Raw genomic sequence first — 42,266 nt, 5'->3', positions numbered from 1 at the left:
CGACATGAGACTCATAAAAAATCCCAACCTTTCTAATTTAATTGTAAATTAGGAGGTTGAGAGTTTACACAGAATATTTTACAGACTCGTTTCTTCCCTTGTATTTTGCTTATCACTTGCAATCATTAGCTATGTCCCGTTAACAGCACGTGACCCGAATTCGTTCTATTCATCCTTTTTTGACTTAATGATGGGCTTTCTAATATATACTGGTCCTGTTTACCTACTGGGTGGAATACCGAGCGCCATTCTGATTGAGGCGCTCCAGAAAACACTCGCCCTGACAAGCAGAGTAGGGGTGTATGTATGTAATGTCTGCGCCTACTTGGTCGCTGGAGTTCTGGTCACGTTTCCTTTTATATTATTCATCAACAAAGGCAGGATGTTTGCTGTAGCGATTAGCGAAAATCTGTTCATTTTTGTTTTGGGGGCAAGTGCAGCTGTTTTGTACTATCATGTTTTGATACTGGTAGCATTTTTGTACGGTCGTTATCGAAATACTGTGTAGGCAATTAGATAATAAGGAGTTTATCGTACTAATTGATATTGTACTTACACATTATTTAACGTTTTACATTAAACTGCTAACTGCTTCTTTACGTATTAGCCCAGTTGCGAATCAGTTTATGCATGATAACGAAATTCAGCAGCGATTCATCAAATGGGAACTTATCATTTGGGATGAATGGTCATTATAGATAAGAGACTATGAGTATACATCAAAGTAGATAGATGTACCTTAATAGAGACAACTGAAGCTCAATGATGAGTGTGTTTTAAACAACCAATCCAATGAAGCTTGTAGTGTAGAAGCATCATAATTTACAAATAAGCCAATACGACAGTTATTAATCGTGTTGGCTTTTAATATGGGATTTAAAAAAGAGAACATAATAAATGTTATGTAAGTTTTAATGTGAAAATGGAAAATGGGCCTCCTTAATCACTGCCGCCAAAGAAGAGCTAATTAAAATGGCGGTAAGCCTTCAACAAGCCGGGTATTACGCCTACTGCCATTGCGTGTGATTTGATGGAGCTATTTGGAAGTTCATCACGAATTCGGTGAAGCAAAAAGAAACCAGGATTTCGTGACAAGCTGCCTTTTTCTTGGTCATGACCGGGAGCGGCCACTTTTTTTCGATAAAATTGTTGTTGCAATTTTATGGTCAATAGCGAAAATCGATAGGATTAAATCATACTCTTCAGTTCTGGGCGTCTATGTCCTGTTCCAACTCTGCAAGATGCTCATCGTACTGAAGAATGGGTGGTAAGGATTTTTAGATAAATCAAGTGACTTGAATACATGGTTTGTTGAATGGGATTTTGTTTTGCCACATTCTGCAGTCGTAGAGCTCGTTGATGATTGCAAACCTTAATGGAGGAATTCATTCGTTCGTACCCTTCACAATTTCTTTTAAACGCGGGCGTTCAGAGAATTATATGTTAACTAATTTGAACCCGAATGAATGTGCAATATTTTACATGAGTATCAACAAACAGGAGGAAATAAATGGAATTAACAGGCAGCAAAGTAGTAACGATTTTACTGAGTTTATTCTTATTATTGACATTATTTGTTAACATCAACAGCATTTACTATGTGATATTATCCTTCTTTGGGTTTGGAAAAGCTAAGCGAGATTATGAACTAGTTGAAGACAAGACGAGATTTTTAATCTTGGTAGCGGCGCATAATGAAGAGATGGTACTTAGTTCAACAATCGATAATTTGAAACAAATACGATACCGTCAGGATTTGTATGATATTTATGTAGTAAACGATAATAGTGTCGATAGAACAGGAGACATTTGTGTAGAGAAGGGAATTAAATGCATTAACACAAGCGAACAATTATTCCCGCGTGAAGGGGTTGGTAAGCCTGCTGGCCTGCAGTATGCACTGCGCTATATAGGTTTTGATGAATTAACAAAAAGGTATGACTGCTTAATGGTCTTGGATGCGGATAACCACGTTGATTCGAACGTTTTACAGGAGTTGAACTCTCAATACATTGCAAAAAATGAACCGGAAGCCATTCAGATATATTTAGATTCTAAGAATTTTACAACAAACTTATCCCTTGGATACGCGATGAGCTACTATCTGACAAATCGTTTCTTCCAATTTGCAAAATATCGTGTGGGACTGCCAAACGCTATAGGCGGAACTGGATTTATCGTTAAATTGAGCTATCTAATGAAACATGGTGGCTTCCGTTTTCATTCTCTAACAGAAGATTTAGAGTTGGAAATAGAAATTGTCAAAGATAATGGACGTGTATTATGGAATCACTTTGTCCGTGTATATGACGAAAAGCCAGATAATTTTAAAGTAAGTATAAAACAGCGTACACGATGGTCACAAGGTCACTGGTATGTTGCTTTCACTAACTTTAAGCCAATGATGAAAAAACTGATTACTGAAAAAGGCAACATCAATATTATTGACCAGTTATTCTATTTATTTGGTATGACGCGCGCGTTGCAAATGACCATTACTTTAACTGGCATTTTCTTTGCTACTATGTACATCCTTGTTACGAAAAGCTATCAAGAAATACCGGATCTTGGAAAACAATTGGCAACAGCGATTTTTGGATCTACTATTCTTTCTATGATGCTATTCACTTATCAATTTCTGGTATGTATGTACTACGCGGTGAGGGTAGATACAACTCGAAAATACTTATTCCTTCGAATGAGCTTCTCGATTTTTTACTATGCTTACACGTTTATGTATGCCCAAATCGTGGGACTCATTAAGTGGAAACAACAACATACATGGGTGAAAACGGAGCACACTAAAACATCTGTAAATCATAGACAAAACCCTAGGATTTCAAAGTCTTATACATTCTTCACGTTCATAAAAAGGGATTGAAACCATTCTCATAAACACTGGGTAGCCCCTGAAATTACGCCCTATTTACTCTTATGGCTCTAACTGGTATTCGATTTGGGGAAGCACTAGCGTTAACCAGCGATGACAAAGAAGGTGACCGACTGACCATGTGGATTGCGTATACGTCAAAAAAAACCCGAAAGTATTCAATGGCCCTTTATTTATTTCATTACGTGAATCACAACTATTCCGAAAAGGAAGGTTTTCGGAATAAATATCTATGTAGGTATTAAAAGATACATAATTGTCGAAACTGATTATTAAAGCAGATGTAAGTTCCTATTGACCGAGGGCTGGTTAAGCCTATAAACTTTTAGAATGTTGTAGAAACTATCATTTGATATCAACAAAACCTACGATCGAATCTTGATAAGGATCGTAGGTTTTTATATTTGCAAACCGGTGTTCAAGGATATAAATTTGTAGAGGTTACCGACCGTTATGTGTAGTGTCACACAAACAAGTACACCAAACTAGAGCAAAATACGTCATCGTAAATAAAGCACGCCATATTACCTGTGTCGCTGCTCAGGACATTTGTCGCACTTGACTTGACAAACCATCACATATAAAAAACTAAAAATACCTGTTACCGGTAAATTACTGGAAGACAAGTGTTATGTTTATAAGAGATATCCCTTACCTAAAAGAACTAGTTTGTACGTTCCCATGTTTTCCGAAAAGATTGATCTATCAAAACGTTAATGACTTTTTGGAAGTAGATAGTGATAACTATGCTTGCTCTTGTTTTGTTAATATTTTATGGTCATCTTTGATAAAGCAAGTAATTATAGCAGAATGAATGGGAAAAAACACGAAACATTTCATAATGGCATCCACACTATATACGTCTGCTAACTTGCCAAGGAAAAATGCACCAATCCCCCCTGCGCCAACACTGAAACCATTCATTAAACCAGAAGCCAAAGCAACTTTCCCTGGATCTGATAAACGTGGGGATTTTTTCCTCACTGCCGATGGTTGCTGCCGGAATTTCAATGAATATTAGTGGTTGGATGAGTGACAGATTTTTTTAAACCGGGAGCGATATCAAGCAATTGTGGCCCAATTGTTAGGGGCTGTCTTTCTCTTTCTCATGTTCAACACAGATTCATTGCGCATGGCGATGATCTATCAGGTACTAACCATGTTTCTTTTATTCGCTGGACAAGCAGCGATTTGGTCATTGTCGCTGAAAACACACTGCCAACTGAAGTGATGGGGTCCGTCGCCAGGATGATTAATTTCGGCTGTCAACTGGCTGGCTTTATTGCTCCCATGGTTATGGGATTGTTGATCACTGCGTTTAACGGCTCCTTTGAGGTTGCTTTTTGGTTTTTACTGATCGCAAATGCTGTTTCCATTATGGCTTGTTCCACATTAGGCAACGCCGCAAAGACATTGGATATGAAAGGCGTGAATGCTCATTAAAATGATTGGAAAAGAAACCGAAGAATAGATGTGAAATTGAGCGAAAAGCTTTTTCATCATGTTCGAGAGGCTGCAAATCAGCTGAACAATCTCGGCTTCTCTCTTTATTTTTTGAAACAGTCCTTACGGAAATTTCTCAACACAATTCCTAGTAATATCCAAACGAAGCGCATCGGTAACGATGGCGGCAGAGTCTACCACTTCTAGGTCTGACAGCTCGGTGCCAGGCGCGATCGAACCTCTATATGCGGCCCGGAAAACGGTCTGTGCATTTTGATATGGGAGGTCCTATGAAATATCATAAAGTTTTGAAATTACACTGGAAAGAGCATTTAACTACGGGTTGCCGCGTGCCGTTTTTTTGATTGAGCATGGTGTAGTGTTGGCTATTGATGTCAGGAAGCACGGAGTATTATATTGGGAGACGTTACGTAAAAGGCCTCGGGCCGTTTCCTTTAGAAAGACCGATACCCACACCTTGAGGATCCGCTTTTTATTGTTATACCAATGATACGTGTTGATTCTTTGAAAAAGCAAATATTGAATCGTCAGCAGGTTGGTATTTTATTGTTTTTTGTATTTTCTTTAATTTTAGTATTTACTAAAATGTATAAACGTATTACTATTAGTAACACAGAAATAAAAAGCCCAAACATATGGAAGTGTTGATGCAGTTGTGAGGAGAGTGAGCTAGTAAGTAATTCAAGGATCTAGTTATCCATAATCATTAGTCAATTCATGTGTTCAGAATGGGGTAGTATGGTCAAGCTTACATTTAACCGACGCTTTTTATCTTAAGTAAACTCAGGTGATTGAGGTACAGTTTAAGCTGTTTATGGACGAATCAATCTTGAAAGGGTTCGGAAAAGAATTGCGGTTTCACCCCAATATCTATTGTTTTTGGAAGAAGAGCTAGACCAAATAATGTCTCTACGCGCATTGTGGAAAACCTCTTTTGGTTTCATCCTTACGCTTTAGCCGAAAGAGTCGATATAAAAAAGTGGTTGTACAAACAGCTGGAAAGTGAGGAATACACCATGAAAATATCTACTCCGCTCAGTGCCATTATCTTATTTTTTTCGGTGTTCGTAGGGGTCATTGGTTCATTTGGAATTTTATTGGCTCTTCCACTAATCGCAGAGCAACTCCAACTGAACGCTGTGGAGCAGGGAACGATTGTAAGCGCATACTTCCTTGGTAATGCTATCTTCACTATCCCTGGGGGCATTATAGCTGATAAGTTTGGTTCAAAGCGTATCATTGCAATTGGCTTAGTGTTGTGGGTTATTTTAACTGCATTGACCGGAATGGTAACCGGGTTAGCCATTCTGCTCATCATACGGTGTTTGCTTGGGGTTATAGAGGCCCCGTTAACACCGGCTACCATGAAAGCTGTTGCGGAACGAACTTCAGTAGACGTTCGTACGACAACAAATGCATTTGTCTCTTCAGCTGAATTGTTCGGTGCAGCGATCGCTCCGTTGATTGTTGGCTCGATGATAACTAGGATGGGTTGGAACAAGGCAACCTACTTATGTGCTGGTTTTGGACTAATCATGGCACTTGTCATCTCATATTTCTTGCCTAGACCGCTGAATGCTGATACATCATCGCAACCAAAAATAAAAACGGCAAAAGAAATGGGACAATTAAGTAGTGTAGATACTGAAATGAGAATTGTTGATGTCCTGAGAAATACACACATATGGAAATTAACAGGGATAATGTTTGGACTTAATATCGTAAACATTGGAGTTTTCACCTGGGTACCTACCTTCTTATCAACAGAGAAAGGCCTCGACTTTACTGAGGTGGGTATAGCTACGTCGCTACCACTTTTAATTGGGGCAATCGGCAGCCTTGTAGGCGGATGGTTATTTGATCGTTACTATAGAAAGAAATTTCGCAGTATAGTAATACCTTCTTTGCTTGTTTCAACTATTTTTCTTTTATTGATGGTAACGGCATCCAATGTAAGCGAATTTGTATTATTCGAGTCCATTGCCCTTTTTTTCCTCTCCCTTACTACTCAACCGGTGATAGGATTAACAATGCAAGTTATTCCCTCGAATGTTTTAGGTATTGGAAGCGGTGTGCTTTTATTTGGAGGCAAATTAGCCAATATGGTTACACCGATCGCTATGGGGTGGATTATCAATAGGTTTTCTTTTCAATTCGGATTTGGTTTTTTGGTTTTAGGTGCAATGCTAGCGGTAATCATTTCGCTGTGGGTTAGGGAAAAACCAAACGAGATGAACGCGGAATACTTGCTGAGTATAGAAAATTCTCCCTATGGGCAACGATGAAATCGTTACTTGTATGAGTGATTTTTTGCCACTGCCTGTCACATATTTACCACCTTTTAGTGAATACCGTGTCGAACAAGTAGAACTCGGAAAATTGTTAGTGAGGGCATTACTATGTTTGTTTTCCGCTTTCAGTAGCTATAGGATTCCTTTATTTTTCTAAACTAGGAAAAGTATAATTCTAGAATCCCGTAAATAGAAGGAGCAACTACATTGAGTAATATTACCGCTGAAGTTCTATCATTTATTGAAGAAATTGGTTTAGATTATGAGTGTCTTAATCTGCCCAGAATCGCTGGGCGCATCATGGGACTTCTCTTAGTTACAACCGATCCGTTGTCTTCTCAACAAATAGCGTCGACACTCCAAATAAGCCTTGGAAGTGTTTCTACGAATATAAACTTGTTACTTCAAATGGGGGTTGTAGAAAAGAAAAGTCTGATTGGTGATCGCATCAATTACTACATCCTGGCTTCTAATTCTAATGAAAAACAAGTGATGGATATGTTATCAACCACAATCTCCAGACAAGCAATATTCATAAAATACTGGGATGTAGTTAAGGATGATGAGATCGTTAAACTAAGATTCAAAGATTCGATTGAATCATTAGACATTTTGAGGAAATTTTATGAACATAATTTATCGAGTTCGGAAAAAATTTAATACAGCATTGCAATGTTTGTTTTCCGACTTCAATAGATACATCGTTTTTTTGAAATTAGGAAATTATAATTCGATATCCCGTAAGTGGAAGGAGCAATTACATTGAGTAATATAACCCCTGAAGTTCTCTCATTTATTGAAGAAATTGGTTTAGATTATGAGCGGCTTAATCTGCCCAGAATCGCTGGGCGCATCATGGGACTTCTCTTAGTTACAACCGATCCGTTGTCTTCTCAACAAATAGCGTCGACACTCCAAATAAGCCTTGGAAGTGTTTCTACGAATATGAATTTGTTACTGCAAATGGGGGTTGTAGAAAAGAAGAGTCTGATTGGTGATCGCATCAACTACTACATTTTGGCTTCTGATTCCATTGAAAAAGAAGTGATGGATATGTTATCAACTACAATTTCTAGACAAGCAATATTCACAAAATACTTGGAAGCAATTAAAGATGATGAAACCGTTAAACAAAGATTCCAAGAGTCGATTGAAACATTAGAAGTATTCAGGAAATTTTATGTGAAATATCTATCGGACCTTCGTTCTAGCAACAGTGAAAACAAGAGTAATTAATGATAGTAAACGCAAGGATAGCCTCGAATGAATGCTTCTTTCTCCGAGATACTTAGGGAATATAAGGATACTGTTCAGTATCTGTGAATGGTAGTGAGTATTTACAAACGAATATCTATCCAAATCCAAATATATATGGAGGAGGGTTTTTCATGAACACAGATTCTATAACAGTAAATGATGTCCTGCAACGGACGCTCTTCCGAAATGCTCGTGTGGTGGGAGGTAAAAATGGCATAAATCGCCGTTTACGTTGGGTTCATGTCCTTGAAAATCTCAACATCGATAAAACGATGTTTCGTGGAGGAGAGATGATTCTAACCTCCGGAGTAGGTTTTCAATCAGAGGCGACTTTGTTAGTAGCCTATTTACAAAAATTAATGGAATTTAACGTTGTCTGTTTGTGTATCGAACTTGGGCAATATATTCAGACAATTCCTGATGAGATGATTGAGTGGGCCAATCGGTATCACTTTCCCCTGATTGTATTTACTGAAAAAGTGAGATTTGTAGATATTTCGCATGACATCAATTCCTTACTAATTAACCGACACTATGAGAAGCTACAAGATCTTGAACGAGTATCAAGAGAATTTCATAGAATGACACTAACTTCTCAAGGCATCAACAAAGTTTTGAAATTACTTTACAACTTTACAAATGTTCAAGTCTTATATCTTCCCATTCATGGTCATCCCATTTTTGTACCAAGCCTACAAGCAAATAACCAGCAAGAATTGCTTGATTTTTGTAGAGAGCGTCTGAATGACCTAACAGCGTTGATACCAGATCAACCAACGTATCAATGTAAATTTAAGGATAAAACCCTTCTTTTTCAGCCAGTGGGAGCTATGGGTCAAACATGGGCCTACATTGTTTTGATAAGCGATCATGAACCCAATCAATACGAATATAAGGTCGTAGATTCTGCTTCCATTTCGATTTCACAGGATTTGCTCAGAAAACAGTATATAGAGGAACGAAAACTTCTTGCCGAAAATGTATGGGTGGACGACCTGGTGCATAATCGAATAAAAAATGAGGATGAGTTTCGATCTATCTTAGGTTCTTCTTATCTCAAACATAGGAAAACTCCCTATCACGTTTGTGTGATTGAAATTGATCATAAAGACGACCTAGATCATAAAACATCTGCAGAGGCAATTGAAACGAGTCAATTTCACTTTTCTTTACTATTGCGTTTTACTTTTGAAAAAAACGATTTTCTTCCGTTAATCACTATGAAAAAGAACCGAATCGTAGTTGTTGCGCTTAGTTTAATATCCCCTCTCCCTTTAAAAGAAAGATTGCAACGCGTATTCGATTCGATTCAAAAGATAAATGAAGTGGATCTAAAAACGGGTGCTCTCCAATATCGTATGGGGGTGGGACAGTCATATATCGATCTGAAAAAGGCTTATTTGAGCTATCAAGAAGCAATTAATGCTGTATCCTTATACTCTTTTTATAAGAAACCAATCATTTATTATGATGAAATCGGGGTTTTGCAACTTCTCACCAACCTTCGCGAGAGAAAAGCCCTTGAGTCTTTTATAAACAGTTATCTGGGACCGCTCATTGAAGAAGATCAATCAAAGGGCAGTAAGCTTCTTTACACGCTTAAATTCTATCTAGATTTTAACGGTTCCAAACAACTGGCTGCTCAGCATCTTTTTATTGTGAGACAATCCCTCTACTATCGACTGGAAAAAATAAGAGAATTGATTGGCGAGGACTTCATGTCCTCTGAAAAACGTCTGGCTCTTCAAGTTGCATTGTTGGGATACCAATTGCTACATCCGGATATATTCAGTGCCACCCCCGGTGGAAGTGAATCATTCTAGAGATTACAAGAACTACTGACCTAACTCGATACCTGTTGCCTGTATTCGACTGGCGACAGGTATTTTCATTTTCACTGATTACGATCAATACTCTTTTCGCAATTTTACGTACTGTAGTACAAATCCGTATATTTTTTGATGATGTGCCTAATGGAACCAGGATCTATTATCGGTATATTTAATGGAGAGTTCGAATCGAGTACAAGATTTGAAAATGTTTTTGGGATTCTAGTGATTTTGCCGGCGTCTTTATAGGATGGCTAAAGATCGTGAATTTTGCTTTTCTTCGGATTCACTTACAATGCCGTCGTTCTGAATGGGAAGGAGGTGAGGAAACTCCAAGGATTGTGTAGGATAGGAGCGTTTTTCAAACGAAACGGAGAAAAGAGGGATGATGAATTAATGAAGAATAACAAGCGTCCATTGCATGGATTCATTGTATGTTTACTTGTAACGGTGTGCATGTCGATGGTGGTTGGTTGTGGTACGCAATCAGCTACACCTTCACCAAATCAACAAGTGACGGACAAACCAAAGACGGGTGGAACCATTACTGTAGCTTCCCCATATGAAGTAGATACATTGGATGTTCATAAGACGACGGGTGGCAATGAAAGCGTTACTTGGAATCTGGGTGCTTCCCTGCTTTCCAAGGATCCGGTCACGAAGGAATACAAACCTTATCTAGCTAGCTCATACAAGATCTCAGAGGATAAAAAAACGTTGATATTTTTCCTTCGCTCTGGTATCACGTTTCACGATGGAACACCTTTAACCGCCCAGAGTTTTAAGGATAACTTTGATCGCATTATGGATCCGAAAACAAAAGCAACAGCTGCACTAGCTAACTTGTCGCCGGTGAAAAACATCAAAGTACTAAATGATCGATCCTTCATGATTGAATTACATGAGCCAAATGCAGCGTTTTTGGATACGCTTAGTACCGGTGACTTTCAGCCTTTATCCATGAAGGCCATTGAAAAATATGGAGAGGATTACGGGAGAAATCCTGTTGGTGTTGGTCCCTGGAAGTTTGAGAGCTGGAAGCCCGGCGAGGGCGTTACATTAGTCCGAAATGAAGACTATCAGTGGGGCGACCCCAACTTTGAAAATCAGGGTCCTCCAAGAGTGGACAAGCTGGTGGTTAAAACGATTCCGGACTTTCAAGTGATGACGTCCGCTCTGGAAAGCGGCTCCATCGATATTGCATTCGATGTACCTGCAAAAGATATCAAAAAGTATCGAAATAATCCGAAGTACCAGGTTCTGGAACGTATGCGTCCTGGTGTCCCTCTCAGTTTGTGGATGAACTTGACAAAACCGGAGTTCCAGGATATTCAAGTCCGAAAAGCATTCAATATGTTGGTGAATAAACAAGCGATGATCCAGGCAGCTTTGATGGGAGAAGGAGAGGTTGCTCAAACGTTGTTATCCCCAGCTACATTGGGGTATGATAAGTCGCTGGAAAAATACGGGTATGAAAATAATGCGGACGAAGCGAAGAAGCTCTTGGACGCTGCTGGCTGGAAAGTAAATAGCAATGGCTTTAGAGAAAAGAATGGGAAAACACTTACCCTTACCATGCTGACTATGCCAAAGTATGAGAAAACAGCCCAGTTGACACAAGCAATGCTGGGAGAGGTGGGTATCAAAATTAACATCCAAAATTTGGAGTCAGCAGCGTGGGAAGAGGAACTCTTAAAAGGAAATTTTGATGTGACTCTGATGGCTTATACAGCTGAAGACCCTGATGTTTTATATCAAATGTTCCACTCCAGCCAAATTGGTGCCTTTAACATCATTGGTCTAAAAGACGGCATTCTGGATTCATTATTGACAAAAGGCCGTATCACCTTTGAATTGAATGCCAGGAAGCAAGCATATGTAGAAGCCCAAAAACGACTCCTTAAGCAAGCTTATATTGTTCCTCTCTATGCTGAAAGATACTTTACAGTGGTGAATTCGCGAGTAAAAGGTGTGAAATGGACATCGCTTATGCCCGCATTTAACGATAGTTGGGTTGGCAATTAAGCCAAAACCAATGTAGGGAAAAGTACGAAAACATCCCCAACTCTAGCGAGTACGACGACGATAGAATTGCATGTAATCGAATGTGAAACATATTCGATAGACAGGAGAGTTGAAGCATGAACAAACATATACAAAGACTGCTTGATGAGATTCCCAATTTTTCACGCTTTTTAACATTAGACGAGCTGGATGCTTCGACCCAAGCACTTGCTGCCGAATACCCAGACATCGTTACACTTAGCACGGTGGGTTACTCTACTGACGGTCACCCGATTCAGATGCTCCGTATCGGTAATGGTCCTCATCGGGCGCTGTTCGTGGGTTGCCCTCATCCCAACGAACCGATTGGCGCCATGACGGTGGAGTACCTCAGCAGAAAACTGTGCGAGGAGCCTACACTGTTGAAGGAGCTTGATTATACCTTTTACTTTATCAAGGCGATCGATGTAGACGGCTTACGCCTAAATGAAGGTTGGCTGAAAGGACCCTATTCGCTCGAAGAATATATTCGCTGGTACTATCGCCCAGCTTTGGTTGAACAAGTGGAATGGACGTTCCCTTACGAGTACAAGTCCTTCAAATTTAATACACCAATGCCTGAGACTCTCGCTTTTATGAATGCGATTGACGAAGCCCAGCCGCACTTTCTCAACAGCTTGCACAATGCCGACAAGATAGGTACCTTCTTTTATTTGTCAGAGCGGTTGAATGAAGATCTGTATCAGCAATTGTGTACGCTCGTCACCGATAGTGGTTTACCTTTAATGAAAGGAGAACCTGAAGCTCCTTACATTTCTCTGTTGACTGAAGGATTTTATCAGATGCCCGTAATGTCACAGGTCTATGATTTCTATGAGTCCAAGTTGCCAAAGGGGGAAGACCCGGCCAACTCGTTGCAAAGTGGTGCAACCTCGTTTGAGTACTCACATTCACGTTACGGCACTTATAATCTGATATCGGAAGTCACAATCTTTGCCGACGCGCGCATGGGGGACAGATCCCCGACTCAACAACTGCGTCGGGATGCTGTAATGGAAAGTGAAGCTGTAGTTAAGGAGTGCTGTGCTTATCTCCAGCAGCAATACCAGAGAGTGTTACCCTTCATAATAACAGAGTCCCGTCTAAATAACGCAGTGAAAGACTTTTTGAAAGGATATGATCATCAGGTAGACCACGATAGTACTTGGACTGATAATGAGCCCGTATTGGATCGCCCGGCTACAGTTGCTGAACTTTTAGATATCCGTTTACAATACTGGGGTACGGTACTATGTGTTGCAAGCATGTTTATAAGAGTCATCGAGGGACTGCCAGATAACCCAGAGTTGGAACAAATCCATTCAGAAACGAAAGCATGGTTGGATAAAGAGTTGAAAAATTACCTCTCCCATTGGAACTGGAGCATGCCCCCCATCCGTGAACTATGCCGCGTTCAACTCGGATCAGCCCTGCTAATTATGGAGCATCTGCAGAAAGCGTAAGGTATCGGGAGCGAAGGAACAATTCTTGATATCGCGTTCCCGAAAAACCCCCATCAAATAGTAACGCTAAAAGATTTGGATATTAAGGTCAGTTGGTTAAAAACCAATTGCCCTTTTTTTATAGGATCAGGGTATATTTGAGCAATTCTTCTTTAGTCGGCCTTAAAGCATGCTTTAAAATGAACACCAAATTTTTGGGACAAACCAAGCATAATAAAAACAAAGTAGATTCGTTAGGCAATCTGTTGAGTCGTAGATCAATAACCTAATTGCAGCGAAACGGAAAAATGCTCATTATTTTTATTACTTTTAATCATTAGTGGTTTACTGAATGAGGTAAAAGAATATGATACGAAATCATTTTTACAGATCGTCGTATGAATGCGTACTTTTTTCTGTGTTTTGTCTAATGTAACCGTTTCCTACTTTCTGTATATTCTTACTAGAGTTCATTTTGACAGATTGAAAAAATATCATCGAGGAGGACGCAAAAATCGCACTGCTTTGTGGCAAATAAGATTATATATTAAATTCCTGTCTTACCCAATGGTAGAGGGATATGAGTATTGAAGGTTGGGTGTTCAAGTATTCATTAGGAGGGACTTTAAGCGTGTCTAAGAGGAAGAGCAAGCCTTGTGATCCGTTGGGCAACTTACAAGAAAGATCGGTGATAACATCATGAAGCAGTATATTCTGAACCGTCTTTTTTCCGGAGTAATCGTTCTTATTGGTTTATCTATTTTTACGTTTATGCTGATCCATTTCATTCCAGGTGATCCTGTACGCATCATTCTTGGGCAACGTGCAACGGTTGAGCAAATCGAAACATTGCGTGAACAGATGGGCCTTAACAAGCCTCTAGTCGAGCAATACGTTACCTATGCGACTGGTGTGCTGAAAGGAGATCTGGGAATCTCCCTCAAAACTGGTAGACCTGTAAGTGCGGAGATTGCAGAACGCTTTCCATCAACTGTGAAGATGGCTGCAGCTAGTTTGGTGGTAGCTGTTTCGCTTGGAGTTATTCTGGGGATTATCGCTGCCAAATATAAGCACACTTGGGTCGATATAGGGATCATGTCGCTGGCGACCCTGGGTATGTCGTTACCATCGTTTTGGCTAGGATTGCTCTTCATTATGGTATTCTCGGTTACATTGGGTTGGTTCCCGATAGCAGGTGGCACCGGCTTTGTGGATCTGGTTTTGCCCGCACTGACGCTTGGCGTCTTGATGTCTACTACACTGATTCGATTGATTCGCGCTGGAATGGTGGATGTTCTTTCAAACGACTATATCCGGACTGCTCGTTCGAAAGGGATGAACGAACGAATTATCTTATTCCGGCACGCTTTCCGTAACATGATGATCCCTGTAGTAGCAGTTATTGGTCTACAAATGGCCTCGTTGCTTGGCGGAGCGGTTATTGTTGAACAGGTGTTCAGTTGGCCGGGAATTGGAACTTTATCCATTCAAGCGATCAGTTCTCGTGACTTCCCCATGATTCAAGGAACCGTTTTATTTATTGGTGCAATTTACGTACTTGTCAGTATTCTTGTGGATATTATGTACGCTGCTCTTGATCCACGAATTGACTACACGACAAAAAGAGAGGGTGCGTAAACATGAGTGGAACAAACAATAGCATTACTATTAAAAAATCGATGCAACCTAAGGAAAGAACAGAACCCCGTTTTGAACTAATGCATAAAATCATGCAAAGAAAGATGGCCAGACTCAGCTTCATCGTTCTGCTCTTTATTATCATTTTGGGGATTATCGGGCCGTGGATAGCTCCGCATGATCCGACCAAAACGTACTACGAGGCGTTTATGCAAGGTCCTTCGAAAGAGTTTCTTCTTGGTACGGATTCGATTGGCCGCGATATCCTGTCCCGTATGCTGTACGGTACGAGGGTAACGTTAACGGTAGCTGTTATGGCAGTCGCGATCACATTTGTAGCGGGTACCCTTTTGGGAGTAACCAGCGCTTACTTTGGCGGAATGGTTGACAACATTCTTATGAGAATTATGGATATCTTGCTTGCCTTGCCTGGTATCGTTTTGGCGCTAGCCATAGTCGCCGTCCTTGGGCCCAGCCAGGAGAACGCGATGATTGCCATAGGGATATCGTCGATTCCCGCTTTTGCTATTTTAATTCGGAGTGCAGCTTTATCCATCAAGTCGTCTGGATATGTAGAAGCAAGTAGATCGATCGGAAGCTCGAACTGGTGGATCATCCTGAATCAAATCATTCCAAACATCACAAATGTACTGATCGTTTATACAACGTTGTTTGTAGGTAGTGCGATTTTGGAAACGTCAGCGCTTGGCTTTATCGGACTTGGCGCCCAACCACCTACACCTGAGTGGGGAACTATGCTGAATGAAGGAAAAGATTATCTGTCAGAAGCATGGTGGCTGGCTACGTTCCCAGGCGTGGCGATTACGATCGTGGTATTTACCGTCAATATGTTAGGTGATGCGCTACAAGACATTTTTAATCCCAGAGGCGGTAGGTAATCTGCAATTTGAAGGAAACGCAGTCTTTTAGAAAAGGAGCTATCAGGAATGACAGACGTGTTGGAAGTAAAAGGGCTGACAATCAAGTTTTCAAATGGCGCACATTCTTTCACTGTTGTTGAAGACCTTTCTCTGTATGTTAAAAAAGGGGAAGCTTTGGGAATCGTGGGTGAGTCGGGCTGTGGAAAGAGCGTCACTTCTCTGGCAATCATGCGTTTGCTAGGGAGCAACGGAAAAATAAATGGGGAAGTGAACCTGAACGGAACCAATATCCTCAAAAAAGAGGAAAAAGAAATGCAGAACATCAGAGGAAAAGAGATGGCCATGATCTTTCAGGAGCCGATGACCTCGCTCAACCCCGTTCTGACGATTGGCAAACAGATGAGTGAAGGCTTAGAAAAGCACGAAGGAATGAGTAAAGCACAAGCCAAGCAAAAAGGTATTGAGTTGCTAACACAAGTAGGGATCTCACGAGCAAACGAGATCTTTCATGACTATCCGCATCGTTTGTCAGGCGGGATGAGGCAGCGTGTCATGATCGCCATGGCGATTGCATGCAATCCTACCCTGCTGATTGCCGATGAACCGACGACCGCGTTGGATGTTACGATTCAGGCGCAGATTCTTGATCTGATCAAAAAAGTTCGAACTGAAATGGGGATGTCCTTGATCATGATTACGCATGATTTGGGTGTGATCGCGGAGACCTGTGACCGAGTAATTGTGATGTACGCTGGACAGGTTATTGAATCGTCAGATGTAAGAACATTGCTGCGCAATCCGAAGCATCCATACACCATTGGGTTGATTAAATCGACGCCGCACAATTCCAAGGGGCAGAAGCGCCTTTACAGTATTGCGGGAAGCGTGCCGACACCTGACGAATACCCGAAAGGATGCCGTTTTGCTCCTCGTTGCGATAAAGTAATGCCCGTTTGTCTCGAACGAAGCCCACAACTGTTGGACGTGGACCAACAATCCCAATGTCGCTGCTGGCTGTTTCAAGAGAAAACGGAAAGATCGGCGGTGAGTGTATGACAACTCCACTATTAGAAGTTAAGGGACTAAAAAAGTTGTTCCCCATCAAAAAGGGGATGTTCCAGCAACCATCCTTCGTTCACGCTGTTAACGGTGTAGATATTACCATCCATAAAGGTGAAACGCTTGGTGTAGTTGGGGAGTCTGGCTGTGGAAAATCAACGCTTGGCAGATGCATGATGCGCCTGATCGAGCCTACGTCAGGGGAGATCATCTTTGAAGGACAGGATATCCGCACTTTCAGTAAGAGGGATATGCACAGGACAAGACGCAACATCCAAATGGTGTTCCAAAACCCGTTTGACACGCTGAATCCCAAGCTGACAATTCAACGTATCCTGTCCGAACCGTTGATCGCTCATCAAATTCCTTCATGGGAAAGACAGAAGCTTATTGAAGAAACAATCGAAATTGTTGGTCTGAATAAACGTCACCTCTCTCGGTATGCCCATGAGTTTTCGGGCGGACAAAGACAACGTATCGGGATTGCTCGCGCTTTGATACTCAGACCAAAGCTGATCATTGCAGACGAGCCCGTATCCGCTCTTGACGTGTCAATTCAATCGCAAATTCTCAATTTGCTTCAGGACTTGCAGGAGCAATTTGCTCTCACCTACATCTTTATTTCTCACGATTTAAGCGTTGTTGAGCACATCGCTGATCGAGTAGCCGTTATGTATTTAGGTGAAGTCATTGAACTTGCTAAGAAGGAAGATTTGTTTCGAAACCCTATGCATCCTTATGCGCAAGCGCTTCTTTCTGCCGTTCCACTATCGGATCCTGACGAAAAAAAGGAACGCATTATTCTAAAGGGAGATTTGCCGTCGCCGTCTAACCCACCGGCAGGCTGCAAATTCAATCCGCGTTGTCATGCTTGCATGGACATTTGTAAAACGACGGTTCCCGAATTGAAAGAAGTAGACGGTAATCTGGTGGCTTGCCATCTGTATTCATAAAAAAGCTTAGCATTGTTGTTCAATAAGAAATGAAATAAGAATACTGCGAAAGAAGGAGAAGATTGTAAAAATCCATCTACTCATTCCTTTTGCAAAAAAACAACAGGAGAGGTGTTATTGTTATGCTAGATCCGCGAATTACGAAGTTGGCTGACGTCCTTGTAAACTACTCCACGAAAGTGCAAAAAGGTGAGCATGTGTTAATCGATGCAATTGAGATTGATACGCCTTTGGTGAATGAGCTTGTAAAAGCCGTATACAAGGCTGGAGGATATCCTCATGTGAAGCAAAGCGAAATGCCTGTCCGTCGCCAGCTTTTGATGGAAGGAGCGGAGGAGCAATTTAAAGTCTGGGCTGATGTAGATAAGTATCAAATGGAAAAAATGCATGCCTACATTATCATTGATGGAATGGCGAATATCAGCGAAATGTCAGATGTACCCGCAGAAAAGTTGCAGTTGTATCACTCCCTTTACAAACCTGTAACACGCGTTCGCCTACAAAGAAAATGGGTCTATCTGGGGTACCCCAATCCTTCAGCAGCGCAAAAGGCGAATATGAGTACAGAGGGATTTGAGAACTTCTATTTTGACGTTTGTACGATGGATTATGCCAAAATGGCAGAGGCAATGGAATCCTTGAAAGAGCTTATGGAGAAAACAGATCGTGTAAGGATTACAGGCCCAGGTACCGAGCTTACTTTCTCGATAAACGGAATACCAGCCGTACCATGTGCAGGCGAGTATAATATTCCAGATGGAGAAGTTTTTACCGCACCGGTCCGTGATTCTGTAAATGGAGTGATTACCTTCAACACTCCTTCACCTTATCAAGGATTTACGTTTGAAGACGTTCGATTGGAGTTTAAAGACGGTAAAATTGTAAACGCGACTGCTAACGATACAGAGAGAATCAATAAAATATTAGATACAGATGAAGGGGCTCGCTACATTGGAGAGTTCGCGATTGGGGTTCATCCAACCATTCGTGAACCCATGCAGGACATCTTGTTTGACGAGAAAATTGGTGGCAGCTTCCACTTCACGCCTGGTAGTTGCTATGAAGACGCCTCGAATGGAAATGATTCCTCCATTCACTGGGACATGGTTATGATTCAGCGTCCCGAGTATGGTGGCGGGGAGATTTGGTTTGATGATCGCTTGATTCGCAAGGATGGCCGCTTTGTCATTCCAGAATTAGAAGAGCTTAATCCGGAAAATTTGAAGTAGTAGAGACATATCGATTTGCTAGAATGTCAATGATATCCAGAAGCGAAGGATCAGAGTAACTGGGATCTGTTCAGTCACTTGAAGGGGCAGAGCCCATTTCAAACAAATTAAACCTAATTCACGTTTTCTACGAGTTGTGTGTTCGTATTATGGGACTTGTTTCGATCAAACGCAACTTTGTTGAGGACTTCAGCCTGTTTTATATAGTACATCCCTCAACGTAAAGTGAGTATAGTTTACGCTGGTTTTGAAAACGTTTCCAGAAGAAAAGGGGGTTGTAAAATGATGAAAGGTAACAAGCGAGGATTACGTAGTATCTTTTTAAGTTTAGTGGGAACGATGGTTATCCCATTGGTCGTTGGCTGCAGTTCAGGTTTATCCGGATCTCCATCGAATCAGCCACTTGATGTAGCCAAACCAAAGACAGGTGGAACCATAACGGTGGCATATCCGACTGAACCAGATACGTTGGATGCTCATGGCAGGACGGAGGCGGGTTTGCTCTTTGCGTATCATCTTGGTGGAACACTGCTTTACAAAGATTCCGCTACACAAGAAATAAAACCTTCTCTGGCTAAAGAATACAAGATTTCAGTGGATGGAAAAAAGATAACCTTTACCATTCGCTCAGGCATCACTATGCATGATGGTACACCAGTTACGGCCAAAACGTTTAAGGAAACATTTGATCGGGCATTAAATCCGGATACGCAAGCTATGACAGCAAGTTCTTTCCTGGATGGGGTTATAAGTGTAAAAGCGCCAGATGATCAAACCCTCATCCTTGAATTAAAAGCCCCGGCTCCTTATATGCTGTTTAATTTAACGAATCCTGTCCTGCAACCTCTTTCCTTGAAGGCCATTGAAAAATACGGAGCAGATTATGGCAGACATCCTGTGGGAGTGGGGCCCTGGAAGTTTGAAAGTTGGGTGCCTGGTCAGGGAGTCACATTGTCTCGAAATGATGCTTTCCAATGGGGCGAACCGTATTTTGAAAATCAAGGACCTCCAAGAGCGGATAAACTTGTTCTAAAAACAATTATCGATGTTCAATCAAGGTTGGCTGCCTTGGAAAGCGGTTCGATCGATGTGGCAACGGAAATACCCACGAGATATATTCAGAAGTATAGAAATAATCCAAAATATCAGGTTATTGAAAGAATGAAAGATGGTACGGGTACGTTTCTCTCTATTAATTTAAGGAATCCGATGTTCCAGGATGTACAAGTCCGCAAAGCTCTCAATATGTTAGTTAATAAAGAAGCGATAATCCAATCCGTACTGCAAGGAGAAGGCCAGGTTGCCAACGTTCCGCTATCTCCCACGGCACTGGGTTATGACAAATCGGTAGAAGAGTATGGGTACAAATACAATGTAGAAGAAGCGAAGAAACTCTTTGATGCCACGGGATGGAAGCTCAATGAGGAAGGTATCAGGGAGAAGGACGGAAAAACATTGACCCTTACCCTGTTAAGTTCGGATATTTACAACAAAGCAGCTCAATTGATCCAATCTATGTTAGGCGAAGCGGGTATCAAGGTTACAATTCAGAATTTAGAGCTTATGTCAGAGCTAGATGCTGGCATGAAAGGAAATTTTGATTTGATGTTTCTGGAGTCCTCATACGAAGATCCAGATAATTTGTACTACTCTTTCCATTCCAGCCAAATTGGTGGATATAACTTTGGTGCTGTAAACGATAGCAAACTGGATACGATGCTCGAGAAAGGTCATACCACTTATGATTTGGAAGCCAGAAAACAGGCATATGCAGAAGTTCAAAAGCAGATCATTGAACAAGCCTATACGATTCCTCTGTATTATGACAAGCAGTTTACGGTGGTGAACTCGCGAGTAAAAGGAGTAAAGCAAATCGATAATCTTAGACTGGAGTTTAACGATAGCTGGGTTGATAGATAAGTAATTCGAACAAGAACTATTATAGCAAAAACCATAAAAGATAAAATAGCGTGGAAGAGGACAAGTAGAATCAGGCTCTGATGTCAGAGAGCCGTCTCGTGAGCTGGAAGGACGGTCATTACCCTTATTCGAATATCACCTCTGAGCTTTGTCTGCGAACAGCACCATTGTGTGTCAGTAGTGGACAACGACATGGTTCTCGTTACTGAACTGAAGTCTGAACTGACGATCTGTCAGGGACGATCTTCTTAAGTCTGCCTTATGTAAAAAGGGCGGAGAAGCTGAGTGGTACCGCGAGACTCTCGCCTCAGCAACCAATCGGTCGAACATTGGATGAAATTCAATGTCACCACGTGGTTGTGTGAGGTGGGAGTTTTTTATTTTATAACAGACTGAGTATTTGAAAGGTGGCGTTTTGGATGGAAGCAAAACGAAAATCATTGGTGCACATGAATGGAAAATGGGTACCGAAGGGTGAAAGAACTTTCCAAGTGAACACTCGATTAAGGGGATGGTGAAAAAGTATGGAACAACAAAAAAACGATGCCACTGTGGAAATGACAGGTGCCAAGAAAGTAATTGAGACCTTGAAGCAATTAGGGGTAGATACCGTATTTGGCTACCCTGGTGGAGCGATTTTGCCGATTTATGATGCCTTGTATCAAAGCGGGATTCGGCACATTTTGACCAGGCACGAACAAGCAGCAATTCACGCTGCTGAAGGATACACAAAGGCAACCGGGAGAATCGGGACAGTCATTGCCACCTCAGGACCAGGAGCGACTAATCTGGTGACAGGTATTGCAGACGCCTATATGGACTCAGTTCCCATTGTTGTCATAACAGGCCAGGTTGCCTCCGCATTCATCGGTACCGATGCATTTCAAGAGGTGGATGTTATCGGTATCACGGCACCGGTGACAAAATACAGCTTTCAACCACGTAAACCGGAAGAACTGCCAAGCTTACTTGTGGAAGCGTACCAGATTGCCTCAACAGGCAGACCAGGTCCGGTCCTTATTGATATCCCGAAGGATATCGCGAGTACCCATTGCATGTACCAAACCTCCTTACCTGCTACGAATCGATTCAAGCAAACAATAGCTGAAATCGATAGGGCGCAAATGGAAGCGATCCGCCAGGCAATCTCACAAGCGCAACGACCTCTTCTTTACATCGGTGGTGGAATTGTAAGTGGGAACGCTTCCGAGGAATTGCGCCAACTTGCCAAGGAAACCGGTATTCCAGTCTGTTCGACATTGATGGGATTAGGAGCGTATCCTCCTGATGATCCCCTGTTTCTTGGGATGCTGGGTATGAATGGAACGTATGCCGCCAATATGGCTGTGTATCATTGTGATCTCTTGTTGGCATGTGGTGTCCGCTTTGATGATAGGGTTACAGGGAAACTTGAGCGATTTTCTCCACATTCCACAAAAATTCATATTGATACCGATCCGTCAGAACTGAGTAAAATCGTTCCTGTTGACCATTCGCTGGCATGTGATGTGAAAGTGGCCCTACAAGCCATGTTAATTTCTTCACCAACACCTGATTGTGAGAATTGGAGACTTCAAGTACAAAAGTGGGCGCAAGAGTATCCGCTTTCGTATAACCAGGATCAGGCTTGTGCAATTAAGCCACAATTCGTTATTGATTTGTTGAGCAAAATCACGGATGGAAATGCAATTGTCACCACGGAAGTAGGACAGCACCAGATGTGGGCTGCTCACTTTTACCGTGCAAAGAAGCCTCGAACGTTTCTCACATCTGGAGGACTTGGAACGATGGGATTTGGTTTTCCTGCCGCGATAGGCGCTCAAATCGCCATGCCTGAATCAACTGTTGTTTGTATCGCGGGAGACGCCTCTTTTCAGATGAACATCCAGGAGTTGCAGACAATTGCTGAACTAAACATCCCTGTGAAGGTGTTTATTATCAATAATCGATTCCTTGGAATGGTTAGGCAGTGGCAGGAGATGTTTTATGAAAATCGTTTGTCAGAGTCACAAATTGGTGGGCCAGATTTTGTCAAGGTAGCTGAGGCGTTTCGCGTGAAAGGTTTACGTGCCGAAACGGTGGCTGAAGCGGAGGCTGTCATTCGAGAAGCCTTGGCTCATCCGGGCCCTGTCGTCGTGGATTTTTTGGTTGAAGAGAGCGAGAATGTCTTTCCCATGGTACCGCCAGGCAAAGCAAATAGTGAATTAATCATGAAGGGGTGGGAAGAGTGAACGAACAAACGATCCAAATGATGGTGAACAATCACCCTGCAACTTTTCTACGAATACTTGGGGTATATTCTCGTCGAGGAATTCTTATTGATCGTATGTCCATAAATAGAGCGGATCAACAGCATTTATCCAACGTAAAGATTACCGTCCAATGCGATTCCAGCATGATCGATCACCTCATCAAACAGTTAGAAAAGCAAGTTGACGTGATCAATGTTTTCAAATGCTCTGACCATAACATTGCCTCTAAAAATAAAAACCAAACGAAAGAGTGAGCGGTAATGAACTCGTACTATGACAAAGATGTAAACATGGAACTCCTAAAAAATAAAGTATGATGAAGGTGGGCTACGGATCTCTCCAACCAGTTTACGGATAGTGGAGAGGCGTATGATGCAAAGCCGGGTCTGTATTATCTCCGAGCAACATATTATTATCCGAGTGTAGGCCGCTTTATTTCGGAGGATACGAATAAAGGGCAAGTGGAAAATCCGCTGAGTTTGAAACGGTACGCATAATAACCCCATTAACTTTGTGGACGCCACGGGGCATTGGAGGTAAGCGTCATAGAATGGGTGATCATTGATAATGATGTTGTTCAAATCTGGAGGCTCAAGAGCGGAAGTGTTGATAGAAGAGTACAGTCGCGGATAGGTGCTGGGGAAAGCCATCGAAGGATTACCGGAGGAGGAGCTTGATGAGCTCCGTTTCAAGTAGCGCAAATAAACATGCCACAAGGTTCCAGCCGGGGTGCAAATACAGGTATAACAACTCTTTTAATTTGCATGGTTAGTAACTCCTTTTGTTCATAAATTTATTCTTCAACTATCATTCTATGGCTCTCAAAATTATGCTCATATTCCAATAGCCTTTGCCTAACTTGTTCTGAATCAATTACAGACATTCCAGCTACTATTGCATGAAGCAACACAAATAGAGGTGGGGTAACATCGAGAGTGGAGGCTTCCGTACTAGGAACCTGCAGCACAATATCTGCGTTTTGACTTACTGGTGCTAGAACGTCATCAACAATAGCAATTACAAACACCCCCTTTTCTTTTGCTATCCTAACAATATCCAAGGTCTCTTTGCTGTATCTTTTGAACGAAAAGGCGACCATTACCCACTGTTTGTCCATCCGGGTGGAAATTTGCACAATATCATCCGTATTTGGGTTATACACTTGAGCGTCTTCACAGAGCATGCTTAAGCTGAAGGCTAGCCAATGAGCCGGTCCATACGACGAGCGTATGCCTACCGTAAGGACCTTTTTTGATCTGATAATGGTGTGAAGCACTTTTTCAAAGCCGGTGTCTGATATGGTTCCAAGCATCCCCTCGATTCGTCGCAAATTTTCCTTGACCACTTCCGTGAAGATATGTTGACTATTTTTGAAACGTTTTGCAGTTTCTTGATGATGAGTAAGCGCATGTTTTTCATTCCTAAGCAGAGTCGACGGATGCAGACCTCAACTACAATGGTGTTGTTTATAATGAGATGAAAGGGGCATTCTCCAATCTTGACAACATGATGCACAGGGAACTGATGAACTCACTGTTCCCGGATACCGTCTATTCCAACGAATCAGGGGGACTTCCACAAGCAATTCCCGACTTACAGTATACAGATCTACTGGCTTTTCACAAAAAATATTACCATCCTTCTAATAGTTATATCTATCTATATGGAAATATGGATATAGAAGAGAAACTGATCTGGTTGGACAAAGCGTATTTAAGCCGCTATGACAAACTTGAGATAGATTCGAAAATCACGCTGCAACCATCGTTCAAGCAGCGGGTGGAAGTAGAAAAAAAATACACCATAGGCGTTCACGAATCTGAGGAGAACCGTACATTTCTAACTTATAATGCGGTGATTGGCACCAATCCTGATCCGGAGTTAAACATTGCGTTCCAGGTTTTGAACTATGCACTCCTTGGGTTTCCGGGTGCGCCGCTTCGCCAGGCGTTGATCGATCGTGGGATCGCAAAGGATGTGTACGGCGCGTACAACAATGAGATATACCAACCGACCTTTAGCGTCGTTGCAAAAAACGGGAACGCTACCACGGAATCTTTTATGACTACTATCTCTGAAGTTCTGCAGCAGTTAGTACGTGAAGGGATAGACAAACAAACGTTACTTGCAGGCATTAATTCGCTTGAATTCAATTATCGTGAAGCAGCTTTCGAACCGAAAGGTGTTCATTTTTTCCTGAAAATGCTGGGCAGCTGGCTTTATGATCATCGTTTTCCATTTGTCCACCTGGAGACCAATCGCATATTCACCGCCCTAAAAACGAAAATGCACAATGGATTTTTTGAACAACTGTTGGATACGTATCTGTTGAAGAACACTCATACGTCGATTGTGGTTTTGGTTCCGGAGAAAGGTTTGAATGCTAAAAAAGATGCTGAGCTGAAGATGCGTCTGCAAAACTATCGGGACAGTCTGAACAGTGATGAAATTCAGCGAATTGTTGAGAGGACAGATGCATTAAAAGCATATCAGAATCAGTCTTCAACCTTACAACAGCGTGCCAGCATACCAATGCTCTCAAGGAAAGATATGAATTCCAAGGCTCCTGCACTTTACCAGGACCTGAAAAATGTGGACGGAACGACGATCTTACATCACAAGATGTTCACAAATGGAATCGGCTACTTGCGAATTTTATTTGACTTGAAGGCGGTGCCGGTAGAGCTGCTAGCTTACGCTGGAATTTTATGCCAAGTATTGGGAGCTTTAGATACAGAACACTACGACTTCAGACAGTTATCAAACGAGATCCATATCAATTCAGGTGGAATTTCCACAGATCTCGGTACTTATGCAGATACAAAACAGGCTAACAAATATAAGGCTACTTTTGAAATCAATGCAAAAATCTTATATGACAAACTAGACTTCGCCTTTGATATCATCCGGGAAATCATATTGACAACTAAGTTTGAAGACACCAAACGGATCTATGAAATTATCTCTGAGATGAAATCAAGAGAACAGAGTATTCTTATCTCCTCAGGCAGTAATACGGCAATAAAGAGAGCCCTTTCATATCATTCCGAAATGGCTGCTTTCAAGGACCTGGTAAGCGGTATTACGCATTATCAGTTGGTCGAGCGTATTGAAACGAACTTTGAGGAAGAGCAGGAGCGTCTCATTATTGCACTGAAGGAACTGGTACGTCACATTTTCAGACCAGAGAACATGCTGGTCAGCTATACTGCCGATGAACAGGGATACACCAGGTTGGAACCGCTAGTGGCCGAACTGAAATCAGGACTGTTCACTCATCAGGTGGAGAAGGATAAAGATAAAGTAGTTTTCCATACTTCCCTGCGGAATGAGGGGTTTAAAACCACTTCAGAGGTGCAATATGCAGCCCAAACCGGTAATTTTCTGGAAAAGGGTTTTACCTATACTGGCTCTTTACGCGTATTAAAAATGATTTTGTCGTTTGACTACTTATGGAACAACATAAGGGTTAAGGGAGGCGCTTATGGATGTATGAACGCTTTCCAACGGGACGGAGACAGCTATATGGTTTCTTACAGAGATCCGAACTTGGAAAAAACCTATAAAGTGTTCGAACAGACACCGAGTTTTATCAACGCATTTGAGGCAACAGAATCCGAAATGACTCGCTATATTATCGGAGCCATCAAGGAACTGGACACACCAATGACGCCAGCTATGGCAGGGTACCATTCCCTTTACCTGTATTTGTAAAATTTTACAATGGAAGATCTGCAATTAGAAAGAGACGAGGTCTTGATGACGAGCGTGGAAGACATCGCCGGTCTTGCTCCTCTTGTTGAAGCGGTGCTTGAATACGGAAGCAGATGCACCATCGGCAATGAACAGAAAATAGAGGAGGAACATAGCAGGTTTAATGAGGTACTGCCTTTATTTCAGAGTTAAGAGGTAGATGATTACCAGAAGCCGAGTAGAAATCATTGATTCTTTCAGATTTCTCTCGGCTTTTCTTTTTGCTCATTTTCTGAAAAAAATAATTAGCTACCTTTCAGATTGAGAGTAACAATAATGCGAATTGTTAAAGGGGGGACGACATGATTTGCAAGAGGTTCGGAGCATACAGGAATGCACCCGCTTACATGTTGGAGTCACTAAAGGAATTTATCGCTGTACCATAATCTGCGGGTATGCCTTTCATAGAGTGGGCGAGTTTAATTCCCTAGTAAACAGCTGTTGTCCAAAATAAAGAACGAAGTACTCCATTCAAAAATCATGAAGAAATAGAGTATGCAATTCGGCTGGCTATTTTGCTTTTGTGGATAAGGTATACTCGTGACAAAATGAGGAAGCCTGTTGGTAGAATGGTCTGCCAAAGGCAGGGGGCTCGACGATAATCATGCCGATTGAGGGCATATTGGAATGGGTCTCAAACAGTATTTTTTCATCCTCCATTTCTTCCACACGTGCATGCATGGCCAAGGTTCTTCCCCCATACGGTGCCAAGTTTCCACAATCATAATACATACGCCCATTGGCAGCAACATGGCCTGACAGGGTGAGGAGAGGAGCGCAAAAATGGCCCATTTGGGTAATTGGCAGCGTTTTCATCCTTTGTCATAATGAAGCTCAAGCAAGCACCCATACAAATAGGAGGCATGGAGATGCAATTATCGCAATATTCCGACTACGACGCAATCGGATTAGCTGAGTTGGTCAGACAAAGGGAAGTCACCCCAAAGGAACTGAAAAATGCTGCTATTGAAGGAATTGCCAAGGTAAACCCAAAACTAAACGCGATCGTCAATGTCCTCTCCGAACAAGCGGATCAGGAAATCGACACCGGTCTGCCGGATGGCCCGTTCAAGGGAGTCCCTTTCCTGATCAAGGAACTCGTTCTTCACGCCGCTGGAGTTCCGACCAGCATGGGCAGCCGTTTGGCCAGCGGGATCACCTTTCCTCACGACAGCGAATTGATGGCCAGATTTCGCAAGGCAGGTCTGGTCACGGTCGGAACGACGACGACCCCAGAATTGGGTTACGGCGCCACAACGGAATCGCTCCTGTACGGAGCCACTTACAATCCATGGAATCTCGCCCATAGTCCCGGAGGATCAAGCGGCGGATCCGGAGCAGCCGTAGCCGCTGGCATTGTCCCTTTTGCCCATGCCAACGACGGCGGAGGATCGATTCGCGTACCGGCTTCCTGCAACGGGCTGGTCGGTTTGAAGCCGACGCGAGGACGAGTCCCAACCGGCCCGGACTATGGTGAGCCGCTTAACGGTCTTGGTATCGAATTTGCCTTGACTCGTAGTGTCCGTGACGCTGCCGCACTGCTGGATGCCGTAGCCGGACCTGATCCCGGATGCTATGCGTGGGCAGAATCACCCAAGCGGCCTTATCGCGATGAGATCAGCAGTCCTCCTCAGCGCCTGCGAATCGCTTGGACCGCGAAACCGGCTTCAGGTGTCCCTGTCGATCAGGAGTGCCTGGATATCCTGTACGAAACCGTCAAGCTATGTGAAGAGCTGGGACACGAAATGGTCGAAGCCGCGCCGGTATTCGACAATGATCTGCATATGCTCGCTACACTGCGACTCTGGACGGCAAACTTAACGAATTGGGCCAACGGGGTCGCCCGTGCACTCAACCGGACTCCATCTGAAGAAAATCTTGAATCGGCAATTTTCGCTTGTTACCGGTATGGTCAGACGATTACAACAGCAGAATTTTTGGAGGCCCTTGACATTCAGAACATGGTTTCCCGATCAGTCGGAAGGTTTTTCACGGAATACGACGTCATGTTATCCCCGACAGCGGCCCGCACGCCATTGCCCTTGGGCGAGCTGAACGCGAATGCGCCAGGAATTGACGCAAAGCAATGGACGGAGCAGAATTTCACCTATGCGGCATTCACCAATTTGTTCAACACTACCGGTCAACCCGCCATCTCCCTGCCACTCGGCGAAAGCAGCGATGGCCTCCCGATCGGCATGCAGTTTGCCGGCCGCTTTGCTGACGAGGCCACCCTTTTGCGATTGGCTGCACAGCTTGAGCAAGCCCGGCCGTGGAAGGATAGACGCCCTGTGGTTCACGTAGCGTCGGATCGTCCGTAGGTTTGCAGGCTTTCAGCCAGAACCGTTGATCTTTGCCTGATCCATGGTACAATGAAGCCAACTTGGACTAGAAAAAATCCCCTAAATCAAAAATGACCCAATCCGAATGGGAAAGGGTCATTTTTATTACGAGCAATAGAAGGGGATCTGATGTTAGATAGATGAGAAACGACGCAGCAGTAGAACTCTCACCGCAAGAATGGGAAGACCTTTTGCAGGAAAAGACGAAAAGCTGATGCTGGTGCTGCTGGAGCTGGCCGATTTCTAAAAAGCGTTGGACAAATCCACGATCGTGGCTGTTACCGATCATCGGGGATCATCCTGAGCACGTACGACTAGTTTTGCCGAATCCTTTCCGCAAGATGGGGACGATAGTACAATAGTATTGCAATTGCTTGATTCGGACTATTCGGAAAGCGTGCAAGCTTTTTAGACATAGTTTCGCTAATAGGGAAAGGAAGGATACGACATGGCAGCAACAGAACAAACAAAGGAAAGCTTGCTTTTTACCCGGGTAAACAAAGATACGCAAGCATTGCCAATCTCGATCGAAGACTGGGAGCAAAAGGCGCGTGAGCTGTTGCCAGATGGGCCTTTTGATTACATCGCGGGAGGCTCGGGGGCAGAAGAGACGCTGGTTGCCAACCGGTCGGCCTTTTCAAAATGGTCGATTGTACCGCGGATGCTCCGTGATGTTTCCCAGCGCTCTCTTCGCATCGAGCTGTTTGGTCAGCAGCTGAAGACACCACTTTTTCTGGCACCTGTAGGGATGCAAGCTATCGCTCATCCGGATGGAGAGCTGGCGACGGCCAGAGCGGCAGCAGCGGCTGGCGTACCGATGGTGGTTAGCACCGTTTCGGCACATACGCTGGAGCAGATTGCGGAAACCATGGATGATGCTCCCCGTTGGTTCCAGCTGTACTGGTCCAATGATCGGGAAGTGTGTGCCAGTATGGTGAAACGAGCAGAGGCAGCGGGATATTCCGCGATTGTCCTGACAGTGGACACCGTCATGCTCGGGTGGAAACGTCGCGATTTCCGCAACGGTTATTCGCCCCTTCGAGAAGGCAAGGGATTGGCCAACTACCTCAGTGACCCAGTCTTCTGCTCCAGACTGTCCGAGGTAACCCCGGGGAATGCGGTGGAGGAGGTGCTCCGCAATATTTACCATCCGACCCTCAACTGGAGTGACATCGAATTTTTGCGTCAGCATACCAGCCTGCCGATTCTCGTCAAGGGTATCCTGCATCCAGACGATGCAAAAATTGCTGTGGAGCGCGGTGTAGACGGAATCATCGTGTCCAACCACGGAGGGCGTCAGCTCGATGGGGCCATTTCGACACTGGATTCATTGCCGGCAATTGCCGACGCAGTAGACGGTCGCATTCCGGTTCTGCTGGATAGCGGTATTCGCACAGGGGCGGATGTAGTCAAGGCGATCGCTTTGGGAGCCAGTGCGGTTCTGATCGGGCGGCCCTTCATGTTCGGTCTGGCGGTTGCGGGCGAAAAGGGCGTGGCGAGCGTACTCGATACGCTGATCAACGAGTTGGACGTATCAGTGGCATTGTCTGGAAGCAATTCAGTTGCGGACTTGAATCGCAGCATTTTGTTCCGCTCGTAATTACTGGGGGGGGGGGCATTCATCGAAAAGGAAGAGCTTATCTACGACCCGCAAACTTTAGGAGAATAACATCATGTAAGGTGAGGTGAACGATAAAGACCAGTCCCGTGAATGAAATGGAGACTGGTCTTTTGTTGTACAGATAGGAATTTATAATATTCCGATCCAGTACAAAGGTTTTGGCTGTCGGCAAAGGAATTGAAATCGAAACAACGACAGATTTGGACGAGAAAATAAAGTCCTAGACTGTCGCTGTATTTTGAACTATTTTTCCTGTTAGTTTAATCATATTCCACTTGTTACTCCTCAGTCAGCTCCGGCGCCTCAAATACTTGACGCAATTCAACCTGACCTTCCCCATTTCCTTGCGGGTCCGGCATCCGCATGGCCCACTCGAAGGCTTCTTCCCTCGACTTCACATCAATCAGAATGAACCCGGCAATCAATTCTTTCGATTCCGTAAAGGGGCCCTCCGTAACCACCGGCTTCTCTCCTGGTTTCGGATACGAAAGGCGAATCCCATTTGAACTTGGATGAAGTCCTTTAGCCGCAACTCGTACGCCTGCCTTTACTAATTCCTCATTGTACTTCGTCATAGCTTCAATGAGCTCAGAGCTTGGGAGATTTCCGGCTTCCGAATTCTTCGAGGCTTTGACAATCATCATGAATAGCATTAATCTACCTCCTTATTTTTGAACTTGCTGTCCTAAATATATCATTTAAAGCGACCTAAAATTTATTTTCAATTGCTCTTTTTCTTTTGCTTTCTCTTCGATAGAGATTCAAAATACATTCCATTCGCACTTTCAATTTTACATCCCCTCCCAACCTTGTTACTTTTGTAATAAGAAGAAAACGCTATCATGACCACTATAGGAAATGGGGGAAGAAGGTAAGTGGAGAGAAATCAAATGTACAACCTAGAGTGCCGGCTACTGGAAAGTTTTGATGTTGGCCTGAATGAGGCAGGGATAAGCGGACAACGTTTAGCAGGAAGATTATCGGCTATCTCGGAAATCGGTCTCACCGAGCAGCACGGCTCCTGCCGAATAGGTTTTTCACAAGAAGAAAAGCAGGCAAAAGAAGTGGTCGCTTCTTGGATGAAAGCAGTAGGACTTAAGGTAACTACAGATGCGGCGGGTAATGTGTTTGGCCGTTTGGAAGGCATCGACCCAACCCTCCCGGCGGTCTTATGTGGTTCTCATATAGATACCGTCCCGAATGGTGGCCATTTCGACGGCGTTCTGGGCATTTTGCTCGCGCTTGAAGTAGCTGAGGCCTGGAAGGAAACCGGGTACGTACCAAGGCGGTCTTTTGAAGTCGTCATTTTTTCCGACGAAGAAGGCACCCGGTTTAACTCCGGTCTAACGGGTAGCTCCGCCTTGGCAGGGACTATTAAAGTGAGTGATTTGCATGCACTCATTGATCATGACAACCGTACGTTCAAAGAGGTCGTAGAACAGGTTGGTTTATCAGCCGAGCGATTCACGGAAGCCAAGCGTGACTTAACACAAGTGGCCGCTTTTATTGAAGTACACATCGAACAAGGCGATACACTTGAACACGAGGATCTTCCGATTGGCATCGTCAGCGGTATTGCTGGTCTTGGCGGACTTGAAATGACTTTGAAAGGCCATGCCGGCCATGCCGGTAGCACCAGGATGAATAATCGGCGGGACGCGCTTGTAGCTGCAAGTAAAATTGTGCTTGCCATTGAAGAATTGCCTCGTAGGATAAGCCAGACGGCTGTGGCTACCGTAGGACAATTGAACGTGTATCCGAATGGCGCCAATGTCATCCCTGGTGAAGTTAAGCTTAGCGTTGACATACGCGATATCGACAAGATCTCCCTTGATCGCCTGATCGCCCAAATTGTAGAGACCGCCGGGAACATTGCGGCGGAATGTAACATTGAGTTTTCTTGCCGGGAAGTGTATTCAACGCCTCCAATACAGGTATCAGAGACACTGCGCGATTTGCAAATGGATATCGTCTCCAAGCTTGGTATGAGACCGATGCTAATTCCAAGCGGTGCCGGGCACGATGCGATGATTCTGGGGCAGTTCCTCCCGATGGCAATGTTTTTCGTCCGCAGCAGCATGGGGATCAGTCATAACCCTAGAGAGTGGACGTCGCTTGATGACTGCGTGATTGCGGCAAAAGCTCTGAACCGATTTCTGCAAAAATTGTGCACGTCATCATTACTAGAAAAGAAAGAAGGATGAAACTATGTTTTGAAATTACACTGGACGGAGCATTTAAAATTCAGTGTTATTGCAAAATAATCCGAGTTGAAAACAATAAAGGGGCTTGGTCCTTTGACAAGGATCAAGTTTTTTTGCTTACGATACCGGCTAAGCCTTAGATCGGAACACAACATTACACAAAACACACACGAGATACACAAGTGTGTTCGCGGTTGATATTAAACTGATTTGTAAGCGGTTAATTATCTGAAATAACAGAAAAAACAGAGGGAGTAATAAAATGGATAAAAAAACCTATTATGAATTGCTTGAAAGTAAACTTCCTACCTATAAAGAATTCACAAGGATTCCGGTACAAGATAATGGAGAATCATTGGTTCCAATCGAAGGGGAATTCGATGGGAAGATCGATATCCTTGAGGACTACAAGAAATACACGGGTAACCAAATATTTGTCCGTTCCAATGTTCTGAAAATGCTTATTCAAGCCCAAAAAGCTTTAAAGGATATCAATCAAGATTATAATCTTGAGATTTTATGTGGGTATCGTCATCCCGAAATTCAGGAAAAAACTCATAATGATATCAAGCAATTTCTAATTGACCGAGAGCCACAACTGAAGGGAGATGATCTAACAGAAGCTGCGCATCGTTTCAGTGCAGCCCCAGACGTTGCAGGACATCCGACAGGCGGTGCGGTTGACGTTCGAATCATCGGGTCTGATGGTGCGCCCATTGACATGGGTCCAGCTTTTGTGCCGGATAAAGACGTTCATGTATTTTCTCCGTTTGTCGAGAGAGTAGAGTGGAACAACCGGCAATTATTGCGGAATTGCATGGTGAAGGTCGGGTTTGCTCCATTTGACGGCGAATGGTGGCATTTTTCCTACGGAGACCGAGAATGGGCGAACTATTACGGTAAGGCAGAGGCAATTTATCAACAAATACGCTTTCAATTGTAATGGTAAGTATCATGTTCCGCTAAATAATGTTCCAAATGGGAGTGAAGCAGCATCATGCGATTGCAAGAGCAAGGTATTATCGATTATGCGGATAAAGTGGACGGTATTTTACCGGATTTCCCATACCTTGTCAGTAGAATGGGGGTTACGGAATGGGAGCTTATTCAATCAAACGCCTTACCCAAGGATTGCTGCTCATTATAACAGTGAGCTATCTGGCATTTGCATTATTGTTTATCATGCCGGGAGATCCGATCGATATTCTTACGGGGGATCGTGTACCGCCTGAGAAAAAGGCTGAATTACGAATCAGTTATGGCTTGGATAAACCAATGTATATTCAATATTATAACTGGCTGAATAAGGTGCTTTCTGGCGATTTTGGCAATTCGATAAAGACAAAACAGCCAGTAGCGGAAGCCTTGAGCCAGCGTATTCCATTGACATTAAAACTGGTCGGTATTGCAACGGTCATTCAAGTTCTACTATCAATACCGTTGGGTTTAATAGCCGCATATAAGAAAGACTCATGGGTCGATCGTCTGCTTATGACATTTGCAAGCGTAACTCAGGTTATTCCTAACTATTGGCTGGGGATACTACTTATTCTTTTGTTTTCAATAACACTAAAATGGCTGCCGATGAATGGCTATTCAAGTGCAAATCACTTTATCCTGCCTATTATATCCGTTGCATTCGGTGGGGCTGCAGGATTAATTCGATTAGCAAAAACAGAGGTCCTGGATGTTTTTCGTGAGAAATATGTACTGACAGCATATGCAAAAGGATTGTCTGACAAGGCTGTAATTCTTCGCCATGTACTCCGCAATTCATTGATTCTTATTGTTACATTGGTTTTTATGGATATACCGTGGATCATTTCGGGGGCTGTCATAATCGAGAATGTATTTGTCATTCCGGGTATGGGCAGTTATTTGACAAACGGAATTACAAATCAGGATTTCCCGGTGGTTCAGGCTTGTGTATTGATCATTACTGTATTGACTGTTTTGTGCAATCTTGCAAGTGATCTGATTAACGGGATGTTGGATCCACGAATTCGTATGGAAATTTCGAGAGGTAACTGATATGAATACGAAAAATTTCTTAAAAAATAAAGCGAAATATTCGAATTTAATTATCGGTAGTAGTATGATTTTATTGCTTTTACTTGTGGCTATCTTTGCTAATTTTATAGCACCGTATCGATACGATGATTCAATGATGAACGAAAGGCTTCAAGAGCCAAGTATACAACATTTATTAGGTACTGATTTCTATGGGCGGGACGTATTCAGTCGTATTTTGTATGGAGCACGCATCGCATTGCAGATTGCGGCTCAATCGGTCGGCATCCAGCTCGTAATAGGCGTTACAATCGGTTTGTTGTGCGGCTATTTTGGAGGATGGATCGATCGGATTTTATCCTTCATTATGGATATTACCTGGTCGATGCCGCCGCTTATTATAGCATTTGCGGTTGTTTCGGTACTTGGGCAAAGTCTTAACAATGCAATAATAGCTATCGCAGTAGTAAGCTGGGCTCAGTATGGTCGTATTGTACGTGCAAAGACAATGTCAATTAAAAACATGGCATTTTTGGAGACAGGCATTGCTTTTGGCGAAAGCACTCCAGCTTTACTTTTTCGCTATATATTGCCAAACGTTGTTCCATCTATGATAGTGATTGCGTCAATATCAATACCAAGCGCTATCATGTCAACAACTGCCCTTAGCTTTCTTGGCTTAGGGGCTCAATCACCGTCACCAGATTGGGGACTTGCTTTAAGTGATAGTGTCCGGCAATTGACCATGGCACCGTGGCTGGGCATAGCACCTGGTTTAGCACTTGTTTATACGACCCTTGGTTTTTCAATGCTTGGGGAAGGACTGCGCGATCTGATCGACCCGCGTTTACGGTCGCTATAAGGGGGCTTGCATACAAATGGAAACACTTCTGAAAATTAAAAATCTTAAAATAGACTATGCCGTACGTGGAGGTACGTTGTCTGCAGTAAATAATGTGAGTCTCGATATTAAACCAAAAGAAATTTTTGCGTTTCTCGGCGAATCTGGTTGCGGTAAATCGACTCTTTCATTAGCAATCATGCGTTTGCTTATGGATCGCAACACATCGGTTTCTGGAGAAATCGAATTCAAAGGAACAAACCTTTTAACACTTTCAAACCATGAGATGAATCGTGTGCGGGGACGAAAAATCGGCATGATCTTCCAAAACCCACTTGATTCACTTAATCCGGTTTACCGCTCAGGCACACAGGTATATGAAGCCTTAACGCTTGACAATGTTACTCGTCAGCAGGCATGGTCAAAAGTGCTTCAGCTCTACCAAGATGTTAAGATTCCCGATGCTGAGCGCCGCATGAAAAGCTTTCCGAATGAGATGTCAGGAGGCATGCGCCAGAGAGTGATGATAGCAATGATGCTGTCACGCAACCCGGAACTATTAATAGCCGATGAACCCACAACGGCACTCGATGTAACGACTGAGGCTCAGATACTCAATATTATGCTCTCGCTACGAGAGCAGTACGGTACAGCAATCCTTGTTATCACTCACAATTTAGGGATTGTCGCGGAAATCGCTGATCGTGTGGGAGTCATGTATGCAGGTGAGCTTGTTGAAATGGGGGATGTCAACACGATATTTGAAAATCCTTTGCATCCTTATACGAAGGCATTGATGCGAGCGCTACCACGTCATTCAAAGAACGTTGGCCGTATTTCAACGATTGAAGGTACTGTCCCACGAATAATCGGAGAATATATCGGTTGCCGGTTTGAAAACCGTTGTCCTTTTGCAATAGATATCTGCCGTTCAAAGACACCGACTATGCGTGAAATTACTACCGGGCACTTTGTCAGCTGCCATAGAGAGGAAATACTATGAGCGATGCAATGATTCAAATTACAAATATAAAAAAGCACTTTTATATTACAGAGGGTTTCTTGTTTAACAAACGTAAAATTGCTATGAAAGCAGTTGACGATGTTAGTCTGACCGTTCAAAAGGGCGAGATTGTCGGAATTGTAGGCGAATCAGGGTCAGGAAAAACTACACTTGCTCGGATCATCCTTGGACTAATCAAGCAAACAGATGGCTCTGTGACTATTAATGGTACGGATATGAATCGTATCGGCAGAAACGCATTAAAAAAAATGCGGCGTGATATTGCGGTAGTTTTTCAGGATCCAGCCTCTAATCTCAATCCGCGCATCACGGTTGAGGAATCTATTATGCGCCCCATGCGAATTTATGGTGTGCCGCTAAAGGAAGCGAAAATACGAGCCCGTGAAGTAATGGAGAAAGTAAAGCTGGATGCTTGTTATTTGGAAAGCTACCCGCACCAGCTTTCCGGCGGGCAACTTCAGCGCATTGCAGTAGCACGCGCGTTGGCGGTTCGTCCCAAAATCATGATATTGGACGAGCCAACCAGCGCACTTGATATATCTGTCCAGGCTCAGGTACTCAACCTGTTGCTTGATTTACAGGAGGAGTATGGCTTGACCTATTTGGTTATCAGCCATGACCTCAATGTTATTCGCTATGTAAGCGATAAAATTGCCGTAATGTATCTAGGCAAAATTGTTGAAAATGGGCCTGCCGAGGAAGTGTTTTTACAACCAAAACACCCTTATACTGTTGGACTCATGGCAGCAGTGCCCATCATGAATCCAAGGCTGCGGGGCACAAAAGTACCTTTGCTGGGGGGAGAGACTGGAAGTCTTATTGATGCCACGCCTGGATGCCGTTTGGTATCGCGATGCATTCATGTCACCGAGGCTTGCAGAAAAATCTCGCCTGAACTTATCGAAATCTCAAAGGGCCATTTAACTGCGTGCCATTTATACAATGAAAAATAAAAAGAAAGGTGGAAAACAAATAGCATTTATTAAATTCTTATAGATTCTAGTGAAATTTCAAGGAGGCATGACAATGAAAAGTAACCATATTTTTGGTATGGTTTTGGTCCTTATGTTAGCTTTTAGTTTCGTTACCGGTTGCAATAAAGATGATCAAGAAAAGACATCTGCAGCACCACGGTCAATCGTGATTTCTTCTGGTGAATGGCAAGGTGCAGATATAGCTCAAACAAATCAATCTTTTGCTACTCAATATTTAATTGCCGATTCACTGCTCAATTATGAAACGGATGGATCCCTGACCTCAAACATTGCAAAATCTTATAATGTCAGTCCGGACGGCCTAACTGTTACGATTGAAATGCCTGATGACCTCCGGTTTCATGATGGTACATCTGTTACACCGAATGATGTGAAATTTTCTATTGAACATGTACTAAAAGTAAGTCCATATGCTAGTGATATTGCAGCAGTCAAATCAGTCGAAGTCAGCGGTAATAATGTGATTGTTTCTCTGAGCACACCTTCGACAACTTTTTTGTTTAATCTCGGGTCGAACCTCGTTCCTATTTTAAAAGCAGCTGAAAGTAACAACAAGACAAAGGAACAATTACTGTGGGGCGCTACTGTTTATGGCGCATACTATGTTGATGAATATGTCGCCGGTGATCACGTAACGTTGAAGAAGAATCCTTATTATAAAACATACAATCAACATGTTATCAATAAAGGTGCAATGAATGTTGAAACAGTCACTGTGCGTTTTATTAAAGACACGTTTGCAAATGTGCAAGGTTTGTTATCCGGAGAAATCGCACATGTAGAAGGACTCTCGGCCGATGTAAAGACTCAGTTGGCAGATAATGCGGATATCGTTACGGAATGGGAATCACAACCTAATGTAGCGCGCTTCGAAATGAATAACGATTTTGAGCTTTTCAAAGATCCCGATATCAGACTGGCAATGATGCTTTTGATTGACCGCGAAAAAACAAAAGCTTATTCCAATGGAAACTACGAACCAGTATTTGCTTATAGTGTAGCTGGAATGTCAGATTATAGTTCTTCGGCTGAAGAGTATTTTAAGGCAAAATACGTGAATGACGCCAAACGTGGTTTGCAGATTCTTTCGGACAAAGGCTGGAAGGATAGTGATGGAGACGGTTTTTTGGATCGCAACGGCAAAAAGTTTGAATTTACTTTATCGTTCAATAGTGATGCTCTGAAAAATCTTGCTGAATGCCTCCAAATTCAATTTAAAGAACAAGGAATAAAGATGAATATCAACTATATTGATTTTGGGTCATTTAAAAATTTGTATAAAAGCGACAAGCATGAAGCAACGATCAGTGTGTTTTCATGGGGTGACACAGCAGGTACACTTCCTTATATTGTAAAGGACCAGAACATATTTGACTTTAACGCGTACGAAAAAATTCTTCAAGAGGCTATCAATACGGTAGATAAAGAAAAGCGTATAGCAGGTTATACAAAGGCTCAAGAGATGCTCATGGATTCAAGATGCAATCTTCCGCTTGTTCGTGTAAATTCGTTGCTTGTATACAATAAAAAGCTTTTACCTAATTTTAGAGTACTTAATAATATTCCGTATTTTAACGACGTACAATAGTGCTTGTCATACAAGGATTCTATCCACTAGCTTATGAGAGTTGCTACGTGTATGGCATCCACCCCCATTTTTACAATTCCACTCGTTGATGAGTGAATCATTCATAAGGAGGAATAAATCATGCAAAATTCAATTTCCAAAATGTTGAAAAGCTATACGAAGGAAGCGTATGAACGTGGCTTTTTCAACGGGTGCATATTGCTTGCGCACAAGAATGACATCCTTTTTGAAACAGCACTTGGACTTGCCAATATGGCAAAAAAAACAGAACTTAATCTGGATAGCGTATTTGAACTAGCATCTGTGAGCAAGCAGTTTACAGCTTCTGCAATCATATTGCTTCGCGATAAAGGGGTTCTTTCCCTAAACGATGACTTGGAAAAGTATTTTCCCGGGATCCCGTATAAAGGACGAACAATAAAGAATCTACTTAACCATACTGCAGGAATCCCTGATTACACGGAGTGGGTAAACAAGCAGGCTGAGCTAACGGGAACAATACCCAAAAATGATGTTATCGAAAAATTTCTTATTGAATCCAATCTTCCAGAAGAATTTGAAGTAGGTACCAAATGGAGTTATTCAAATACAGCCTATGCTGCTTTGGCTTTGATCATAGAAAAGGCATCAGGCATGACATTTGGTACTTTTTTAGAAAAAGAGATTTTTCAACCGGCGAATATGAGTAGCACCTGCGTCTATCACAGGCGTTTGAACGGAGATACCATTCCTAATTATGCGTACGGCTATATTTTTGAAAATGGAGAATATATACTGCCGGATGACTCACAGAGCAGCCAGTTTGTCATTCCCTTGGATGGGATTGAAGGAGATGGCATCGTCAACTCAAATCTCCATGACATGCTAAAGTGGAGTCTTGTATTGAAGGAAGGAAAGATTATCTCCCATGCCAGCCAGCAGGAGATGTATACTCCAACATATGTAAATGGGGAATCGGAGCCCTACGGGTACGGTTGGAGGATATTTAATAATGAAAAAGCTGGGTATGGTGTGCGTCATGCAGGCGGATGGCCCGGATATCACACTCAGTTTATACGGTATATTGATAAGGAAATGACTTTCGTTATGTTGACGAATCAGACAGGTGGGGATACGTGGGGGAGTCGTACATTCCTTGAAGGCATTGAGTCCATTATTGAAGGTCGGATGCCACAACCAATAACACCAACCGATGAACTTATTGATCAAGATTTTGATAAATCAAAATACCTGGCTCTGTGTGGGAACTATGAGGGTGACATTTCAGTAAATTTGAAGGATAACAGCTTATTTGCTTCTCTCAATATAAGGGAACGAACCATGACACTCGAAATGTTGCCTGCGAAAGACGGGCGGTTTATTACTCACATGGGCATCAGTTTTACATTCGAGGGATCAATGATTTCTCTAGACTATGGCTCGGGATTCGAGACCGTATATAAAAAGCTTGAGGATTAACGTGGAGGCCGTAAAAGCTTAATCAAAACACGGGAGGAATCACGAATGAAAGTGTTTATTTCCTTGGACATGGAAGGGATTTCCGGCATTACGGAGTGGGAGGATACCATTCCAGGTAATCGGCATTACGAAGCAGGACGTAGGCTTCTTACCCAAGATGTAAACGCCGCCATCGAAGGTGCACTGGAAGCAGGAGCTACACAGATTGTCGTCAATGAGTCACACGGCCCAATGAACAATTTGATCCTTGAGGATTTGCATCCACAGGCGGACGTCATCCGCGGGTCCTTCAAGCCGCTGAGTATGATGCAAGGAATTGACAGCACGTACGACGCCGCCTTTTTTGTCGGGTATCACGGAAAGGCAGGCGTGGGTGATGCTGTGCTCAATCATACGTATTCCAGCTTGTCAATCCACCGTTTAGTGCTGAATGGCAAAGAAGTGGGAGAGGCAGGATTAAATGCTACTATTGCTGGAGCCTTTGGCGTTCCAGTCGTACTGGTGACAGGCGACTCACAAACTGCGAAGGAAGTGGAGGAGGATATACCAGGGGTCTTTACAGTTGCTGTGAAGACGGGCATTACCGGACTCTCCTCCCAGGCGATTCACCCTGTCCGTGCACGCGAGATGATTCGTCAGAAAGCAAAAGAGGCGCTGATCAACCTCAGCAGAGTACAGCCGCTTGTCCAGAAGGCAGAAAATACACTCGAAGTGGAGTTCACCAAATCCCAGTTTGCCACGGCGGTCAGCTGGATGCCCGGAGTCGAGCTCATCGATGGACGTACGGTTCGTTTCCAATCTTCAGATGTGGTCACCATGATGCCTGTACTGTCATCGATGCTGTTGATTACAGGCCAAGTGAATCGGATGATCACAGGCTAATAGGCAACGAATCATGGAAAGGCGGTAGCAGAATCCAGACAAGGCTAGAAAGTCTTGGACTGCTACTGCCTTATTTGATTACTGTGAATTTTAATTGGATGCACTAACAAAGGTTTGCTTGAAAAGGGGAATGAAACTCTGTAATATATGAAAAATGAATTTATTGACTCTATTTGAAGAACACATGATTAGTCAGCAAGTTCAAATATAATAAAATAAAAAGGACATAGGGCAATGATGAAAAAAACTGTTCTTATTGTTGAAGATGAACAAAAATTACGTGAAGTTATTACCCTATTCCTGCACGGAGATGGATTGCAAGTGCTTGAGGCCGAAACCGGTGAACAAGCAATAAAAATCTTTTCTGAAAGCTCAGTCGATCTTGTTATTCTGGATATCA

General features: G+C 43.0%; 35 protein-coding genes and 1 other annotated feature (1 of these 36 only partly in view). Of the genes, 31 read left to right on the top strand and 4 right to left on the bottom strand.

Translation table 11 applies throughout. The features are described from left to right. Nucleotides 1-1,510: 1,510 nt before the first annotated feature. Complete coding sequence (locus tag EDM56_RS26635; protein ID WP_122920971.1) at nt 1,511-2,881, top strand: glycosyltransferase family 2 protein; 1,371 nt, start codon at nt 1,511-1,513, stop codon at nt 2,879-2,881. Between the two features lie 753 nt (nt 2,882-3,634). Here the strand turns inward: EDM56_RS26635 and EDM56_RS26625 are convergent. After that, nucleotides 3,635-3,829 carry a hypothetical protein gene (locus EDM56_RS26625; RefSeq protein ID WP_122920970.1) on the bottom strand — a complete coding sequence of 65 codons (195 nt, stop codon included), beginning with the start codon at nt 3,827-3,829 and terminating at the stop codon, nt 3,635-3,637. A gap of 93 nt (nt 3,830-3,922) precedes the next feature. Between EDM56_RS26625 and EDM56_RS31235 the strand changes: the two genes are divergently transcribed. The 16 genes from EDM56_RS31235 (at nt 3,923) to EDM56_RS32285 (ending at nt 23,645) form a co-directional block, all read left to right on the top strand. Next, nucleotides 3,923-4,333 (top strand): MFS transporter, encoded by a 411-nt coding sequence (locus EDM56_RS31235; RefSeq protein WP_148040425.1) that lies wholly within the window; start codon nt 3,923-3,925, stop codon nt 4,331-4,333. A 1,037-nt stretch (nt 4,334-5,370) separates the two neighbouring features. After that, the gene (locus EDM56_RS26615; protein ID WP_122920992.1) at nt 5,371-6,639 is read left to right on the top strand and encodes an MFS transporter; all 1,269 of its coding nucleotides are present in this window, start codon (nt 5,371-5,373) and stop codon (nt 6,637-6,639) included. 213 nt (nt 6,640-6,852) lie between these two features. After that, entirely contained in the window at nt 6,853-7,305 is a 453-nt protein-coding gene (locus EDM56_RS26610) for a GbsR/MarR family transcriptional regulator (RefSeq protein WP_122920968.1), read from the top strand. 102 nt (nt 7,306-7,407) lie between these two features. After that, nucleotides 7,408-7,881 (top strand): GbsR/MarR family transcriptional regulator, encoded by a 474-nt coding sequence (locus EDM56_RS26605; RefSeq protein ID WP_122920967.1) that lies wholly within the window; start codon nt 7,408-7,410, stop codon nt 7,879-7,881. A gap of 152 nt (nt 7,882-8,033) precedes the next feature. Next, a complete protein-coding gene (locus EDM56_RS26600; RefSeq protein WP_122920966.1) occupies nt 8,034-9,725 on the top strand; it encodes a PucR family transcriptional regulator in 1,692 nt (563 codons plus the stop codon). A 402-nt stretch (nt 9,726-10,127) separates the two neighbouring features. Then, nucleotides 10,128-11,756 carry an ABC transporter substrate-binding protein gene (locus EDM56_RS26595; protein ID WP_122920991.1) on the top strand — a complete coding sequence of 543 codons (1,629 nt, stop codon included), beginning with the start codon at nt 10,128-10,130 and terminating at the stop codon, nt 11,754-11,756. A 116-nt stretch (nt 11,757-11,872) separates the two neighbouring features. Continuing rightward, nucleotides 11,873-13,237 carry a M14 family zinc carboxypeptidase gene (locus EDM56_RS26590; RefSeq protein ID WP_122920965.1) on the top strand — a complete coding sequence of 455 codons (1,365 nt, stop codon included), beginning with the start codon at nt 11,873-11,875 and terminating at the stop codon, nt 13,235-13,237. A gap of 678 nt (nt 13,238-13,915) precedes the next feature. Continuing rightward, on the top strand, nt 13,916-14,854 hold the full coding sequence (gene nikB, locus EDM56_RS26585; RefSeq protein ID WP_122920964.1) for a nickel ABC transporter permease: 939 nt from the start codon (nt 13,916-13,918) through the stop codon (nt 14,852-14,854). Between the two features lie 92 nt (nt 14,855-14,946). Beyond that, the gene (locus tag EDM56_RS26580) at nt 14,947-15,753 is read left to right on the top strand and encodes an ABC transporter permease (protein WP_246009545.1); all 807 of its coding nucleotides are present in this window, start codon (nt 14,947-14,949) and stop codon (nt 15,751-15,753) included. A 48-nt stretch (nt 15,754-15,801) separates the two neighbouring features. Then, the gene (locus EDM56_RS26575) at nt 15,802-16,791 is read left to right on the top strand and encodes an ABC transporter ATP-binding protein (protein ID WP_122920963.1); all 990 of its coding nucleotides are present in this window, start codon (nt 15,802-15,804) and stop codon (nt 16,789-16,791) included. Beyond that, on the top strand, nt 16,788-17,747 hold the full coding sequence (locus tag EDM56_RS26570) for an ABC transporter ATP-binding protein (RefSeq protein WP_122920962.1): 960 nt from the start codon (nt 16,788-16,790) through the stop codon (nt 17,745-17,747). The genes EDM56_RS26575 and EDM56_RS26570 overlap by 4 nt, the downstream gene beginning before the upstream one ends. A gap of 122 nt (nt 17,748-17,869) precedes the next feature. After that, nucleotides 17,870-18,976 carry an aminopeptidase gene (locus EDM56_RS26565; protein ID WP_122920961.1) on the top strand — a complete coding sequence of 369 codons (1,107 nt, stop codon included), beginning with the start codon at nt 17,870-17,872 and terminating at the stop codon, nt 18,974-18,976. A 282-nt stretch (nt 18,977-19,258) separates the two neighbouring features. Beyond that, complete coding sequence (locus tag EDM56_RS26560; protein ID WP_246009544.1) at nt 19,259-20,896, top strand: ABC transporter substrate-binding protein; 1,638 nt, start codon at nt 19,259-19,261, stop codon at nt 20,894-20,896. 42 nt (nt 20,897-20,938) lie between these two features. Continuing rightward, nucleotides 20,939-21,209 (top strand) — a binding site (T-box leader). 211 nt (nt 21,210-21,420) lie between these two features. Next, entirely contained in the window at nt 21,421-23,127 is a 1,707-nt protein-coding gene (gene ilvB / locus EDM56_RS26555; protein WP_122920960.1) for a biosynthetic-type acetolactate synthase large subunit, read from the top strand. After that, a complete protein-coding gene (locus EDM56_RS26550; protein ID WP_122920959.1) occupies nt 23,124-23,402 on the top strand; it encodes an ACT domain-containing protein in 279 nt (92 codons plus the stop codon). The genes ilvB and EDM56_RS26550 overlap by 4 nt, the downstream gene beginning before the upstream one ends. Before the next feature lie 132 nt (nt 23,403-23,534). Then, complete coding sequence (locus EDM56_RS32285; protein WP_425456364.1) at nt 23,535-23,645, top strand: RHS repeat-associated core domain-containing protein; 111 nt, start codon at nt 23,535-23,537, stop codon at nt 23,643-23,645. A gap of 296 nt (nt 23,646-23,941) precedes the next feature. Here EDM56_RS32285 and EDM56_RS26540 read toward each other — a convergent pair whose 3' ends face one another. Beyond that, nucleotides 23,942-24,460: a MurR/RpiR family transcriptional regulator gene (locus EDM56_RS26540; protein WP_148040424.1), complete on the bottom strand. Its 519-nt coding sequence runs from the start codon at nt 24,458-24,460 to the stop codon at nt 23,942-23,944. A 164-nt stretch (nt 24,461-24,624) separates the two neighbouring features. On the opposite strand from EDM56_RS26540, the gene EDM56_RS26535 reads away from it, so the two are divergent. From EDM56_RS26535 to EDM56_RS26530, 3 genes are all read left to right on the top strand, one after another. Then, a complete protein-coding gene (locus EDM56_RS26535) occupies nt 24,625-26,862 on the top strand; it encodes an insulinase family protein (RefSeq protein WP_122920957.1) in 2,238 nt (745 codons plus the stop codon). A 42-nt stretch (nt 26,863-26,904) separates the two neighbouring features. After that, complete coding sequence (locus EDM56_RS31600) at nt 26,905-27,054, top strand: hypothetical protein (protein WP_183192602.1); 150 nt, start codon at nt 26,905-26,907, stop codon at nt 27,052-27,054. A gap of 716 nt (nt 27,055-27,770) precedes the next feature. Further along, nucleotides 27,771-29,222 carry an amidase gene (locus EDM56_RS26530; protein WP_122920956.1) on the top strand — a complete coding sequence of 484 codons (1,452 nt, stop codon included), beginning with the start codon at nt 27,771-27,773 and terminating at the stop codon, nt 29,220-29,222. 67 nt (nt 29,223-29,289) lie between these two features. On the opposite strand, the gene EDM56_RS26525 is transcribed toward EDM56_RS26530, so the two are convergent. Then, nucleotides 29,290-29,532 (bottom strand): hypothetical protein, encoded by a 243-nt coding sequence (locus EDM56_RS26525; protein ID WP_122920955.1) that lies wholly within the window; start codon nt 29,530-29,532, stop codon nt 29,290-29,292. Between the two features lie 159 nt (nt 29,533-29,691). On the opposite strand from EDM56_RS26525, the gene EDM56_RS26520 reads away from it, so the two are divergent. Continuing rightward, the gene (locus tag EDM56_RS26520) at nt 29,692-30,843 is read left to right on the top strand and encodes an alpha-hydroxy-acid oxidizing protein (protein WP_122920954.1); all 1,152 of its coding nucleotides are present in this window, start codon (nt 29,692-29,694) and stop codon (nt 30,841-30,843) included. Between the two features lie 299 nt (nt 30,844-31,142). On the opposite strand, the gene EDM56_RS26515 is transcribed toward EDM56_RS26520, so the two are convergent. After that, nucleotides 31,143-31,517, bottom strand: coding sequence for a YciI family protein (locus EDM56_RS26515; protein ID WP_122920953.1), 375 nt, complete (start codon nt 31,515-31,517; stop codon nt 31,143-31,145). Between the two features lie 237 nt (nt 31,518-31,754). Between EDM56_RS26515 and EDM56_RS26510 the strand changes: the two genes are divergently transcribed. The 10 genes from EDM56_RS26510 to EDM56_RS26465 all read left to right on the top strand — a co-directional run. Next, a complete protein-coding gene (locus EDM56_RS26510) occupies nt 31,755-33,068 on the top strand; it encodes a Zn-dependent hydrolase (RefSeq protein ID WP_122920952.1) in 1,314 nt (437 codons plus the stop codon). A gap of 262 nt (nt 33,069-33,330) precedes the next feature. Continuing rightward, complete coding sequence (locus EDM56_RS26505) at nt 33,331-34,011, top strand: M15 family metallopeptidase (RefSeq protein WP_122920951.1); 681 nt, start codon at nt 33,331-33,333, stop codon at nt 34,009-34,011. Nucleotides 34,012-34,163: 152 nt separating this feature from the next. Further along, nucleotides 34,164-35,099 carry an ABC transporter permease gene (locus tag EDM56_RS26500; protein ID WP_122920950.1) on the top strand — a complete coding sequence of 312 codons (936 nt, stop codon included), beginning with the start codon at nt 34,164-34,166 and terminating at the stop codon, nt 35,097-35,099. A 1-nt stretch (nt 35,100) separates the two neighbouring features. Then, nucleotides 35,101-35,940 (top strand): ABC transporter permease, encoded by an 840-nt coding sequence (locus EDM56_RS26495; protein WP_122920949.1) that lies wholly within the window; start codon nt 35,101-35,103, stop codon nt 35,938-35,940. Between the two features lie 16 nt (nt 35,941-35,956). Then, nucleotides 35,957-36,922, top strand: coding sequence for an ABC transporter ATP-binding protein (locus tag EDM56_RS26490; RefSeq protein ID WP_122920948.1), 966 nt, complete (start codon nt 35,957-35,959; stop codon nt 36,920-36,922). Next, the gene (locus EDM56_RS26485) at nt 36,919-37,896 is read left to right on the top strand and encodes an ABC transporter ATP-binding protein (protein ID WP_122920947.1); all 978 of its coding nucleotides are present in this window, start codon (nt 36,919-36,921) and stop codon (nt 37,894-37,896) included. Before EDM56_RS26490 ends, EDM56_RS26485 begins: the two co-directional genes overlap by 4 nt. Before the next feature lie 73 nt (nt 37,897-37,969). Then, nucleotides 37,970-39,526 (top strand): ABC transporter substrate-binding protein, encoded by a 1,557-nt coding sequence (locus tag EDM56_RS26480; RefSeq protein ID WP_183192601.1) that lies wholly within the window; start codon nt 37,970-37,972, stop codon nt 39,524-39,526. 120 nt (nt 39,527-39,646) lie between these two features. Then, entirely contained in the window at nt 39,647-40,984 is a 1,338-nt protein-coding gene (locus tag EDM56_RS26475; RefSeq protein WP_122920945.1) for a serine hydrolase domain-containing protein, read from the top strand. Between the two features lie 45 nt (nt 40,985-41,029). After that, nucleotides 41,030-41,866, top strand: coding sequence for a M55 family metallopeptidase (locus EDM56_RS26470; RefSeq protein ID WP_122920944.1), 837 nt, complete (start codon nt 41,030-41,032; stop codon nt 41,864-41,866). Between the two features lie 234 nt (nt 41,867-42,100). Next, nucleotides 42,101-42,266, top strand: the 5' end (the start) of a protein-coding gene (locus tag EDM56_RS26465) for a response regulator transcription factor (RefSeq protein WP_122920943.1). The gene runs 509 nt beyond the window's last position; 166 of the gene's 675 nt are visible here — the first part of the coding sequence; it begins with the start codon at nt 42,101-42,103; its stop codon lies beyond the right edge, outside the window.

It is taken from the genome of Brevibacillus fluminis, assembly GCF_003710825.1.
Taxonomy (GTDB): domain Bacteria; phylum Bacillota; class Bacilli; order Brevibacillales; family Brevibacillaceae; genus Brevibacillus_D; species Brevibacillus_D fluminis.
This window is presented reverse-complemented; position numbering and strand designations above follow the sequence as displayed.

What these genes read in the sequence shown, in the direction of transcription:
- EDM56_RS26635 (WP_122920971.1), top strand. Translation starts at nt 1,511, where the DNA reads ATGGAATTAACAGGCAGCAAAGTAGTAACGATTTTACTGAGTTTATTC.
- EDM56_RS26615 (WP_122920992.1), top strand. Translation starts at nt 5,371, where the DNA reads ATGAAAATATCTACTCCGCTCAGTGCCATTATCTTATTTTTTTCGGTG.
- EDM56_RS26600 (WP_122920966.1), top strand. Translation starts at nt 8,034, where the DNA reads ATGAACACAGATTCTATAACAGTAAATGATGTCCTGCAACGGACGCTC.
- EDM56_RS26595 (WP_122920991.1), top strand. Translation starts at nt 10,128, where the DNA reads ATGAAGAATAACAAGCGTCCATTGCATGGATTCATTGTATGTTTACTT.
- EDM56_RS26590 (WP_122920965.1), top strand. Translation starts at nt 11,873, where the DNA reads ATGAACAAACATATACAAAGACTGCTTGATGAGATTCCCAATTTTTCA.
- nikB (WP_122920964.1), top strand. Translation starts at nt 13,916, where the DNA reads ATGAAGCAGTATATTCTGAACCGTCTTTTTTCCGGAGTAATCGTTCTT.
- EDM56_RS26580 (WP_246009545.1), top strand. Translation starts at nt 14,947, where the DNA reads ATGCAAAGAAAGATGGCCAGACTCAGCTTCATCGTTCTGCTCTTTATT.
- EDM56_RS26575 (WP_122920963.1), top strand. Translation starts at nt 15,802, where the DNA reads ATGACAGACGTGTTGGAAGTAAAAGGGCTGACAATCAAGTTTTCAAAT.
- EDM56_RS26570 (WP_122920962.1), top strand. Translation starts at nt 16,788, where the DNA reads ATGACAACTCCACTATTAGAAGTTAAGGGACTAAAAAAGTTGTTCCCC.
- EDM56_RS26565 (WP_122920961.1), top strand. Translation starts at nt 17,870, where the DNA reads ATGCTAGATCCGCGAATTACGAAGTTGGCTGACGTCCTTGTAAACTAC.
- EDM56_RS26560 (WP_246009544.1), top strand. Translation starts at nt 19,259, where the DNA reads ATGATGAAAGGTAACAAGCGAGGATTACGTAGTATCTTTTTAAGTTTA.
- ilvB (WP_122920960.1), top strand. Translation starts at nt 21,421, where the DNA reads ATGGAACAACAAAAAAACGATGCCACTGTGGAAATGACAGGTGCCAAG.
- EDM56_RS26540 (WP_148040424.1), bottom strand. Translation starts at nt 24,460, where the DNA reads ATGCTTGGAACCATATCAGACACCGGCTTTGAAAAAGTGCTTCACACC.
- EDM56_RS26535 (WP_122920957.1), top strand. Translation starts at nt 24,625, where the DNA reads ATGAAAGGGGCATTCTCCAATCTTGACAACATGATGCACAGGGAACTG.
- EDM56_RS26530 (WP_122920956.1), top strand. Translation starts at nt 27,771, where the DNA reads ATGCAATTATCGCAATATTCCGACTACGACGCAATCGGATTAGCTGAG.
- EDM56_RS26525 (WP_122920955.1), bottom strand. Translation starts at nt 29,532, where the DNA reads ATGATCGGTAACAGCCACGATCGTGGATTTGTCCAACGCTTTTTAGAA.
- EDM56_RS26520 (WP_122920954.1), top strand. Translation starts at nt 29,692, where the DNA reads ATGGCAGCAACAGAACAAACAAAGGAAAGCTTGCTTTTTACCCGGGTA.
- EDM56_RS26515 (WP_122920953.1), bottom strand. Translation starts at nt 31,517, where the DNA reads ATGCTATTCATGATGATTGTCAAAGCCTCGAAGAATTCGGAAGCCGGA.
- EDM56_RS26510 (WP_122920952.1), top strand. Translation starts at nt 31,755, where the DNA reads ATGTACAACCTAGAGTGCCGGCTACTGGAAAGTTTTGATGTTGGCCTG.
- EDM56_RS26505 (WP_122920951.1), top strand. Translation starts at nt 33,331, where the DNA reads ATGGATAAAAAAACCTATTATGAATTGCTTGAAAGTAAACTTCCTACC.
- EDM56_RS26500 (WP_122920950.1), top strand. Translation starts at nt 34,164, where the DNA reads ATGGGAGCTTATTCAATCAAACGCCTTACCCAAGGATTGCTGCTCATT.
- EDM56_RS26495 (WP_122920949.1), top strand. Translation starts at nt 35,101, where the DNA reads ATGAATACGAAAAATTTCTTAAAAAATAAAGCGAAATATTCGAATTTA.
- EDM56_RS26490 (WP_122920948.1), top strand. Translation starts at nt 35,957, where the DNA reads ATGGAAACACTTCTGAAAATTAAAAATCTTAAAATAGACTATGCCGTA.
- EDM56_RS26485 (WP_122920947.1), top strand. Translation starts at nt 36,919, where the DNA reads ATGAGCGATGCAATGATTCAAATTACAAATATAAAAAAGCACTTTTAT.
- EDM56_RS26480 (WP_183192601.1), top strand. Translation starts at nt 37,970, where the DNA reads ATGAAAAGTAACCATATTTTTGGTATGGTTTTGGTCCTTATGTTAGCT.
- EDM56_RS26475 (WP_122920945.1), top strand. Translation starts at nt 39,647, where the DNA reads ATGCAAAATTCAATTTCCAAAATGTTGAAAAGCTATACGAAGGAAGCG.
- EDM56_RS26470 (WP_122920944.1), top strand. Translation starts at nt 41,030, where the DNA reads ATGAAAGTGTTTATTTCCTTGGACATGGAAGGGATTTCCGGCATTACG.